The following is a 57671-nucleotide window of genomic DNA, read 5'->3' on the forward strand; positions in this document are numbered from 1 at the left end:
CGAGTCAGTACCCGAATTTCTTGACGACCATAGAGCGTTGGAACCACCTGATCCCATCCCGAACTCAGAAGTGAAACGATGCATCGCCGATGGTAGTGTGGGGTTTCCCCATGTGAGAGTAGGTCATCGTCAAGATTAAATTCCGAAACCCCAATTGCGAAAGCAGTTGGGGTTTTGTTTTGTCCGCAGGAAAGTAGTCTGCCTGCCAATACAGGCCCTAGCTACTTGTGTTTGCCTCGATCTGACGCGAAAGCCACGCCCGGCTGTAGGTCAGAACACGGCTAGCCATAGTGGTCGGGAAATGGATAAAACCATGGGCGGACGAGGGCAGTAGATGTACTTCAACCGGTGCTGATTGTTGCCAGCGCTCAGCCAGTTCCAGCGTGTCATCGCGCAGCGGATCCAGTTCACCGGTGAACATCAACGCCGGTGGCAATCCGCTCAAGTCACCGTACAGCGGAGACAGCTGCGCCTGCCGGCGTTCATCATCGCTCAATCCTGGAGTCAGCAGGCGCAGCGCCTCGGCCATTCCCGGGCCATCGAGCACCAGCGTTTCAGTAGGTGCTGAGTGCACGCTCGGGGTGCCCGCGAGATCGTAGACGCCGTAATAGAGCAGGGCGCCGCTGACCCGCTGCAGCAAATCGGCTGATTGCTTGAGCGACAACAGCGTGGCGACGGCCAAGTGCGCGCCCGCCGATTCGCCGACAACGATCACCGGCAGGCCGACGAACTCGGTGCAATCGTCGCTTAGCAGCCAGCGTGCGGCGCACAGACAATCCTGCATGAGATCCTCTATCGGCGTATTGACTGCCAATCGATAGTCGACCGATATCACCGCCACGTTGCATGCCTTGACCATGGCGATATTGAGGTCGTCGTTCATCTGCGCATTGCCGATCACCCAGCCGCCGCCGTGGTAATCCAGCACCACACCTTGAGCCTTTCCCTGCGGGCGGATGATTCGGACGGGCACTGAAGCACCCTGCGAATACACCACAATGTTTTGCGCATGCAGGTCATGTTTCAGCGGTTTGTCCGCGCTGGCAATCTGGCTGGCGCGCAGCAATGCCTGGATCAAGCGCGGCGTCAGCCGATTGCGGATGCGAAACCGCGGCAGCCAGGCGAGCTTGCGATTGAAACGTTGCATCTGCGCCAGATCACTTTCGCTGAACTCAAGTGTGTTATTGGCCAAATCTATCCTCCCGTGGCAGCAAACCTTGGTTCAATAGTTCTTATCCTCACGGCGGTGCGGCGAAGGGCGCTTCGTTGTTCGGGACATTCGCATCATTCCCCACACGCTGCAATGTTTCCGGCACCGCCAGCCACAACAGCACAAACGCCACCCCGGCAATCACCGCCAGGGTCAGAAATGCCGCGTTGTAACCGGCCTCCTGAAGCACAATACCCGCAACGCTGGCACTCAATGCTGCGCCCAGGCCAAACACTGTCGATAGGGCGCCTAGGCTGATATTGAAGTGGCCGGTGCCCAGCGTCAGGTCTTTGACCACCACCGGGAACAGTGCGCCGAAGATCCCCGCACCGACGCCGTCGAGCATCTGTACGGCAACCAGCCAGTAAGGGTCGGCGGATAAGGTGTAGAGCACACCGCGCAACGGCAGAATCAGGAAACCTGCGAGGAGTAGCGGCTTGCGTCCCCACACATCGGCCTTGGCTCCGACCAGCAACGCGATCGGCACCATGACCAGTTGCGCGGCGACGATGCAGGCCGAGGTCAGTGGCGTCGCCATCTGCAGATTGACTTGCGCCAGTTTCTGGCTCACCAGTGGCAGCATCGCCGCGTTGGCCAAGTGGAAGAGCGCACAACAAATGGCGAACATCAGCAGCGCCTTGTTGGTCAGCAGCACCGCCAATCCCGAAGGCGCCTTGGCGTGAGCGGCGTCGCTGGGGTCAAGTCCCCGCGCCAGATCATGGTTGATCGCGTTGGCATCGACGAAGCTCACGGCGATTACACTGCACAGCGCCATGACCGCCATCAGATAGAACACCGCCACCGGCCCGAACAGGTAAGCGAATCCACCGGCCAGCAGCGCCGCGCAGGCGTTGCCGGCATGGTTGAAGGTTTCGTTGCGTCCGGTGCGTCGAGTGAAGGCTCGCGGACCGGTGATGCCCAGGGTGATCGCCGAGATGGCCGGAGCGAATACCGACGCGGCTGCGGCGCTCAGCGCTTGGGTGATCGCCACCAGACTGAAGGACGTAACGAAGGGCAACACCACGCAACTGCCGGTCACCAGCAAAGCGGCAATTGCGATCACCGCTCGTTTACGGCGTGTGTTGTCGACCAAGGCCCCGGCGGGTGTCTGGGTGACAAGGGCGGCGATGCCAGCAAGGGTCATCACCAGCCCGATGCTGGCCGGCTCCCAGTGATGAACGGCCAGCAGGTAAATGGCCAGGTACGGCCCGAGTCCGTCGCGCACATCGGCGAGGAAGAAATTCAGGCTGTCCAGCGAGAGGTTGTTGCGACGATTGGTATGAGTGACCACGCTGGCATCTTCAATAAACGAGGTTCGGCGAAATGCCTCAACCTCCGCTAAGTCAGTGACTTGTGGCCTGCGGATTTAGTTTCCTGGCGGATGCCGACGGCACACACTTTTTCGCTCGGCGCTCGCCCCAGCAATGGCAACCCGACCAGGGTCAAACCGATGCCGAGCAGCGCGCTGGCACTTAGCGGATCGCCGAACTGCATCCACGCCCACAACAGTGTCACCGGTGGCGTCAGAAACAGCGCGCCACTGATGCGCTGCATGCTGAAACGCTGCAGACACAGCCAATAAAATCCGTAGCCGCCAAAAGTCGAGAAGATCACCAGCCACAGCACGCCACTGACGAAGTCTGCACTGATCGGCGGGCGCAATTCACCCTCAAGGCCTGCCAACAGCGCAAACACGGGAATCACCGCACACACCTGAATAAACAGCGCCGTGGTGGCCGGCATCGCAACGCCCGGCCGGGCTTTCTCAAACAAGGTCGCCGCCGTCAGCGACAATACCGCCAGTAACGGCAAGCAGTAGGCCCACAACCCCGCACTGGCCCACTCGACACTCGCAGCGCTGGCCAGCAGCATGCCGATCACGCACAGCGCCAGACCCAACCATTGCCAGCCACGTGTGCACTGCCCCGGAACGCTGCCGGCCAGCAGCACAATTGTCAGCGGCAACAAATTGGCAAACAGTGACGCAGTGCCCGGCGTGACGCCAAGTTGAATCGAGGCGGCAATCGGTCCGATGTAGCCGCCCATCGCGAACAGCCCAAGCAGTGCCTGACGCCACATGTCTTTACCGCGCAAACCACGCAAGCCAGCCCAGGCGAACGGCAGCAACAACAATGCCGCCAAAACAAAACGCCACAACGAGGCCAGGTACACGCTGCCTTGATCGGCGACGTAGCGATAGCCAATGAACCCGGAACTCCAGCTGATCACCATTGCAATCAGCAGTGAATAACGAACAGGCATAACGTTCATCGCATGGCACCTGACAGAGGAATGAGTTCGATGATATGAATCAAGCACTGATGCATTCAAACGATACGATCAGCACCACTGATGCAGGAATTCTCAAGCATGGCCGAAGCCCTTGATATCGAACTGTTGCGCACCTTTCAGGCAATCGTGCGCTTCGGGCAATTTCTCGCCGCCGCGAGTTTCCTCAACAAGAGCCCGTCAGCGGTCAGCCTGCATGTGCGGCGTCTGGAAGCGCTGGCGGGCGGGCGCTTGCTGGAGCGCGATAACCAGACGGTCAACCTCACGCCACTGGGTCGACGCTTCGCCCTGCAGAGCGCCGAATTGCTGCGTCACCACGATCAATTGCTGGCGAGCTTCAGCACGCCGCTGGCCAGCGGGCGGATCCGTCTGGGGGTTTCCGAGGAGTATGCCGGCGCAGTACTGGGCTGTACGTTGCCGCACTTGTCTGCAGATTTTCCGCACATCGAGCTGGAAGTCGAAACGGGTGCCAGCGGCCGTTTGAGTGCGCGTCTGGAGCGCGGGCAACTGGATCTGGCGTTGCTGGTGGTCGTCGCCAATGCGCCGCCATCGTCGCGTTGCGTAAGGATGTTGGGCCTGACCCAGCCAGTGTGGGTCGCCGCGCACAACTACACGCAGGATCTCACCCGGCCGGTACCGCTGGCCTTGCACGGCAAGGGTTGCCCCTATCGCAGCGTTGCCGTGGATGCATTGAGCGAGCAGGGTCGGCGGTGGCGCGCGGTGATTGTCAGCGCCGGTGCCAGCGCGCTGGAAACAGCCATCGAGGCCGGACTGGCGGTGGGCATTGTTGATCGTGCGCAAGTGCGCCCCGGCATGCGCGTGTTGAGCAGTGAGGAGGGATTACCCGAGTTGCCGCTGCACGAGTTGCGCCTGATGCAGGCACCGGGTGAATTGAGTGAGGCGGGGGAGGTTCTGGTGCGCTTGATCGGTGACGGCTTCGTGTTGTGACGTGTTGATCGACGGCAGCCCCGGCCAGGGCCGCCGTCAGTCATTACATCAGTTGATCCGCGGATGCTGTTGCACCAACTCCTTGCGTTTGGCTTCCAGTTCGGCGATTTCGGCGTCGATGTCTTCGATTTTCTGCTCGATGTTGTCGTGGTGTTCCTTGAGCAGTTCCTTGGCTTCTTCAATGTCCGACGCGGCCGGCGCAGCACCGCGCAGCGGCTTGTTGGCGGTCTCTTTCATGGTCACGCCAGTAATCAGACCGACCACGGCAATGACCATCAGGTAATAGGCCGGCATGTACAGGTTGTTGGTGCTTTCCACCAGCCAGGCCACGGCGGTCGGGGTCAGGCCGGCAATCAACACCGAGACGTTGAAAGCTGCGGCCAGTGCGCTGTAGCGGATGTGCGTGGGGAACATCGCCGGCAGGGTCGAAGCCATGACGCCGATGAAGAAATTCAGCAACACCGCGAGCATCAGCAAGCCGGAAAAGATCAGGCCGATCTTGCCGCTGTTGATCAGCATGAACGCCGGAATCGCCAGCAGGAACAGGCCGATACTGCCGACCACAATGAAAGGCTTGCGGCCGATCTTGTCGCTGATAAAACCGATCGCCGGCTGCACGAACAACATGCCGACCATGATTGCGATGATGATCAGTACGCCACGGTTTTCGCTGTAGTGCAGGTTGTGCGACAGGTAGCTTGGCATGTAGGTCAGCAGCATGTAGTAAGTGACATTGGTCACCGCCACCACGCCGATGCAGGTCATCAAGCTGCGCCAGTGTTTGGTCGCGACTTCCTTGAACGAGACCTTTGGCCCGCCCGCCAGACCTTCACGGTCGCCTTCTTCGAGTTTCTCGACATGTTGTTGAAACGCTGGCGTCTCTTCCAGCGCATGACGCAGGTAGAGGCCGATCATGCCCAGTGGCAGGGCGAGGAAGAACGGCAGGCGCCAGCCCCATTCGAGGAATTTCTCTTCGCCGATGATCGTCGAGATCAGCACCACCACTCCGGCGCCGAGGACGAAGCCGGCAATCGAGCCGAAGTCCAGCCAACTGCCGAGGAACCCGCGCTTGCGGTCGGGCGCGTATTCGGCGACGAAGATCGAGGCGCCGGTGTACTCACCGCCGACCGAGAAACCCTGGGCCATTTTCGCCAGCAACAACAGGATTGGCGCCCAGATGCCGATCGACTCATAGGACGGTATCAAGCCGATGGCGAAGGTGCTCAGCGACATGATCACGATAGTCGCGGCCAGCACTTTCTGTCGCCCGTATTTGTCGCCCAGCGCACCGAAGAACAGGCCGCCCAGGGGACGGATCAGGAACGGCACCGAGAAGGTCGCCAGCGCTGCAATCATCTGCACGCCAGGATCGGCGCCCGGGAAGAAGATCTTGCCCAGTGCATAGGCGACGAAGCCGTAAACCCCGAAGTCGAACCATTCCATGGCGTTGCCCAGTGCGGCGGCGGTGATCGCCTTGCGCATCTTGGCGTCGTCGACAATCGTGATGTCTTTCAATCCGATGGGATTGACCTTGTTTTTCCTTGATTTCATGCGGGTCACTCATAGCTGAACGGATTCGATGCCATTGTTTTGGTGGCATGGGTTCTTTCCGTCAGATACAAGAAGACACGAAAAAATTCACTGCTCAGGGCATTTTTGTCGTTTGCCCGTGCTGATGCTTGGCGCGAGCAGCGGCTCCCACCCAGCGGCGATTACGCAAAAGCACAAGACGTCAGGCTGAAAACCCGGATAATGGCCGCCAATTCGTTTCTGCTCTCTGGTAAACCCGCATGGAAATCAAGGTCAACTTTCTCGACAACCTTCGACTTGAAGCCAAGTTCGACGACTTCACGGTGATCGCCGATCAGCCCATTCGCTACAAGGGCGATGGCTCGGCACCGGGGCCGTTCGACTACTTCCTGGCGTCGTCGGCCTTGTGCGCGGCTTACTTCGTGAAGCTGTACTGCGAAACGCGCAATATCCCGACCGAGAATATTCGCCTGTCGCAGAACAACATCGTCGATCCGGAAAACCGCTACAACCAGATCTTCAAGATCCAGGTCGAATTGCCAGCGGACATTTCCGAGAAGGATCGTCTGGGCATCCTGCGTTCGATTGATCGCTGCACGGTGAAGAAGGTCGTGCAGACCGGCCCCGAGTTCGTGATCGAGGAAGTCGAGAACCTCGACGCCGATGCGCAAGCCCTGTTGATGCCGCATTCGACTTCTGAAGCGGGCACTTACATTGCCGGTAAAGATCTGCCGCTGGAGCAGACCATAGCCAATATGTCGGGGATTCTCGCCGATCTGGGGATGAAGATCGAAATCGCCTCGTGGCGCAACATCGTGCCTAACGTCTGGTCGCTGCACATCCGCGATGCGCACTCGCCGATGTGCTTCACTAACGGCAAGGGCGCGACCAAAGAGGGCGCACTGGCCTCGGCACTGGGCGAGTTCATCGAGCGCCTGAACTGCAACTTCTTCTATAACGATCAGTTCTGGGGCGAGGACATCGCCACCGCCGAATTCGTGCATTACCCGAACGAGCGCTGGTTCAAACCGGGTCCGAAAGACGAGCTGCCGTCAGAAATTCTCGACCAATACTGCCTGGACATTTACAACCGCGATGGCGAACTCAAAGGCTCGCATCTGTACGACACCAACTCCGGCAACACCCAGCGCGGCATCTGCTCGCTGCCGTTCGTGCGCCAGTCGGATGGCGAGGTGGTGTACTTCCCGTCCAACCTGATCGAAAACCTGTTCCTGAGCAACGGCATGAGCGCCGGCAACACCTTGGCTGAAGCCCAGGTGCAATGTCTGTCGGAGATCTTCGAGCGTGCGGTCAAACGCGAAATCCTCGAAGGCGAGATGGCCTTGCCCGATGTGCCGCAGGAAGTGCTGGAGAAGTACCCAAGCATTCTCGCCGGGATCAAGGGCCTGGAAGAGCAGGGCTTCCCGGTGCTGGTCAAGGACGCGTCGCTGAGCGGTGAATTCCCGGTGATGTGCGTGACCCTGATGAACCCGCGCACTGGCGGCGTGTTCGCCTCGTTCGGCGCGCACCCGAGCCTGGAAGTGGCGCTGGAGCGCAGCCTGACCGAGTTGTTGCAGGGCCGCAGTTTCGAAGGCCTGAACGACTTGCCGCAACCGACGTTCTCCGGCCAGGCAGTGACCGAACCGAACAACTTCGTCGAGCACTTCATCGACTCCAGCGGTGTGGTGTCGTGGCGCTTCTTCAGTGCCAAGTCTGACTTCGAATTCGTCGAGTGGGACTTCTCAGGTCAAGGCGAAAACTCCAACGCCGAAGAAGCCGCGACTCTGTTCGGCATCCTCGAAGCCATGGGCAAAGAAGCCTACATGGCGGTCTACGACGACCTCGGCGCCAACGCCTGCCGGATCCTGGTGCCGGATTACTCGGAAATCTACCCGGTGGACGACCTGATCTGGGACAACACCAACAAGGCCCTGCAATTTCGCGCAGACATCCTCAACCTGCACAGCCTGAGCAAGGTCGGCCTGCGCAACCTGGCCCAGGGCCTGGAAAACAGCGAGCTGGATGATTACACCGACATCACCACGCTGATCGGCATCGAGTTCGACGACAATACACCTTGGGGCAAGTTGACGATTCTGGAGCTGCGTCTGCTGATCTATCTTGCCCTGCAGAAGTTCGAACAGGCCAAGGATCTGGTCGAAGCCTTCCTGCAGTACAACGACAACACCGTCGAGCGCGGCTTGTTCTATCAGGCGGTGAACGTGTGCCTGGAAATGGAGCTGGACGAGGATCTGGAACTGTCTGACTACGAGGCCAACTTCCGCCGGATGTTCGGTGACGAGCGCATGGACGCGGCGATTGGTTCGGTCAATGGCAGCGTGCGCTTCTACGGTCTGACGCCGACCAGCATGAAGCTCGAAGGGCTGGACCGTCACCTGCGTCTGATCGACAGCTACAAGAAGCTGCACGCAGCAAGGGCGAATGCGGCGGGGTTGAATCGCTGACAGCAGACGGTCATTTTGTGCCGAGTTAACTCTGAGCTGAATGAGCCTGAATGAGTTGACTCTGTGGTGAGGGGATTTATCCCCGATGGCGCGCGAAGCGGGCCTGGCTTCTGCAACCAATCAAGAAGCGGCCTGCTGCGCAGTCCATCGGGGATAAATCCCCTCACCACAAGTGAGTATTGTGGGGGCATGGAGATTCAAGGATGGAAGAGAAGGTTGTGAGGTCGAAGCTGGTCAACTTTCTGGTGGCTGACGTCGAGGTGGATTACGAAGGTGTCGGCGATTTCTACGATGTTGCCGGCAGTGGCAACGTCGGTGCATTGGCCGGGGTGCTGGAAGGCTTCAAGGAGGTTTACGGCGGGCTGTGGGTCGGCGGCAAAATGACCCTCACGAATACTGCTGTGTACTTGAACGCCAACGCCATGAACCGCATGGTTCAGGACGGCACACTGGACATCAGAGTGCCGCTGGGGATGATCCGCAAGGTCACGCTTGAAGGGGGCTTCATCACCAAAATCGTCTGCCTGGATACCGATGCTGGCAGCATTCTGTTCCGTTGCTTTGGCGCGAAGGACATTGTTGCGTTGATCGAAAAGTCGATCCAGCCACGGGTTTCGACAGCAGTACTCAAGCGCGGTGTCTGATTGGATCGTCAGGCCGTTCGCCAATCTCACCTGCACCGAAAAACCAGTGGGAGCCAGCCGCTAATTCTGAGTCCACCGCGCACCCCCATGTGGGAGCGAGCCTGCTCGCGAAGAGGGCGTGTCAGTCGCCGTCGCTTTGGCTGACAGATCGCATTCGCGAGCAGGCTCGCACACATTGGATCTCTGGCCGCCGCCAATCCTGAGTCCACCCAATAACCCTGTGGGAGCTGGCTTGCCAGCGATGGGGCCGTGTCAGCCGCTATCATTATCGGCGTTGTCAGCGCTTGCACTGCGCCTGCACCACCTGGCAGGTGTTCGGTGTCCCTCCGGAGCGGCTCGCATAACGCATGCAGTTATTCATCGACTTCTTGCGCGCCATGCTCAAGGTGTCGCCCCAGGCCAGACCACCTTCGCCGGAAGTGGGCACGGCTTTGGCGTAGCAGTTCGAGCCGTTGGTGGCGTAGCGCTTGCTTGAGCACCCGGTGGTCAGCGCCAGAGTGGTGGCGAGCAGGCTGAGCAGCAGCCATGAGGTGCATTGGCGTACGTTTGTTGCGGTCATCACGGTTCCCCGGTGGTCAGGCGCATTGATTGCCTGTCTGTCAGGCGTTGGGCATTATCCAGCAATCGACATAAGGAAGCGTCCCCAATGCGTGCACCCACCCTGCATCTGATGTGCGGCAAGATCGCCTCGGGCAAATCGACACTGGCCAAATCACTGGCTGAGGAACACGGTGCGCTGCTGCTCAATGAGGATCAGTGGCTGTCGCGGCTGTATCCGGAGCAAATCAAATCCGTGGCAGATTACGTTCGATGTGCGCGGCAGATTCGCGGGGTGCTGGGGCCGTTGGTGGTTGATGTGCTGACCGCGGGGGTGGGTGTAGTGCTGGATTTTCCGGCCAATACCGTGGCGGATCGGCAGTGGCTGCGAGGACTGGCGGATACCGCGAAAGTGCCGCACTGCTTGCACTATCTCGAAGTGGATGACGACACCTGCCGTGTCCGGCTACATGCACGCAACGCGCTGGCGGAGCATGAGTTCGCGGCGTCGGATGCGGAGTTTGATTTGATCACGCGTTACTTTCAGGTGCCGGACGTGGGCGAGGGGCTGGAGATCGTCATGCACCGCAATCGCCAGCCGGGCCAGTTCCCACGATGATCTCGGCCTGTCGCCATTCCTGAAGCCACCGCACACCCTGTAGGAGTGAGCCTGCTCGCGATAGGGCCATGTCAGGCGGCCTGCGCGCTCTGCTGCACAAACCGCTCGATCAACCACCGCGCCGCCGGCCCCGGTGGCAGGTCGGTGCGGTAGATGACGTCGAACGGGTAGATGCCGCTCTGGTATTCCGGCAGGTTCAAGCGCACCAGGCGGCCGGACTGCAAATCCTCTTCGACCATCGGCAACGGCATGTTCCCCCAGCCAATCCCCTCGCGCAGCAGCATGTGTTTGGCACCCAGATCCGCCAGGCGCCAGGTGCGGTTGCTGAGGACGGCGAAGTCGCGATCCCTGGTCAGTTGCGAGCGGTCGGACAACACCAGTTGCGTCAGTTCACGTCCGGCCCCCGGCGTGTTCGCTTCACCCGTAGCCAACGGATGATGCGGTGCCGCCACCGGAATCAACTCGACACTGCCGGCACCGATTCGCTCGATCGCATCGATGCCTTCATTCATTGGCCCACTGACGCCAATGATCGCGCCACGATTGATCACTCGCTCCGTCACCGCCCCCAGCGCCTCCATGTGCAAGTGCAGGGCGACCGTGGGAAACGCCTCGCGAAACGACTTCAACGCATCCACCACTCGCTGCGGCGGTAGCATCACATCCAGCACCACATGCACCTCAGCTTCCAGCCCCTGCAACAGACCTTTGACCTTGGCGCGCAAGCCATGCACGCCGTTGGCGATGGTGCGGGCCTCGGCCAGCACCGTGCGGCCGGCCTCGGTGAGTTGCGGTTTACGCGTGGTCTGGCGATCAAACAGCGTCACCCCCAGCTGCAATTCCAGGTTGGCCATCGAATAGCTGATCACCGACGTCGCGCGGTGCAGCTTCCTCGCGGCGGCGGCGAAGCTGCCCAGTTCCACCACCGCCAAAAAGACCCGCAGTTGATCCAGCGTCGGCGTGCCCGGGTCAGAAATCATGGCTGTTTCCTCATCATATTCAGCGTAGCGCTATCGTCGCCGAGGTCTATCAGCTTGTCTATTTTCTAGAACGTAATGATCGAAATTAGTCGGCTATTCAGATTAGCTGGCGGAGCGCACCATTTCCTCACTTGGACGATTCATCTCGGATCGCCGCACCTTTGAAGGAAATACCGCCATGACCACTACTGCAAGCATTGCTCCAGCCACCACTGAACAAACCCGCAACGATGTCACCCAGGCTTCGGCTTCATTGGCCGGCCGCGTCCTGCTCAGCGCAATCTTCATCCTCTCCGGTTTCTCCAAACTGGCGGCCCCGGCGATGATGATCGGCTACATCAGCTCGGTCGGTCTGCCGCTGCCGCAAGTGGCGCTGGCGCTGGCAATCATCGTCGAAATCGGTGGCGGCCTGGCGCTGATCGCCGGCTACCGCACCCGCACCGTCGCCGCTGTGCTGGCCGTTTTCAGCGTGGTCACTGCGCTGGCGTTCCACAACGCATTGGGCGATCAGAATCAGTTCATCCACTTCTTCAAGAACATCGCCATGGCCGGCGGCCTGTTGCAAGTGGTCGCGTTTGGCGCCGGTCGGTTCAGCCTTGACGCTCGTCGTCACTGATCACGCACTCTCCACTCCAATCGATCGAGGTCTCTCATGAAAGCCATCCGCGTGTACGAATACGGCAATCCCGAAGTGCTGCAACTGGAAGAAGTCGCCGACCCTGTGGCCGGCGCCGGTGAAGTGTTGATCGAAGTCGCCGGGGCAGGGGTCAACCCGATCGACTGGAAGGTGTTGTCCGGCGCGATGAAAGCGTTCATTCCGCTGCCACTGCCGTTCACCCCGGGCGTTGAAGTGTCCGGCAAGGTGATTGCCACTGGCCCCAGTGTGAACGAATTCAAGCTCGGCGATGAAGTGTTCGGCTTTATCAACATCGTCGGTGGTTACGCCAGCAAAGCCGTGGCCCCGGTGGCTAAACTGGCACTCAAACCACAATCCCTCAACGCCCTGGAGGCTGGCGCCGTTCCGGCCACCGCGCTCACCGCGTGGCAAGCGTTGACCGAGCACGCTGGCGTGCAGCGTCGGCAGAAAGTGCTGATCCACGCAGCCGCCGGTAGCGTAGGCAGCATGGCGGTGCAGATCGCCAAGTACCTGGGCGCCGAAGTCATCGCGACCGCCTCGGCCGGCAATCATGCGTACCTCAAGCAACTCGGTGCTGATCAAGTGATCGACTACACCGCCCTGGCGTTTGAAGAACGGGCATCCGAGGTCGACGTGGTGCTCGATCTGGTCGGCGGCGACACCCAGAACCGTTCGTTCCGCGTGTTGAAACGCGGCGGGCTGCTGGTCTCGCCGGTCAGCGCGCCGAGCATGACCTTGGCCAACGACTACGGCGTGACCCCGATCAACTTCGCCACCCGCTCCGACGGTGCACAATTGGCGCTGATCGCCGAACTGTTTGAGCGTGGTCACCTCAGCGTCGACGTCGAAGTGTTCGCGCTGAGCGAGGCGCAACGTGCGCTTGAGAAAAGCCTGAGCCGCCGAGGCCATGGCAGGTTGGTCCTCGATCCCACCAAGTAACCGCCGAACCCCTGTAGGCGCTGCCGCAGGCTGCGATCTTTTGATCTTCAAAGGCAAAAGATCGCAGCCAGCGGCAGCGCCTACAGGGTTTTTTGTTAACCCACGGACAAAAAGCGCAGCCCACAGCCCAATTGCGCAGCCATTTCCTTGCGCAGTCGTTCTGTCATATTCGGTATCAGTTGATTGCAGATAGTAGCCAGCCCAACGCTAATTCCAATGAGGCTGCACTGTGTTTCAACGTCTTGTGTGTTCGCTGTCCATTCTGAGCCTGTCCATCGCCGCCGCTCACGCTGCCGAGCCTGTCGCGCTCGACACGCCACGGCTGCAAAGCATCGACAATTTCCGTGATGTCGCCGGCCTCACCACCGCGTATTCCACGGCCCACGACGGCACCATGCGTGGCGGCGTTTTTTACCGCTCCAACGCGATCACGCCGTCGGCAGCAGATCTGGCGATCCTCAACAGCCTCGACATCAAAGCCGTCTACGACCTGCGCACACCGAGCGAAATCGCCGGTACGCCGGACACGATGCTGACCGGCGCGACCTACCAGAACATCGACATCATCGGCAGCACTACCTCGGGCGCGAGCATCACCACCGTGTCGTTCAAAAGCGCCGCCGACGCCATCGCCATGATGGAGCAGACCAACCGCGCCTTCGTCAGCGAGGCGGGGATGCGCGGTCAGTTCGGCAAGCTGTTCAACGAACTGGCCAGCACCGACGGCGCGCAACTGTTCCACTGCACCGCCGGCAAGGACCGCACGGGCTGGACCGCTGCTGTGTTGCAGAGCATCGCCGGGGTCGACAATGCGACCATCATGGCCAACTACCTGGCGACCAACGACTACACCGCCGCCCGCGTCGCCGCGACTCTCAAAGCAATGCCGCCAAGCATGGCCTCGGTCTACGCGCCGCTGCTCGGTGTGCAGGCCAGCTATCTGCAGGCTGGTCTCGATGAGGTCACCGCCGAATACGGCAGCATGGACAACTACCTCAAACAAGGCCTGGGCCTGTCGCAGGAAACCATTTACGTGCTGCGCGGCAAACTGGTCGAGTACAACAGCCTGCCGGGGCAGGCCGGATTGATCGGCAATGCCGCCGCCGGTGCCGAATTGCTCCGCGAATTGCAGAACAGCAACCTGTCCGGCACCTACAGCGCCTACAACTACTACCTGCAATCGGCGATCGATGCCGGCACCCTCGGCGGTGTCGAGTCCCAGGTCGGCGGCCAGGTTCACGCGGATGCCGCCAGCTACCTGCTGCGGCAGAACGCGTTGATCGAACAGGCCGCTGCGCCTTATGCCAGCGGCTCCGATCTGAAAGTCGGGCAATACCGTTTGTGGACCACCGCGCTCGCCGGTTACCTCGGCACTGACGGCTCGTCCCACGCAGAGGGCAGCAACGAACACAGTCAGGGCCTGATGCTCGGCATCACCCAGCGCTTCTCCGAGCAACTCAGCGCACGCGGCGGTTTCGGCTACAGCAAAGGCACTGTCGGCGGCGCGGGAGGCGAGGCCGATACGGATTTCACCTTCTTCAACCTCGGTGCGCGCTACGGCTTCACCAGCCTGGAACGCGGGCTGTTCGTCGACGCCAGCGCGAGCGCCGGCTACGTCGATTACGACAGCAAACGCGACCTCGGTGGCGGCCTCGGCACGGCCAAGGGCGACACTCACGGCAATCTCGCCGGCGCGACGCTGGCGCTGGGTTACCGCGCCCCGGTCAACGGCATGATCCTCGAACCCAGCCTCGGCTTGCGCGTCAGCCACCTTGACCTCAAAGGCTTCAAAGAGAAGGGCAGCGAACTGTCACTCGACGTCGACGACAACACCGCCACCCGCCGCAGCGCCGTCGCCAACCTCAACGTGGCGTTCGCCCCGGTGGCAATGGGCGCGTGGCAACTGGTGCCTGGCGTACAAGTCGGCTACGAACGCACCCTGGGCAACAACGACGTCAACAGCCAAAGCCACCTGCTGGGCCTCGACATCGAACAACGCGCCGCCTACGACAACCGCGACCAGTTCAGCGGCGGCGTCAACCTGATGGCCAGGCTCGGCGCCGTCAGCGTCGGCGCAGAAGTCGGTGCCAGCGGCGGCGGTGACAACCACGGTTTCAGCGGCAGCCTCAAGGCCAGTTACGCGTTCTAAAGCAGGGACAACCGCGCAAGGTCAAGGATGACCACCAATCACCAGCAAAAACCGGTGGAAGCAGGGAATTGGCAACCCTGATTCACCGCCTGACCCTGTGGGAGCGAGCCTGCTCGCGAAGGCGTCATGTCAGCCAACGTCACCCTCAACTGACCCAGCCGCATCCCCGCCGATAAACCAATCAACCCCGCCCCCTCAACTGCGCCGGACTCACCCCATACGCCTGCTGAAAATACTGACAAAACCGCCCGACATTACTGAACCCAAAGCGCAGCGCCACCTCCGTTACTGACGCAGAATGCCGCTGCCCCAGCGCTTCGAAAGCCCGCGCCAGCCGCACCTGACGCTGATACGCCACAATCGACATCCCGACAAACCGCCGAAAGCCCTCCTGCAATGCGCGCTGACTGACATTGCTCAACCGCGCCAACTCAACCCCGCTCAGCAGTTGCTCCGGATGCGCCTGAATAAACTCCACCGCCAACTTCACATGCCGCGGCGCCACCCTCGGCGCCGGCTGGTGCAACGCCTCGGTAAAATTGTGCGGCCACGCCTCCAGCACCGCATCAATCAACATCTCGCGTAACCGCGACGGCATCAGCGTGCCGCTGTTGAGCAACAAATCAAACTCCGTCCCCGTCGCCAGATCAATCAACGCCTTGATCCCCTGAAACGCCGCCGTGTGCAGATCCACCACCGGCTCAAACACAATCTTCTGCACAATCGGTCGTCCCAACAACGCCGCCAACCGCTCCGTCAGTTGCCGCCGATTCACCGAAATCCCGTGTTGCGCGTGATTGTCGAGAAACCGCATCGAGCGGATATCCGCCTTATCAATCGCCAACCCTACCTGGGCCACACCGACGGACTCGGTACGGTGGTTGAACACAATCTTGCCCGCCGTGGGAATCACGAATGTGATCTCGTCCTGCGGGTCGGGGAAGGTCACGGTGAAATCGCCGTGGTAATGCATGCGCCGGAAACTGACGCCGTCGTGCCTGCCGTAGACGCCGCCGATGATGATGTTGGAGGGGATCGGCGGGGTGTCGGCGTAGCGATTGCCGAAGAGCCGGGAGAAGAGGGCGCCGAAGTCTTCGCAGTGGAGGTTTTCTGAGCGGAGGATGATTTTTTGGCGGGGGCTTGGGGACACCTTGAGGGCACCTTTTGTTGGGGCTCTTGGATAAGGGGTTGCTAGTCGCGGGGAGGTTAGCAGCTTGGGGTGACAGGTCTGTGACGGGAATTGCGTCGCTGGAGGGGCCGCCATGCTGATGCTGCTTCGCTCGCAACTTGGCCGTGGGCTAAAAGTCTATTCAGGGCGCTCATGGAATTCAGCAAAAATATCCGCCATGAAATCCATGAACACGATGGCTCGCCGAGGCAGCAGCCGATTCGCCAGGTATACGATTTGGATCGGCACCGGTGGCGCCACGTATTCGTTAAGCAGCAATTGAAGATTGCCACTCTTCAGCCCGTCCTCATAAAGCCATTGCGGCCCTTGCGCGATGCCCAATCCGGCATTGACGTACTCACGAATCGCCTCAGGCGAGTTGACACGCAGTCGTCCGGAAATCGGGACATCAGTATCCTTGAACCGCCAGTTGGTTCCAGTGGACAGGAGGGTATAAATGAGGCAGTCGTGTTCCTTCAGGTCATCAGGCGAAGAGGGAGTGCCTCGTTTCTCCAGGTACGCACGGCTGGCAACGCACACACGCTCGAACCACGCGAGTGGCCGGGCTCGCATTGCACTGTCTTCCAGGTGACCGATACGAATCGCCAGTTCTACCCCCTCGTCGACCAAATTGACGTAGCGATCATTGATTTGAAGATCGAGCGACAGTTCGGGGTAGCGCCCTAGAAAACTCGCGACGTGCGGTACGATGAAGGTGTGAGCCAATGCAGTCGGGCAAGCGACGCGCAGTAAACCGGACGGCGCTACGTTTCCTCTCAGTGAGGACTCTGACTGTTCCACTGAGTCCAGGATACGCCGCGCATCTGCGTAATACCGTTCACCCTCGGGTGTGAGCATCAGCTTTCGTGTGGATCGATGAAGCAGCCTGGTTTGCAAATGGTCTTCAAGCGCAGCGACGTAACGACTGACGCTCGGTTGCCCTAGTCCCAGATCACGTCCCGCAGCAGAAAAACTGCCTGTCTCGACAGCGCGCACAAAACAGCTCATCAGTAACAACCGGTCCATCACGCCCCTATTCATGCGGCTTTCGCATGAGATCTATTCTATTTCCCCATCTTATCAGCACGCTGGCATGAATACATAGTTGCTCTCAGAGGGTCAGTCGCCCGTTTGGCGGCCCAAAAAGAGAGGAAATTCATATGTCCCGTTTACAAGGCAAGCGCACCCTGATCACTGGCGGTACAAGCGGCATCGGTCTGGAGACCGCGAAGCAATTTCTCGCCGAAGGCGCACGTGTGATCGTCACCGGTGTCAATCCTGAGTCCATGGCAATTGCTCAAGCGATTTTAGGTAGCGAAGTCCTGGTGCTGCGCGCCGACTCAGCCAGCGTCGCGGCCCAGAAGGAACTGGCGCAGGCCGTTCAGTCTCATTACGGGCAGCTCGACGTTGCCTTCCTCAATGCTGGCGTATCCGTCTGGAGGCCAATCGAAGACTGGAACGAGGAGATGTTTGATCGCTCCTTCGACATCAATGTCAAAGGCCCTTACTTCCTTCTGCAAGCACTGCTGCCGACTTTCTCCAATCCTGCGTCGGTGGTTCTTAACACCTCGATCAGTGCACATCTGGGCGCCGCGAACTCATCCGTTTACGCCGCAACCAAGGCTGCCTTCCTGAATATGTCGAAAACGCTCTCTGGCGAGCTGCTACCGCGTGGTGTTCGAGTCAATGCGGTCAGCCCTGGTCCTATCGACACGCCGCTGTACGACAAGGCAGGTATACCCGATGCCTACCGCGAGCAGGTCAACAAGGAGATTGTTGCGACTATCCCATTTGGCCGTTTTGGCACGCCTGAAGAAGTAGCCAAGGCGGTGCTGTACCTCGCGTCGGACGAGTCTCGCTGGACGGTGGGAACGGAAATTATTGTTGATGGTGGTCGCGCGCTTTAACGAAATAGGCACGCCTTCGAGTCTGTACATCCCGCTTCCTGTCCGGAAGCGGGAGTTGTCGAAATAACAGTGGGTATTCAAATGTCGCAATCACAGCTCACGCTCGTTAGCCACGAGCTTTGTCCGTTTGTTCAGCGAGTGGCAGTCATTACTGAATTCAAGCCGAGAGAAACTCCAGGCTGTCGAGGTCGATTTCGGCATGGATCCCGAGTTCGCCCTTGTAGAGGGATCCGTTGAATTGACTCGTGTCAGGTAGCTTTTCGAGCCGTTCGTGTTGATGTCCATTAGGCAATACCCTCCGTGGTACCAGGCTAGCTAGCGGCCGCAGAGGCCTTACGAGTTACTGCATCGGCACAACATTATCCAACGCCTGATTCACCGCCAGTTCCCCCAGCATCACCACCTGCGCAATGCCCAGCAGCGTCTTGCGAATCGGCCCCTCAACCAGCGCCGCGACATCCCCCAACATCACCGTCGCCGAACCTGGCGATTCACTCGCGTTCGCCAGCAATTCCTCGGTGGCGATTTTGGGGTTGGCGAGGAACATGGCGTGGGGTGTGTAGGGCGTGGCCATGATCTGGCTGCCGGGGTTCAGGTAGTGCAGGCTGGCAGTGAGCAGGCCCGTGGGCGATTGGCCCTTTGAATGTTCGCAGTTGCGCGTAGTGCGCGTCGCAGTGGACGGGGTTGTAGTCGCGGGACAGTTGCGCGAAGTGCTGGATGTCGTCGGGTGTGAAACGGCGGACGACGCTGAAGCGGTCGCCCACCTTGAGGCCTTCGGCGGCGCGTTGTCTCGGGGTTTGCATGGGGGCCTCGCTGCTTATGCGCGGGATGTGTTCAGGGCATTCGAGCAGGGTGCTTCGCCGGATGATTTTCCGCGTGAGGATCATGAGCGGTCGTGGGAGGAGCGTTTTCCGGTGGAGCGTCTGAATTCGCTGGGGCGTGCGGGGCTTGGGCTGGAGTGAGGGGATCGCATCTTCGCTCGGCGAAGGCCGGGCGAAGATGCACTGCGCCATCGCGATCAGTAATCCCAGATTGCCGGAATCCAGCGGAACGCTTCGCCGTTGACGGACACACGGCCCACCGAAGGGAAGGGCAGGTGCGTGGCGACAAACAGTTCGCCGCTGGCGGCGGCTTCCTGCAGCAGCCGTACGCGCACGCGCACCGCTTCTTCGGGGTCGTGCTCGAAGCCGTTGTGCCAGTCCGGGTGGTCGAAGGCTACCGGGAACAGGGCGTCGCCGGCAAAGGTAAGGCGTTCTGCGCCGGACGTCACGCGGACCACGCAATGGCCCGGGGTGTGGCCGCCGGTGAGTCTGGCGACCACGCCGGGAGCCACTTCGTGCTGGTCTTCGAAGATACACAGCTTGCTTTGGTACTGGTCGATGAAGGCGTTGGCGGTGGAGCGCAAGACGTCCGGTACCGGCGCGGGCATGTCGGTATAGGTGAAGTCCGGCGAGGTCCAGAAGTCGACTTCGGTGGCGGTGACGTGGATACGCACGTCGTCGCGCAGACGGGTTTTCACCGCATCGACGAGCAGGCCGCCGATGTGGTCCATGTGCATGTGGGTGATCACGATATCGGTGACATCCGCGAGGTCGATCCCGGCCGCCGCGAGGCGTTTGGGAAACTGCCCGGCGCGCGGGAAGCCGGGGAACTGGCCGCCGAGGCCGGCATCGACAAGGATGACCTGCTCGCCGCTGCGCACCACCAGCACGTTGAGCGCCCAGTCGAACGCGTCGGGGCCCAGGTACATCTCTTTGAACCACGCAGCGCGGTCGGCGGGATCGGCGTTGGTCGACATGGTCTGGGTCGGCAGCGGCAGCACGCCATCGCTGATGACCATGACGTCGATGTCACCAAGGCGCAGTGCATAGCGCGACGGCACCAGTTCTTCGGTCGGGGTTTGCAGGGTTGCGCTGTTGGCGGTGAAGGAATCCAGAGGCATGGTCATGGTGTTCTCCTTTTTTCAGGCAAGGCAATCGGTTCGCGGTTGCTGGACGTGATCAAGCCACCGGGATCATCGGGTCGGCAGCGGCGAGGGCGGTGCGCCGGTCAGCGGCTGGCGGGTAGATCCACACGCTGTTGATTTGTGTCTTCAGTTCCTTGGCTTCGGCTCGCACCAGTTTCAGTTGGCGATCCCAACCTTCGGTGTACACCGCGCCCCAGGCACCCAGGTCCAGGCAGGTCACGTACTTGGGCTGACGGTAAGTGGTTGGCGCTACGCCGAGCAGATCGGCGACGGCGTTGTTGCCGGCATGCCGACCGAGGCTGATGGCGTGCTGGCAGGACATTACCGAGAAGTTGCCGACGTCGTCGGTAGCGGCGCGGGCGACATCGCCGGCCGCGAATACGTGATCGACGCCTTGTACTTTGAGGTTGCCATCGACGTGCAGACGCCCCTGGCCATCGCGCTCGGCGGCGAGTTGTTCGGTCAGCGGGCTGGCGCGGAAACCCACGGTCCAGATCACGGTGTTGCTTTCGATGTGGCGACCGTCAGCGAGCGTGACGCCGTTGGTATCCACGGCGGCGACCGTCGCGTCGACGATCCATTCGATGCCCAGGTCTTTCGACGCCTCGATGATGGACGGACGAATGCCGTCGCCCATGGTCGCGGCGATGTCTTTGCTGCGATCAACGATGATCACCCGAACGTCTTGCTCCGCACCAAGAATGGCGCGCAGACGGCTGGGCATTTCGGTCGCGGTTTCGATACCGGTGAAGCCACCACCGGCGATCACCACGGTGTTGCGCGCGGCGCTGACGGGTTGGTTGGCCAGCGAGTGGAGGTGGCGTTCGAGGCGGTCCGCCGATTCGATCTGGTCGACGTCGAACGCATGCTCTTTCAGGCCGGGTACCGGCGGACGGGCCAGTTGGCTGCCGCTGGCCAGCACCAGGCGATCGTACGTCAGTTCACCGGGGCGGCCAGCCTCATCGCGATAACCGACACGCCGCGCCTGGCTGTCGACGCTTTCGGCGCTGCCTTTGACGAAGCGCACGCCCACGGCATCGAGCAGCGCATCCAGCGGCGCGTACATGCTCTGAACATCGGGCTCGTAGAAGCGCGGACGAATGCGCAGTTCGGCTTGCGGGGCGAGCAGTGTGATCTGCACATCGTGGCGGTCATGCATATCCAGCAAGCGCGCGGCGCTCAACGTGCTCCACAGCCCACCGAACCCTGCACCGATCACCAATAATTGCTGTTTCATAATGTGCTCCCTGACGCTGATGGATGGATAAACCGAGTCGTGGTTGCGACTCTGGCGTGACGATCACCGGCCGCCGCAAACTGATTGCCGTACTGCATGGCGCTTAATCGCCCGCTGTCGAAAACAATGCTATGGCGGGGGGGCTGCGGGCGCAGTTGTCCATCGGTGTGTGCGGGTTACGCATGGGTCGAAGGGGGTTATACGAAGGTATCGGGCAGGTACGCCAATCTGTAGGAGCTGCCGAAGGCTGCGATCTTTTGTTGTTGCCCTTTAAAAGCAAGATCAAAAGATCGCAGCCTTCGGCAGCTCCTACAGGGGAAGTGTTTGGTTCAGGGCGATCTCGATGTGCCTGAGCAGGTCTTCGGCGCGGAAGGGTTTGGCCAGGCAGGCGATGACGCCGGGGGGGCGGTTCTTCATTTCATCGGGACGGGCGGTGACAAAAATCACTGGAATGCGCCAGCCTTGTGCGCATAACGTTTCGTGCAATTGGAGGCCACTCATGCCGGGCATCTGGATATCGGAAATCAGGCAGTGCGTCTGCGCCGGACCTTCCGCGTCAAGGAAAGCCTGCCCCCCCGGATAGCCGAGCACCTGATATTGACTGGCGCGCAACAGACTTTCCAGCGCACTGCGAATGGCCTCGTCGTCGTCAACCACGGCAATGACAACTTTATGCTGCATAGGGCTCCCTGGCCGGATGGGCACGCATGGCGACTCCTGTCGTTCTTGCACCATACGCCGTCGGCAGCGGCGCAAAACTATACCTAGGTATAGCGCGGCGAGCCTCTTTGCCAGTCAGTGGTTACGGCGTCAGCCTTCACGGCTGAAACGGCTGCGGTAGTCACGCGGTGAAATCGACAGATGACGCTGGAAGCAAGCGCGCAAACGCTCTTCATCACCAAATCCGCTGAGACGCGCGACCTGGTCGATGTTGTACGCCGAGTTTTCCAGCAAACGCCTGGCCGCCTCGAGGCGAAACAGCTCGATGGCCCTGGATGGCGTGTGACCGGTGCTCTGTTTGTAGACCCGGGTGAAATTGCGCAGGCTCATTCTGGCCTGTTCGGCGAGGCGCTCCACCGTCAGTTTCGGATCGCTTGAGTGATCCATCAGCCACAGGTGCAGCGAATCGAACTGCGGGCTGCCGTGTATCTGCGATTGCAGCAAGGTGCTGTATTGCGCCTGACCACCGGGACGCTTGAGGTACACCACCAATTCGCGGGCTACCTGCAACGCCACCTCACGGCCACAATCAGCCTCGACCAGCGCCAGGGCCAGATCGATTCCTGCCGTGACCCCGGCCGATGTCCAGACCGCGCCCTGTTGAATGAAGATCGCATCGGCATCCACCTCGACCGCCGCGAAGCGCTCGCGCAACGTGTCGCACATGGCCCAATGCGTGGCGGCGCGGCGACCGTCGAGCAAACCGGCCTGAGCCAGCAGGAAGGCGCCGCTGCACACCGAGACCACACGTCGCGCGGCCTGGCTTTCATGCCGTAGCCATGCGGTGAGTTCGGCGTGATCGTCGAGGGTCTGGCAAATATCGGGCGCGCCGGGCACGACCAGGGTGTCCAGCGTGGCCATGTCGAGTTGGCGCAACGCCCGGGTGTCCACGGCCAGGCCTTCGATGGTGTTGACCAGGCCGCCTTGAAGGCTGGCGGTGTGCAGTTGATAACCGGGTTGGCCGCGCTCGGCCAAGGCTTTGCTCGCCGCCCAGAACACGGTTTGCGCGCCACTGAGGTCGAGCAGACTCATTCGCGGGTAGGCAATAAACACCACGTCGCGCGGCTCGGGCTTGGGCCAGGTGAGGGGTTGCAGAGAAACGCTGGACATTGAAAACGGGCCTGTTCAAACGGTGGCAGAGGGGCGGCGGCGTGGCCGATTTTCAGGGGTTTCTGGCCTGTCGGCAATGCGTTCCGACTGCTAGCCTGTTGCGCGACCGCTTGGCTGACCTCTGGCTGCGTTCGCCATCATGGACTAGATTTATTCACCTGCACATCGCACGCGTTGCGATCTCGCCGAGGACTCACGATGACCCTGTGGTCGCATTCCAGCCCCAGCGCAACACCGCCCGCGTTGGGGGAACCGGTGGTTTATGTGGTCGACGACGACGCGTCCATGCGTCAGGCCCTCGACGGTTTGCTGCGCTCGATCGGGCTGCAGGTGCAGACGTTCGAAACCTCCCGGGACTTCCTCACTTCGGCCAGACGTGACGCGCCCGGTTGCCTGGTGCTCGATGTGCGTTTGCGCGGCGAAAGCGGCCTGCTCGTTCAGGAACAGATGGAGAAAAACGGTCTGCGCATTCCCGTCGTGTTCATGACGGGCCACGGCGACATCGCCATGACGGTCAAGGCGATGAAAGCCGGGGCGGTGGACTTTCTGGCCAAGCCTTTTCGTGATCAGGACATGCTCGACGCCGTAGCCAGCGCGCTGGCCCGTGACAGCGCGCGATTGATCGCCGAGCAATCCGGCGTGGCCCTGCGCCTGGCCTACGAGACACTGACCGGGCGTGAGCGCGAGGTGCTCGGTTTCGTTATCAGTGGGCTGATGAACAAGCAGATTGCCGCGCAACTCAACCTCAGCGAAGTGACGGTCAAAGTCCATCGCGGCCAGGTCATGAGGAAACTTGCTGCACGATCGGTGGCCGATCTGGTGCGTATCGCCGAGGCGTTGGGCATCGAGCCGGCGCAGCGCTCCAGTTGAGCTGAATACGCGCGGGGCATCCACCGCGTGGCAAAAAAACCTTTGACGGTGTCGACCCGGATGGCCAGCAAAAAGCAGATTTTGTGGGACGATGTCGAGCGCGTGTTCTATCGCGAGGCAGGACAGGGCGAGGGCAGCCCGAGCGTGCTGGTGGTGCGCCCGACCCTTGACCAGCCGTTGCCTGCCACTCTCGACCGACTGGCCCACGAATACAGTCTCAAGGGCGAGCTCGGCAGCCAATGGGCGTTGCAGCCGCAAGCCCTTGTGCATGCCGGCGGGGCCACGCGTCTGATGTTCGACGACCCCGGCGGCGAGCCGCTGTCGCGCTTGCTGGTCACACCGCTTGAGACGCAAACCTGCCTGTTGCACGCGATCAACATTGCCGTCGCGCTTGGCCACGTGCATCAGTGCGGGCTGGTGCACAAGGATCTCAAGCCGCAGCATATTCTGGTCAATTGCCACGACGGTCAGGCGCGGTTGACTGGCTTCGGCCTGGCCTCGCGTCTGCCGCGCGAACGTCAGGCGCCTGCACCGCCGGAAACCATTGCCGGCACACTGGCCTACATGGCGCCCGAACAGACCGGGCGAATGAATCGCTCGATCGACTCACGCAGCGATTTGTATGCGTTCGGCGTAACGTTGTATCAGATGCTCACCGGCTCGTTGCCGTTCAGTGCCAATGACCCGATGGAGTGGGTGCATTGCCACATCGCACGGCTGCCGATGCCGGCGTGTGAACGGGTCGCCACGATACCGGTGATGCTCTCGCGTGTGGTCATGAAGCTGCTCGCCAAGACGGCCGAAGCGCGCTATCAAACGGCCGCCGGCGTCGAACATGATCTGCGCCGTTGTCTGGACGAGTGGCGGCGGACGCGGCAGATCCAGGTGTTCACGCTGAACGAGCAGGGCGCAATCGATCGCTTGCTGATCCCGGAGAAGCTCTACGGGCGTGAGCGTGAAGTGCAAACGCTGATCGACGCCTTCGCCCAGGTAGTAAAGACCTCTTCGCCGAGGCTGGTGCTGGTGTCGGGTTATTCCGGCATCGGCAAGTCCTCGGTGGTCAGTGAATTGCACAAAGTGTTGGTGCCGTCGCGGGGGTTGTTCGCTGCCGGCAAGTTCGATCAGTACCAGCGCGACATCCCCTATGCGACGCTGGTTCAGGCTTTTCAGGGACTGGTGCGCACGCTGCTGGGCAAGCGGCGTGAGGTGCTGGCTGACTGGCGCGCGGCGTTGTTGCAGGCACTGTCGCCGAACGCTCGGTTGATGACCGAGCTGATCCCGGAACTCAAACTGATCATTGGCGAGCCGCCACCGGTGCCAGAACTTGAGCCGCAGCAAGCGCAGCAGCGTTTCATGGGGGTGTTGCAACGTTTCATCGGCGTGTTCGCCCGGCCCGAGCACCCGCTGGCGTTGTTCCTTGATGACCTGCAATGGCTGGATGCGGCAACACTCGATCTGCTGGAAGACCTGCTGACCCGCTCGGACCTTGGGCACTTGTTGCTGGTGGGGGCTTACCGCGATAACGAGGTCGATGCCGATCACCCGCTCAACGGCAAGCTCCAGGCCATGCGCACTGCCGGCGTGCACATCGATGAGATCCGACTGGCGGCGCTCGCCGGCGTACACATCGAGCAACTGATAGCCGAATCCCTGCGCTGTCCTCCGGCAAGTATCGTTGCATTGGCGCGGCTGGTGCTGGACAAGACCTACGGCAATCCCTTTTTCGTCATCCAGTTTCTGCACGCGCTGTTCGAGGAGCAGTTGCTGGTTTACGACCATCAGTTCAGCCGCTGGCGCTGGGATCTGGCACTGATCAACGCCAAGGGCTACACCGATAACGTGGTCGATCTGATGCTCGGCAAACTGGCGCGCCTGCCGCTGGACACTCGCCAGGCGCTGCAACAACTGGCCTGCCTGGGCAACGTGGCGCGGATCGACACGCTGGCTGCGGTGCTCGACCTGTCGCCGGTGCGCGTACGCGCGGTGCTGTGGCCGGCGGTGCGTCAGGAACTGGTCGAGTTTCACGAAGGCACCTGTGCATTCGCCCACGACCGTATTCACGAGGCCGCGTACTCGCTGATCGCCGACGCCGAACGCGCGCAACGGCATCTGCGCATCGGCCGGTTGCTCGCTCTGCAAACGCAGCGCGAAGGGCGCGAAGACGCAATCTTCGAAATCGTTGGCCAGCTCAATCGCGGCGCCAGCCTGATCAGTGCCCGTGCCGAACGCGAACAACTGGCCGAATTCAATTTGCTCGCCGGCCAGCGCGCCAAGGCGTCGACCGCTTACACGTCAGCGCTGACTTACCTGGGCGCGGGAGCGGCGATGCTTGGCGAGCAGGACGGTGACAGTCGCCATGAACTGGGTTTTGCCCTGGCGCTGAACCGCGCCGAGTGCGAGTTCCTCACCGGGCAACTGGCGCTTGCCGAGGCGCGTCTGGCCGCGCTGGCCGAGCGCGCCACAAGCACCGTGGAGCGGGCGGCAGTCACCTGTTTGCAGATGGATGTCTACTTGCTGCTCGATCGCAGCGATCGCGCAGTGAACGTGTGCCTGGCGTATTTGCGTCAGGTCGGCATCGACTGGACGGCGCATCCGGACGATCAGCAAGTGCGTTTTGAATACCAGCAGATCTGGACGCAACTGGGTGAGCGCAGCATTGAGCAGTTGATCGACCTGCCACTGATGGAAGACCCGGCCTTGCTGGTCACGCTGGATGCGTTGAGCAAACTCTTCGCACCGGCGTTGCAGTCGGATGCCAACCTCGCCTGCCTGACCATCTGCAAAGCCGTCAGTCTGAGCCTGCAACACGGCAATTGCGATGCCTCCTGCATGCTCTACGCCAACGTCATGCGTGTCGCCGGCCCGCGCTTCGGCGACTATGCCGCCGGTTACCGCTTTGGCCGTTTGGGCTGCGATCTGGTCGACCGCCGCGGACTGACGCGATACGAAGCGCGTACCTACCTGTGCTTCTCGATTTTTGTGGTGCGCTGGATGCGACCGGTGCGTGAGTGCCGCGAATTGCTGCGTCGTGCACTCAGCGCCGGCAACCGCATCGGCGATTTGCCTTATGCAGCCTATGCCGGCAATAGCCTGATTTCCGATTTGTTGTTTATTGGCGAGCCGCTGGCGCGAGTGCAAGTTCAGGCCGAGGCGGGGTTGGCCTATGCGCAGAAGATTCGCTTCGGTCTGGTGGTGAGTTTCATCAGTTGCCAACGCGCTCTGATTCGCATGCTGCGCGGGCAGACGCCGCAGTTTGGCTGTTTCAACGATGAGCACTTTGACGAGGCAAGTTTCGAGACGAACCTTGCCGCCCCGGATCTGGCGCTTGCTCGCGCCAAATATTGGGTGCGTAAGCTGCAGGCACGCTATTTGGCCGGGGATTACCCGGCGGCCATCGCCTGCGCAGCGCAGGCAAAGGCTTTGTTGTGGGTGATCTCCTCGTTTTTCGAAGAGGCCGAATATCACTTTTACGCCGCCTTGACCTTGGCTGCTGTCGCCGAATCAGAGCCTGACCTGCAGCGCCTGAATGAACATCTCGATCATCTGCAAGTCTGGGCGCAACAATGTGCGCAGACTTTTGCCAGTCAGACGGCGCTGGTCGCTGCTGAAATCGCCCGGGTTGCGGGGCAGTTGATCGAAGCGCAGGCGTTGTACGAACAGGCGATTCAACTGGCCGAGGACCACGGTTTTGTGCATGTCGAAGCCTTGGCCAACGAACTCGCCGCGCGCTTCTACAGCGCCCGTGGTCTGGACAAGATCGCCCGCCTTTACATGCAGGACGCGCGCTACGGTTATCGACGTTGGGGCGCCGAGGGCAAGGTGCGACAACTGGAACGATGCCACCGCTATTTGCGCCATGAAGAGGCGTCGCCCAACCCGACGGCGACCATCATCACCCCGGTCGAGCATCTGGATCTGGCCACGGTGCTCAAGGTGTCCCAGGCCGTTTCAGGCGAAATTGTCCTGGATCGATTGATCGAAATGGTCATGCGCACCGCCATCGAACAGGCTGGCGCCGAGCACGGTCTGCTGATTTTGACTGAGGAGGACACGCCCTATATTGCTGCGCGAACCAGCGTAGGTGCCGATAGCACGCAGTTGTGCAATGAGCCGGTGACCACGACGGCGTTGGCCGAATCGGTGCTCTACCGGACCCTGCGCACGGGCGAAAGCCTGTGCCTGGACGATGCCGTTGCCGATCCGGCCTTCGCCGCTGACCTGTACGTTCACCAGCGTGGCGCCCGTTCGATCCTGTGCCTGCCATTGATGAATCAGGGCCGGATCGTCGGGGCGCTGTACCTGGAAAACAACCTGTCTGGCGGTGTGTTCAGCCCGGCGCGTTTTGCCGTGCTGCGACTGGTGGCTTCACAGGCTGCGATCTCGCTGGACAACGCGCGACTGTATCGCGACGTCGCCGAACGTGAGGCGAAGATTCGGCGGCTGGTCGACGCCAACATCATCGGCATCATCGTCTGGAATATTGAAGGGGAGATTATTGAAGCCAACGACGCATTTCTGCGCATGGTCGGTTACGAACGCGAAGATTTACTCTCGCGCAGGGTGCATTGGCGAGACATGACCCCGCCGCCATTGCGCGCGGAAAGTGAAGATGCTCTGGCGACCGCGATCCGCACCGGGCGCGCTCAGCCGTTCGAAAAGGAATACATCCGCAAGGATGGCAGCCGCCTGCCGGTGATCGTCGGTCTGGCCGCGTTCGAAGCCAGTCAGCAGCAGGGCGTGGCATTCGTCCTCGACCTGAGCGAACGCAAGCAGGCTGAAGAACAAGTGCGCGAGAGCGAACGCCTATATCGCCAGGTACAAGCGGAACTGTCCCACGCCAATCGCGTGGCGACCATGGGCCAGTTGGCGGCGTCCATTGCCCATGAAGTCAACCAGCCGCTCGCCGCCACCGTGACCAATGCCAACGCCGCGTTGCGCTGGCTCGGCGCGCAACCGGCGAACATCGACGAGGTTGAGCAGGGCCTCAGGCGCATCATCAACGATGGCAATCGCGCGGCCGAGGTGCTCGGACGCATCCGCGCACTGATCCGCAAGACGCCACCGCAACGCCAGGCGCTGAACCTCAACGCGGTAGTGGGCGAAATGGTCGGGTTCACGCGCGGTGAGGCGGCACGATGCGGGGCTGTGATCAGCACGCAATTGGCCAGCGACTTGCCTGCGGTATTGGCCGACCGGGTCGAATTGCAGCAGGTCCTGCTCAACCTGATCATAAATGCCCTGGAAGCAATGGAGGTAATGGAGGCGGGCGAGCGCAGACTGCTGATCACCAGCGAATCCGTCGCAGATAACGTTCGGATCATGGTCAGCGACTCCGGGCCGGGATTCGCTTGCGAGCGTGCAGAGGAAGTTTTCACCGCGTTCTACACCACCAAATCGACCGGGCTGGGCATGGGGCTGTCGATTTGCCGCACTATCATCGAAGCCCATGGCGGACGCTTGTGGGCAGAGGCCAATTTGCCGTTGGGTGCGCGAGTGTTATTTACGCTGGCGTCGTGCAAGAGCGTTGCAACCCTTCAGCGATCGTAGCCGGGGAGGCAATTGGCGGCCGTCTCGGGTGCTTTGTTGGCTGGGCTGACGCCATCGCGAGCAGGCTCACTCCTACAGTGGGTTTTGCAGTGCTCAAGAATATTGTGCCGGGCACCAAACCTGCAGGAGTGAGCCTGCTTGCGAAAAGGGCACCCAGGGTGTCTGGATTTATTCATCACCATTCTGGACACAGTGTTTGTCCAACCGACCGGTTTTTGCCGTGCGCTTCAACCCCTAACATCGTCTCCACTCCGTGAACAGACACGGTTCCCCATGAGACGGTGAACATCATGAAACTTGCAAGAATCGCTCTTCTTCTGGCCCTTGGCGGTATCGGCGCGCAAGCCTTTGCGGCGGACGAAACCGCGCAAGTCGAGGCCTACAACGCCGCCGCTCAAGCAGACATCGCCCACGTGGTGTCGATCTCCGAAGCGGCCAATCAGTGCGGCGCGGTGCCGGTGCAGATGACTTATGAAGACTCGAACGGTGCGCGGCATGTCGTGCAATACCAGGTGATGGGCAGCGGTTGTTCCAACGGTTGATGTCGGTGCAGGCGCTGGAGGGTCGACACTCCAGGTCTGCGGCACCTAAGCGTTGACGAGTTCTTTGGCCGCGGCCATGTCTTCATCGGATGCCAGCAGTTGCGGGATGGCGGTTTTCAGGAACTCCACCCAGGTCTTGATTTTGGCGTCGACGAATTTGCGCGACGGGTAGATCGCGAACAGGTTGTATTCCTCCAGGCGGTACTGCGGCAGTACCCGCACCAGCGTTCCTCCGACCAATCCTTCGACGGCTGATGCCAGCGGCTGAATGCCGATGCCCATACCATTTCTGATCGCCGTGGCCATGCCGTCGGCGGTGTTGATGTGGAAAGGGGAGTCGGGGATATTCTGCGTTTCCATGCCTTGTGGGCCTTCGAACACCCAGTTTTCTGCGGGCATCACCGTGTTGACGATGCGCAGGCAGTCGTGCGCGGCGAGGTCGGCGGGTGAGGCGGGGGGGCCGTGTTTGGCCAGGTACGACGGTGACGCGCAGAGAATGCTGTAAGTGGTACCGAGGCGTTGCGCGACGAAGCCGGAATCGGGCAGGTCGCGGGCGAGGACGATCGACATGTCGTAGCTTTCTTCGAGCAGGTCGGGCAGGCGATTGCTCAGGGTCAGGTCGAACATCACCGTAGGGTGAATCTCGCGGTAGCGGGCGATCGCATTGATCACGTAGTGGTTGCCGATGGCGGCCATGGCGTGGATCTTCAGGCGCCCAACCGGCAAGATCTGGGCGGTGCCGGCTTCGTCATCGGCTTCGCGCAGGTCATCGAGGATTTTTTCGGCACGCTGCAAATAACGCACGCCGGCTTCGGTCAGGGCGAGGCGGCGGGTGGTGCGGTTGATCAGGCGCGTGTGCAACCGCGTTTCGAGGCTGGAGACGGCTTTGGAGACGTTGGTCGTGGTGGTATCGAGCACATCGGCCGCAGCGGTGAAGCTGCCGCTCTGAGCGACGGCGACGAAGCAGCGCAGGGTCTGAATAACGTCCATCGTTGTTGTTGGCTCTGTGGCTGGGATGGCCATTCTAGGGTTTGCCGTGGGTGGTGTTGCAAATGTTTGCGAGCGAGGGGCGGGCGCATGGCGGGTGAAGGGCTTGAAGATATTCTGGCGCCGGGGCTTGCGGTGGTGTTCTGCGGGATCAATCGGGGTTGCTCGCGGCTGCGTATGTGGCATTTACAGGGGCAGAAGGTGGTGGCGTCAGCGCCGAAAATCTGAACATCACTACTGCGCAAAAAGTTGCGCAGTTGTTTCGCGGATTTCAGCCGAAAACCCCCTTCAAACCTCTCTAGATCATGGTTTTCAGCCAAGTGCGCAAGAAGTTGCACAGTACTGCGCAACTTCTTGCGCACTTTTTTCTGTTTGTCGAAGTTTAAAACGCCAGAACGCGAAGGTATTGCTGGCAAGCCCTTGATCCGTAATAGCTAGACGATGACTGGCACGGAATTTGATCTCTGAGCAGGCACCCGGACAGGCAATGGTGCCTGTCGGTTGTGTATTTTCGAGCAAGGAGAGCATCCCCATGGCAACACCAGCGTACATGTCCGTCACTGGCGAAAAACAAGGTCTGATCACTGCCGGCGCGTTCACCGCCGACTCCGTGGGCAACACCTTCCAGGAAGGCCACGAAGACCAGGTCATGGTTCAGGCTTTCACCCACGACGTGATCATCCCGCGTGATCCGCAATCCGGTCAGCCAACCGGTCAGCGCGTGCACAAGCCAGTGGTCATCACCAAGGTCTACGACAAGGCTTCGCCTCTGCTGCAAGCGGCACTGACTTCCGGCGAGCGCATGAGCGAAATCGTTATCCAGTGGTACCGCACTTCGGCTCAAGGTACCCAGGAGCACTACTACACCACCAAACTGGAAGACGCGATCATCGTCGCCATCAACAACAAGATGCACAACTGCCAGGACCCGTCAAACGCCCACTTCACCCACTTGGAAGAAGTGCAGTTCACCTACCGCAAAATCACCTGGACCCACGAAGTCTCCGGTACTTCGGGTTCCGATGACTGGCGTGCTCCAGTCGTTTAATCGCGACTGATGGTTGTACTGCCCCGGCCAGTGCGGTTGGCCGGGGCGGCTTTGACCTACAGAATTTATTGCGTGCGCCACGCTTCATGGAAACGGCGCCCGTCGCAGCATTGCGCGAGGAACAAGGGATGTTCTCACCGGCCAATCAACCTCATTTCAATCTGACCATCGATGGCGCGGACAGCGATTTCCAGGTGCTGTCGTTCACCGGGAAAGAGGCGCTCAACACCCCCTTCGAGTTCGAGCTGGAACTGGTCAGTGAGAAAGCCTCGATCAACCTCGAAAGCCTGCTGCACAAACTCGCGTTCCTGCAGCTGTCGCCCAGCGGCACGGGGATTCACGGGCTGATCTACAGCATCGCCCAGGGCGAGGCCGGCAAACGCCTGACCCGCTACAAAATTTCCCTGCGCCCGCAGCTGGCCTACCTCGCGCATCGAGTCAATCAGCGCATTTTCCAGCAGATGACTGTGCAGCAGATCATCAGCAAGGTCCTGGAAGAACACGGCATCCTCGCCAGCGATTACCACTTCCAGCTCAGCGCGATTTATCCCGAGCGCATTTACTGCGTGCAGTACGACGAAAGCGATCTGCATTTCGTCCAGCGCCTGTGCGAGGAGGAGGGGATTCACTACCACTTCCAGCACACGGCCAGCGGCCACAAACTGATGTTCGGCGATGACCAGACGGTGTTCCCGAAACTCGCGCCAGTGGCTTATCAGCAGGACTCCGGACTGGTCGCCGACCAACCGGTGGTCAAGCGTTTCGGGCTGCGTCTGGCGACCCGCACCAGTCGCACCACACGCCGTGATTACGACTTCGTCAAACCGAAGATCGAACTCGAAAGCGATGCCAAGAGCAGCGCTCAGCCGGACCTGGAAGATTACGATTACCCGGGTCGTTTCGTCGATCGCGAGCGCGGTAAACACCTGGCCAATCGCGCACTGGAACGCCATCGCAGCGACTATCGTCTGGCCGAGGGCAACAGCGATCAGCCGATTCTGGTCAGCGGGCATTTTCTCGCCCTCACCGAACACGCCAACCCGACCTGGAACGATCTGTGGCTGCTGACCGAGATCTTCCACGAAGGCAAGCAGCCGCAGGTGCTCGAAGAGTCGGTGACCAGCGACACCACCGACCTCAAGGACGATTTCCACCAGGGCTACCGCAACCGCTTCAGCGCCATCCCGTGGGACGTGCCTTACCGTCCGCCGCTCGATCACCCGAAACCGAAAGTGCTCGGCACCCAGAGCGCCGTGGTCTGCGGCCCTGAGGGCGAAGAGATCTATTGCGACCAGTACGGCCGGGTGAAGGTGCAGTTCTTCTGGGATCGCGAAGGCAAGCACGACGACATGACCAGTTGCTGGATGCGTGTCGCGTCGAGCTGGGCAGCGGAAACCTTTGGCTCGATCAACATCCCGCGGGTCGGCATGGAGGTGTTGATCACCTTCCTTGAAGGCGATCCCGATCAGCCGCTGATCACCGGTTGCCTGTACCACGGCGCGAATCTGCCACCGTACAAACTGCCGGACTTCAAAACCCTGGCCACGGTCAAGAGCAAGGAATACAAGGGCAGCCGCGCCAATGAACTGCGTATCGACGACACCACCAGCGAGATCAGCATTGCGCTGCGCAGTGACCACGGCGCGAGTGCGATCAACCTCGGCTACCTGACCCATCCACGCCCGAGCGGCGGTCAGCCGCGTGGCGAAGGGTTCGAATTGCGCACCGACCGCCACGGCGCAGTGCGTGCCGGGGCCGGTCTGCTGATCACCACCGAGCCGCGCCCGAATGAATCCAAGCACCACAAGGATTTACCGGAGACCGCTGAACGCCTCGCGACGGCCAGCGATCAGCAAGACGGTTTTGCGGTGCAGGCCAAAGAGTTTCAAGCGCAGGAGGCGGGTGATCAGGACGACGTGGCCAAGGCCTTGCACGCGCAGCATCAAGGCGTGCTCGGCAGTGGCCCGGCGAACATGACCGCCAATGAATTCCCTGAATTCACCGAGCCGCATCTGGTGCTCGCGAGTCCCGCCGGTATCGCCCTGACCACGCCGCGCTCCAGCCATATCGCCACCGGTGAACACCTGGCGCTGAGCAGCACCGGGCACACCAGTTTTTCCATCGGCAAACGTCTGCTGGCGAGTGCCAGCCGTGGCATGCGCCTGTTCGTGCAGAGCATGGGCTGGCGCCTGGTGGCGGCGTCCGGCGACATCGACGTCAAGGCGCTGAAGGACAGCATCAACCTGCTGGCCAAACTCAACATCACCGCCAACGCCGACCGCATCACCATCACCGCGAAAACCGAACTGGTGATTCAGGGGGGTGGCAGCGCGACCACTTACAACGCCGGCGGCATCACCCACGCCACCACGGGCCCGTACACCGCGCACGCGGCGAACTTCGCCTACACCGGGGCGAAAAGTCTGGCCGGGGTGTTCCCGGAGCCGCCGAAACCGGGCAAGGGCAATCTGGAGCTGTTCAACCAGTACGCCGGGCGTCAGGGCGTCAAGGAAGGCGACTACGAAGTCATCGATGCGCTGGGCAAAAGCATCAAGGGCAAGCTCGACGCCAAGGGCTTCGCCAGTGTGTCTGGCGCCGCACCGGGGCCGGCGCGCGTGCTGTTCGGGAAGGACCCGGCGGACACCTGGAGCGACGGCAGCTACATCGGCAAAGCGGAGTGGCCGCTGAACCCGCCAGGCACTGAAGAGGTGCCGAGCCAGGTGCAGGCGATGGTTGCACAGGCGCTGCCGAACAAGAACTGGGACATGCTGGAGAAGGGCAAGGACATGGCGCAAACAGGGATGAATGCGATGCAGACTGCGCAAGGCGCAATGCAAACGGCGCAGCAGGTGAAAGGGGCGGTGCAGGGTGGGGCGGCCGGGTTGCCGAAACTGGCGAGTGCGGCGCTGCCAAGTGCTTCGGGGATTCTGGGGGCGGCGAGCAAGAGCGGCAAGTTGCCGGGGCTGCCGGCGCCGACGCTACCGAAGCCTTCCTTGAAAACCCCGGACTTGAGTTTCGTTTCCACTCTGCTGCCCGGTGAGAAGTTGTCATGACTGCACCAACACCTGTTGTGAAAAAACGCGAGCCGCAAGTCGCGATCGTGCCGCTCAACACTATCGATATCAAGGACATCGGGCGTGGGGCTGCCAGGTTCGATGCGTGGCTGCAGTCGATCAGCGGTGGCGTGGTCACGCTTGAACGGGTCAAGAACGTTGCCGGCGCGCTCCCGGTAGTGGGCAATATCATGGCTCTGGTTGACGCCCTCGGAGACATTGTCACCCTGGCGAAGAGCAAGCAGCGTCATTTGCTGGATTGGGTCAGCCTGGGTATCAACCTGATCGGTGTGCTGCCGGCACCACCGACCATGGCGTCGGCGCGGATGACCTTGCGTCCGACGTTATCACTGGTGCGTCAGGAACTGCGCAACAGCGCGAAGATGTTGTTGGGCGACTCATTGATCGAGGTGTTGATCGGGCATTTGAATGCCACCATCGTTGGTACGATCGATGACTTTGTGGAGCAAGCCAAGCCCAAGCTGGCAAGCATCCTCGATGATGCGGGAGAGCTGGGTCAGAAGGCGGTGAACGAGATCGCCAAGGGCCTGGAAACCGTGGTTAACGGCAAACTCGACGCCAAGGGTGACCTCAAGGCGGCGGGTGCCAAAATGAGTGCCGCGGGCGACCAGTTCTGGCATGACCCCAAAGCATCAATCGGTAACTTTCTTGGGGCCACATACAGTGCCTACAAGGCGGCGGGGAAAGGTGTCGCCAACAGTGCGGCGAAGCATTTGCTGCCGCAAGACGCCAAGGCACTGGTGCTCAGCAACACCGGCATGCTGCGTACCTTGGGTGTGGAACTTAAAACGCAGATGAAAAAGCTCGGTGATCCGGGCGTGCAGCACTCCATCGGTTGGTTGCTGCAGATGTTGGCGGGCGCTGTCGTGACCTGGCGCAAGCGGCGCTCCCATGGGCAAGGCGCAAGCGTCAAACCGGGAACGACCTCGAAGTCTCAACATCTGGCGGGAAAGGGGCGCCTGGAATCCACCAATCAACAGGTTCAGGCAACTCACGCACCGGACCCGAAGAAAAACGGCACCTGCAGCAGTACCTGTAACAGCATCAATTTTGCACTGGGTTCGGAAACCCTCAGTCATACCGATTTCAGTTTGCCTGGACCGTTTCCGGTCGAGTGGACGCGAACCTACCACTCACGCCTCGGGGCTTATGATCAGGGCGAAATTGGCGCGCGCTGGATCAGTGAGTTCACCACGCGTTTTGATTGCGTTGACGATGGCCTGACGTTCCACGATGCCGACGGTCGCAGCCATTCGTATCCTCTGCCCAAGGCTGGCTTGTCCCATTACGACGCCATCGAAAACACCACCCTGATTCGGGCCAGCGAAGATCAGTTGTTGCTGTGCCGTGGCTTCGAACGCAAGGAAACCTATGTCCGGCGTGGTCAAACCTATGTGTTGACCGGCATCGTGTTGCGCAATGGCGCCGGGATCATGCTGCATTACGAGCATCGTCACGGCGAGCGAGCGGTGCTCTCAGATCTGATGACCTATCAGGAAAACGACATCAGCAAAGTCCATTTGCACCTCGGCACCTTGATCGATCATCACGGGCGCCTCACAGGCCTTTGGGAAATTTGCGATGGCGCGCCGCTGCGCCAACTCTGCGCTTATCGCTACGACGATTTTGGCGATCTGATTCAGGCGCAGGATGAGAATGGTGCGGCATGGACGTATGAGTACCAGCATCACTTGATTACCCGCTACACCGACCGTACCCACCGTGGAATGAATCTGCAGTGGCAGGGTACAGGTGCCGATGCCAGAGCCATTCGTGAATGGGCAGACGATGGCAGCTTCGATACACGTCTGGAGTGGGACGAAAACATTCGCCTGACTTATGTCACCGACGCGCATGGCGGCGAGACTTGGCATTACTACGACATTCTTGGTTACACGTACCGCATTCGATACCCGGATGAGCGTTCGGAATGGTTGTTCCGAGATGAAGCCAAGAACGTGATTCGTCATGTACATGCCGATGGCAGCACGGATCAGTATCGCTACGATGAGCGCGGCAACCGTCTCGAACACATCCAGGCCGATCACACGGTCGTGCATTTTGCTTATAACGATCAGGACTTGCTGATCAAGATAAGTGACGCGGAGGGCGGCCAATGGCTGCGTGCCTACGATGATCAGGGGAATCTTGTCGAAACTGTCGATCCGTTGGGTAACAAGACGGAATACGCCTACGACAAGACTGGCCGGCCGACCGCGATCAAGGACGCCAACGGCAACGAGAAAACGCTGGCCTACAACGATGCCGGACAGTTGGTGGAGTATGTCGATTGCTCGGGCAAGACCAGCGCCTGGGAATACAACGAACTGGGCCAGATGGTTTGCTTCACCGATGCGCTCGGGAACAGCACTGAATATCAATACAAGGCTGGGCACCTGGTATTGATCAAGCACCCGGACAAGACCGAGGAGCGCTTTCAGCGCGATGCCGAAGGGCGGTTGCTGGCTTACACCGATGGACTGGACCGTTGCACCACCTGGAGTTACACCGCCGCCGGATTGATTTCCGAACGAGTCGATGCCGCCGAACAGACCTTGCGTTATCGCTGGGATCGGCTCGGAAGACTGACGAATCTGGAAAACGAAAACGAAAGCAGTGCGCAGTTCCACTACGACCCGGTGGGGCGTCTCCTGATGGAGACCGGCTTCGACGGTCGAACGACACGCTATCAGTACGACTCCGTCTCAGGTCGGCTGGTGGGCACCCGTACCGCAGAGCGCAGCATTGCTCTGAGCTACGATCCGATGGGTCGCATAACGGAGCGCCGCGCCAGTCTGGGCAATCAACAGCAAAGCGAAACCTTCGCCTATGACGGCAATGGAAACCTGGTCATGGCGAGCAATGCTGACAGCCGACTGCAATGGTTCCATGACCCTGCCGGGAACCTGCTGCGTGAGCACCAACACTACCTTGGCCTGGAAAAGCCAATGGTTGCGGTCTGGCAGCACGAGTACGACGTACTCAATCAGCGTGTCGCAACGACGCGTCCTGATGGGCATCGGGTCAGCTGGCTCACGTATGGCAGCGGCCATTTGTTGGGGCTGCGGCTGGACGATCACGAACTGGTGGGCTATGAGCGCGATGATTTACATCGAGAGGTGGTTCGTCATCAGGGTAATCGCCTGCTGCAAACCCAAAAATGGGATCCGGCCGGCAAGTTGCAACAGCAACTGCTCATACACGGCGACAGCAAAACAGCTGTATTGAAGCGTGAGTACAAATACGATGCCGTGGGTGAACTGACGGATCTGGACGACAGTTTTCATGGTTTGTCGTCTTACCGTTATGACCCGGTGGGACGCTTGCTTGCAGCCACCACTCGACAGGGAGTGGAAACCTTCGACTTCGATCCGGCCGGTAACCTCCTGGACAACCAGGCCACGCAGATCCGTCGACCGCTGGAACAGACGCCGCTACGCAGCAAACTGCTCGATAACTTGCTGCGCCACTATGCGGGTACGCATTACGAATACGACGAGCGCGGCAATGAGACGGTACGTTGGCATAACGGTAGCCGCCGCGAGATGCGCTGGGATCTTTTCGATCGACTGGTGCATTTTGACGACGCTCGCCTGACCGTGGATTTTGCTTACGATGCTCTGGGCCGACGTCTGTATAAAAACTCCAGCGTGCATTTCAAACAGCGCCCGGAAGCTGGTTCGCTGTGGAATCAAAGTGAATATGCTCGAAAACAGCGGGAGTCCGGCTGCGGTTTCACATTGTATGGATGGGACGGTGACAATCTTGCCTGGGAAAGCAGTCCGTCCCAACAGGACGTCGGCACGGGGCGCACCGTGCATTACATCTTTGAACCCGGCACTTTTGTCCCGGTTGCCCAGGCGCTGATCCATAGAGCCATTGACCTGACTGGGTCGGCTGATTCCAGTGGCGATTACAGTCTGGAAGATGATCCGTTATGGAATCATAAGGTTGCCATTCAGCCTGTTGACGTATTGAACTGGTATCAATGCGACCATCTGGGAACTCCGCGAGAGTTGACCGATGCGCAGGGCGAGATCGCCTGGACTGCCGAATACAAGGCTTGGGGCTCGGTTGTGGAGCAACGCTCTACGGTTGCCCGGCGAGAGGGTGTAACCAATCCGATTCGGTTTCAGGGGCAGTACCATGACCACGAAACCGGACTTCATTACAATCGACACCGCTATTACGATCCCGATACCGGCCGATTTATCGGGCAGGATCCGATCAGCTACGTCGGTGGATTGAATCTTTACAGTTATGCACCCAATCCTACCGGCTGGATCGATCCGCTCGGGCTGGCCAAAACCTGTTGCTGTGGTGAGCCTTACGTCAACCAGGACACACGCTGGCGCCAGGTCATGGAAGATCCGAATACACCGTCTTCAATGCGCGGCTGGATCAAAAATCAGGCAAGCCGAGTAGATGCCGGCAAGCAAGCCAATATCAAGGCACCGCCAGGCTATGAGTTGGCACACCGCCCACGGTTCGAGAATGACTCAGGGTACGACTATTCTCACGCCGATCCGATGCTGGCAGCCGATCACCGCGGCATTCAACACCGTTACTGGCGAAAACGCGGCGGATGCTGGAATGCGAGAATGCCTAAATCCGGTTTCCCGGGAACGGGTAAGTTAAGTCTGCCTAAACGAGGGGCGCTTCCATAAGCGAGGATTTATGTCTAAGACACGTGTGATTGGTACAACGACAGACGCTATTCAGGAAGAAGAAAAGAAACTGGGCCGAACACTGCCAAAGTCCTTTTCCGATTGGCTTCTTTCAAATAACGGAAAGTCACTGGGGGCGTTAACGATTTTCCCCGTTCTGGACGCTCGTGACCGAAGGAAGACCTGGGAATCGATCGATCATCACTTTAAAAAGGACTGGCAGGAGTGGCTGGAGAACTTTTCCGACACCTCTACCGACTTTTCAGAACTTCTGCCGTTCGCTGAGTTTGGCACGGGGGATTATTACTGCTTCAACTACGCGGTAAAGGGTCAGACAGGAGAGCCGGTCGTGGTCTTGTGGTCTCACGAAACCGGTGAGATTGACCAGGTAGCGGAAAGCTTTGCCGCGTTTCTTGTCATGCCGGGGCGGCCAGGCTGATGTGTTGATGCTGGCGCTGATCATGAGTTGTCGCAACCTGCTCACAGGTGCGAAATTGATGCTCGACCCCGAATGGTTTGAAGACAGCGGGATGGCGGAGTAACGCCATCCAGCTCAAATGTCAAAGGAGTGACAACATGAAAGACGCCATTCGCCTGGGCGACTCCACCACCCACGGTGGCAAGGTCCTCGAAGCATTCTCGCAAACCGATCTTAACGGCAAGCCGATTGCCGGGCTCGGTCACAAGGTCAGTTGCCCGCTGTGCAAAGGGATTTTCCCGATTGCCGAGGGCAGCAGCACCTACACCGTCGATGGCGTGCCCATCGCGCTCGACGGCATGAAAACCGCCTGCGGTGCCGCACTCATTGCCAGTGGTCCGAAAGGGGCCGTTACCAGCTGAATCCATATTTTGCGCATCGATTGCCTTTTGCAGGGCAGCGGGTTCCTGCCGCCTGTTTGAAGGGTACTTGAAGCATGAATGGCGTTGTTCTACTGCATCGTCTGAATATTGATGCCAACCAACAAGCCGTGGGTTTTACAGGCTGGATCAACCTCAGGCTGTTCGGGTAAGCCGGTCATTGAAGTAACGATGGCACTCAAAACTCTCTGGATGTTAAAGGAATAAATATGAAAGCCACTTCTTTGTTTCTCGCTATCGCCGCCACTGTCGGCATCTCCAGCCTGGCATCCGCAGAAGCGCCAGATTCCGCTACCCTGAAAGGCATGTACGACACCGGTCGCAACATGTCGGGCTTGATCAAGCATTGCGTCGACAAGGGCTACCTGAAAGCGGACAGCACTGAAAACGCCAACAAAATGGTGGCGTTCGTTGCGAATATGCCGGGCAAATTCGACAAGGCTGATGGCGACAAGAACGAAAGTTTCGGGCGCAAGGGTGACGTGTTGGCCGACGGTCAATACAAGAGCCTGGAAGGCAACCTGCCGCCGGATCTAAGCCTCAAGCAATGGTGCGAGCAAGCGGATCAAGGCATGCGTGAGGGGCTCAAGCAATTTGGCTTGTAAACGACATCGAAGGGAACACTCGCCATGAAATCCGAAAAACCACCCACCGACGCTTCGGCACTCATCGACGCTCGAATCACCGAACTGGACGATTGGCGCGGCGCGATCCTCGGCGAGATTCGCAAGGTCATTCATCAGGCCGATCCCGAGGTGGTGGAGGAGTGGAAGTGGCGGGGTGTTCCGGCGTGGTCGCGGGGCGGCATCATTTGCACCGGGGAGACCTACAAGGCGGCGGTGAAGATGACCTTCGCCAAGGGCGCGGCGCTGGCCGATCCTGCGCGGTTGTTCAACGCCAGCCTGGAGGGCAACACCCGCCGGGCGATTGATTTTCATGAGGGTGACCCGGTCGATGAGCGGGCCTTGAAAGCACTGATTCGCGAGGCGATTGCGCTGAATCTGTCGAAGTGAATCCTGCCGTTTGCCCTGGCTCAGAAATAACTGGCTGTTTTAAAACAATTTTTTTTGCACTCAGGGCTTCCCAGATCAAAAAAAGCTTGGTAAATTGCGGCCCATTCTCGCAGAGCTTGTTACAGAGCTTGAGATACAGGGGCGTCGCCAAGCGGTAAGGCAGCAGGTTTTGATCCTGCCATGCGTTGGTTCGAATCCAGCCGCCCCTGCCATATTCAGAAAAAACGCCAGTCCGAAAGGGCTGGCGTTTTTTTATGCGTGCGATTTGTGGCTGGCACTGACAGTTGCCTGAGTCGCAGCGGAGTACTGATGTAAACTGCCCGCGCGAAAAGTCCCGGTGCGTTGCTGGCCGGCGACCCTCCATCTCTCCAGACAAGAGACTTTCATGGCTAATCAAGACCTCAGCTTCACCCCTGATCCGGATGCCGATTCCATTTCCTCCGACGTTGTCGGTTTCAACGGCATTCTGGTTTCAACCCAGATCCCGACCCGTGCCGACGGCAGCCTGGAGCTGGGCGATATCACCCTGCAAAGCGAATGCACCCTGCAGGCGCTGAAAGTGGCGCTGGAGCGGGCCGGCAGTTCGATGGATCGCGTCATGCACCTGACCATCTATCTCACCGACATGGCTGATCGCGCGGCGTTCAACGAAGTCTACAAGCGCTTCTTCGCCAAGCCATGGCCGGTACGCGCCGCGGTGGGCGTGGCGTCGCTGGCGGTGGAAGGTATGCGCGTGGAAGTCACCGCAATGGCCGCCAAGGCCTGAAGTAATGCCACATCCGACTGTAGGAGCTGTCGAGTGCAACGAGGCTGCGATCTTTAGATCTTGAAAATCCAAGTCAAAAGATCGCAGCGTGCCGCAGCTCCTACAAAGGCAAACCGAGTTGCCACTTGGCCGCGATGGCCTGATGTAATGCCATATCCAACTGTAGGAGCTGTCGAGTGCAACGAGGCTGCGATCTTTTGATTTTGAAAATCCAAGTCAAAAGATCGCAGCGTGCCGCAGCTCCTGCAGAGGCAGACTGAGTTGCCACTTGGCAGCACAGACGTGCCGCTCGGGCGTTTCGCGGCTACAATGCGCGCCTTAACCGTGACAGCCTGACTAAAAAAACTATGTCCTTGCCCAAGCATCATCTGGAATTGCTCAGCCCCGCCCGTGACGTGGCGATTGCCCGCGAGGCGATCCTGCACGGCGCGGACGCCGTGTACATCGGTGGCCCGAGCTTCGGCGCGCGCCACAACGCCTGCAACGAGGTGAGCGAAATCGCCGAGCTGGTGGAATTTGCCCGCCGTTATCACGCGCGCATTTTCACCACCATCAACACCATCCTGCACGACAACGAACTGGAGCCGGCGCGCAAGCTGATCCACCAGTTGTACGACGCCGGTGTCGACGCGCTGATCGTCCAGGACCTGGGCGTGATGGAGCTGGACATTCCGCCGATCGAGCTGCATGCCAGTACCCAGACCGACATCCGCACCCTTGAGCGGGCGAAGTTCCTCGATCAGGCCGGTTTTTCGCAACTGGTGCTGGCCCGTGAGCTGAACCTCAAAGAAATCCGCGCCATCGCCGACGAAACCGATGCCGCTATCGAGTTCTTCATCCACGGCGCCCTGTGCGTGGCGTTCTCCGGGCAGTGCAACATTTCCCACGCGCAGACCGGGCGCAGCGCCAACCGTGGCGACTGCTCCCAAGCCTGCCGTTTGCCGTACACCCTGAAAGACGAAAAGGGTGGGGTGATCGCCTACGAAAAACACCTGCTGTCGATGAAGGACAACAACCAGAGCGCCAACATCCGCGCGCTGGTCGAAGCCGGTGTGCGCTCGTTCAAGATCGAAGGTCGCTACAAGGACATGGGTTATGTGAAGAACATCACTGCCTACTACCGCCAGCGCCTCGACGACGTACTGGAAGACCGCCCGGACCTGGCCCGCGCTTCCAGCGGCCGCACCGCGCACTTCTTCCTGCCGGACCCGGAAAAGACTTTCCACCGTGGCAGCACCGACTACTTCGTCACCGATCGCAAGATCGACATCGGCGCGTTCGACTCGCCGACCTTCACCGGTCTGCCAGTCGGCACCGTCGAGAAAGTCGGCAAGCGTGACCTGCAGGTGGTGACGCAGGAGCCGCTGTCCAACGGCGATGGCCTCAACGTGCTGGTCAAGCGTGAAGTCGTGGGTTTCCGCGCCAACATCGCCGAGCCGAAAGGCGAGTTCGAAGAAGACGGCGAGAAGCGTTATCGCTACCGCGTCGAGCCGAACGAAATGCCCGAAGGCCTGTACAAGCTGCGCCCGAACCACCCACTGAATCGCAACCTCGACCACAACTGGCAACAGGCACTGCAGAAGACCTCCGCGGAGCGTCGGGTGGCCCTGAGCTGGGTCGCGCGTCTGCGTGAAGAACAGCTGGAAGTGACCGCCACCAGTGAAGAGGGCATCAGTGCCAGCGTGACCCTCAACGGTCCTTTCGGTGTCGCCAACAAGCCGGAACAGGCGCTGGAGCAATTGCAGGATCTGCTCGGCCAGCTCGGCACCACCCAGTACCACGCCACCGACATCAAGCTCGATGCGCCGCAGGCGTTCTTCATTCCGAATTCGCAGCTCAAGGCCTTGCGCCGCGAAGTCATCGAAGCCCTGACCGCCGCCCGCGTCGCGGCGCATCCGCGTGGCAGCCGCAAGGCCGAAACCACGCCGCCGCCGGTGTACCCGGAGTCGCACCTGTCGTTCCTGGCCAACGTCTACAACCAGAAGGCGCGCGACTTCTATCACCGTCACGGGGTGAAGTTGATCGATGCGGCGTACGAGGCCCACGAAGAGGCCGGTGAAGTGCCGGTGATGATCACCAAGCACTGCCTGCGTTTCTCGTTCAACCTGTGTCCGAAACAGGCCAAGGGCGTAACTGGCGTGCGCACCAAAGTCGCGCCGATGCAGCTGATTCACGGCGACGAAGTGCTGACCCTGAAGTTCGACTGCAAGCCGTGCGAGATGCACATCATCGGCAAGATGAAAGGCCACATCCTCAACATGCCGCAACCGGGCAGCGTGGTCGGCCACATCAGCCCGGAAGACCTGCTGAAAACCATCCCGCGCGCGCCACACTGAGTGACGGGCGGGCGTGGCGCTACGGTGTCACGCCTGCGCGGGCTCGCGCTCCGCCAGCTCTTCGAGCAGGTCGGCTGACGGCACAAAGAACAGACCCCCGGTGACCGCCGTGCTGAAGTCCAGCAAACGGTCGTAGTTGCCGACGGGGTTGCCGACAAACATGTTCTCCAGCATCTGCTCGATCGGTTCCGGCGAGCGCGCGTAACCAATGAAATAGGTGCCGAATTCACCAGCCCCCGGGCGGCCGAACGGCATGTTGTCGCGCAGGATCTTCTGCTCCTGGCCGTCTTTGGTGATGGTGGTCAGGGCGCTGTGGGAATTGCTCGGCTTCACTTCTTCACCGAGTTCGATGTCGGCCAGCTTGGTGCGGCCGATCACCTTCTCCTGAGCCTCGACGCTCAACGCATTCCACGCCTCCATCTTGTGCAGGTACTTCTGCACCAGCACATAACTGCCGGATTCGAACGCCGGATCTTCATTACCGATCAGGGTGAAGTGGTCAGCCTTGCGTCCCACCGGATTCTCGGTGCCATCGACGAAACCGATGATGCTGCGCATGTCGAAGTAGCGGAAACCCTGCACCTCATCCACTACGGTGATCGCGCCATTGAGTGCACTGCACAACTGGGTCGCCAGTTCGAAACACAGATCCATCTGGTCGGCACGGATGTGCAGCAGGATGTCCCCCGGAGTCGCCACCGCGCGGCGGCCCTCGACGCCGAACTCCCGGAACGGATGCAGCGACGCCGGGCGAGGGCTGCCGAACAGGGCGTCCCAGGCGCTGGCGCTGAAGCCGCAGACACACGACAGATTGCCATTGGGCACGCGTTTGCCGACCGAGCGGGTAAGGGCGGCGATGTCGCCGCACCAGCCGCGCACTTGACTGGCGGCGTCGATCCCGGGCAGCAGCGTGGCGACGATAAAGATCGCGCTGCTGGTGATCGGGTTGCAGATGGCTTGCGGTTCCGGAGCGAGCTGATCCGTAGGCATATTGGGTAGTCCTGAAACAGTTGCATGAGCGGTCAGATAGACAGGCATGACCTTAGCAGAATCGCCGTGAAATTATTGCTGAGCGTGGCGGGTGGAGAGAGTGGGTCGGGATCCCGCCATCGGAATGCGATTGCGCAAGAAGTTGCGCAGTTGACGTTCGATCCGTGCCATGCAGGAAGGATGCTGAAGCTCTAGGCTGCACCTTACAGCCAAGTGCGCAAGAAGTTGCGCAGTACTGCGCAACTTCTTGCGCACTTTGAGCCAGTCTGGCGCGGTGTGAGGCTGACTGCTTCTACCGATCGGGCTCAAGTTCTTGATAACTAATGGCCATATGATGGCTGGCACGACTTTTGGTTGTTTTTTGCGCACTGGCGTCCCTATGGACTGCCTCGTACGAGGAACAATGGAATGTTCGCATCGACCGAGAGCGCCACACCCGATCTGTCTCAGCCGCAAGTCGCGGTGGTTCCACTGAATCTGATTCAGGTCGAAGATGTCGGGCGCAGCGCCGCCCGGTTCGATGCCTGGCTCAGGGCAAACAGCGGCGATCAAGTGACGCTCGAGCGCATCAAGACGCAGGCCGGTGCACTGCCCACCGCCGGCAACATCATGGCGCTTGTCGATGTCTTGAACGACATCACCGGACTCTGCGACAACTCAAGACGCGAGCCTCTGGACTGGGTCAGTCTGGGTATCAACCTGATTGGAATCCTGCCCGCGCCGCCAAACATGGCAGCTGCACGCATGAGCTTGCGTCCGACGCTGTTTCTGGTGCGCCAGACGCTGAGCCAGGGTGGCAAACAAGTGCTCGGCGATTCGCTGATTGAAACCATCATTGGCCATTTGAACGCCGATATCGTAGGCACTCTGGATGATTTCGTGACGCAGGCTCAGGCCCGACTCCCGGAGATTATCGACGCCGCGGCCAGCCTGGGCACGAGCGTCGTCAACGAAATCGCCACTGGCATGGAGGGCGCCGGTAACGCTGCACTCGATGGCAAGCCTTTCCAGCACCAGGCCGGGGTGCCGGTCGAGGCGTTCTTGCACGATCCCAAGGCTACCATCAGCAATATTTTCGCTGCTGTCGCCAATGCCTGCAAAGCGGCCGGTCGAGGCATGGCCAGCAGCGGCACCCCAACCCTGCCTGCGGCTCAGGTCAGGCAACGGCTTCTCGACACTGTGGCCGCATTGCGGGCATTGGCAACCGAGTTGCACGCGCGGATCACCAGCCTCGGCAACGTCGAGCAGCCGCACTCCATTGGCGGCCTGCTGCAGGCACTCGCCCAGGCGGTAGAGGCCTGGCGTCAGCGCAATGACCAAGGGCAGGGCGCCAACGTCAAACCGACGACCACCAGCCAGGCCAGACACATGGCCGGCGAAGGCGCGCTGGAGGTGCGCAAGGACGAGGTCCCCGCCGATAAACGTCCCAACGAAGAAAAGAACAAGGTGTTGTGCAGCACCTGTCGTCGGATCAACTTTGCCGTGGGCAGCGAGTCGTTCGATCACACGGACTTCTCGTTACCGGGACCGTTCCCGCTTGAGTGGACCCGAACCTATTGCTCCTGCCTCGATGCCTATGATCAAGAGGTGATGGGCGCTCGCTGGATCACCCCGTTCACCACGCGTTTTGATCGTGTCGGCAATCGTTTGGCGTTTTACGAGGCCGATGGTCGCCAGATCGATTTTCCGCTGCTCAAAGTGGGCACTACACATTACGACCCCATCGAAAAACTGACCCTGGTGCGCAGTGGCGAGGAGCAGTTGCTGCTCTGTCGTGGTTTCGAACGGCAGGAGAGCTACGTCTGGCAAGGCGAGAGTTTTCAACTGATCAGCATCGTTCTGCGCAACGGCGCCGCGATCATGTTGCACTACGAGCATCACCACGGTCAGCGTTCGGTGCTGTCGGATCTGATCACTTATCAGGGCGACATGAGCCAGGTCCACCGGCACTTGGGCACCCTGATCGATGATCACGGCCGCCTGACCGGCCTCTGGGAAATCGTCGATGGTGTGCCGCAGCGACAACTGTGCGCCTATCAGTACGATGAACTGGGCGACCTGATCCAGGCGCAAGACGAGAACGGCGAAGCCTGGGCGTATCAATACCAGCACCATCTGGTGACCCGTTACACCGATCGCACTGGCCGCGGCACCAACCTGCAATGGCAAGGAACGGGCGCCAAAGCCCGAGCGGTCCGCGAATGGGCGGACGATGGCAGCTTCGAAACGCAACTGGAATGGGATCCGCGGATACGCCTGACACGTGTCACCGACGCACTTGGCAATCAGACCTCGCACTACTGCGACGCCCTCGGCTACACCTATCGCATTCGTTACGCCGATGGACGTTCCGAATGGCTGTTTCGCGATGAAGCCAAGAACGTCCTGCGCCATGTTCACGCCGATGGCAGCGTCGATCGCTACTGCTACGATCTGCGTGGCAACCTGCTCGAACACATTCGCGCCGATGACAGCGTGGCGCATTACGCCTTTGATGATCAGGATCAGTTGATCAAGATCCTTGATGCCGAAGGCGGGTTGTGGCGTCAAGGTTACGATGATCGCGGCAACCTGGTGGAGGCGATCGACCCGCTGGGGAACAAGACCGAGTATGCATATAACCAGGCAGGTCTGCCAACAGGCATAAAAGCAGCCAATGGCAGCGAGAAATCGCTAGCCTGCAACGACGCAGGGCAATTGCTGGAGTACGTCGACTGTTCAGGCAAGAAGAGCGCCTGGGCGTATGACGAGCGTGGGCAAATGGTCTGCTTTACCGATGCGGCAGGGCAGAGCACCGAGTACCAATACCGCAGCGGCCAAGTCGTGTCGGTCAAGCATCCGGACAAGAGCGAGGAGCGCTTCGAATATGACGCCGAAGGGCGATTGCTTGCTTACTCCGATGGTCTCGATCGTTGCACGACCTGGTCCTATAACGCTGCCGGGATGATTGCCGAGCGCGTGGATGCCTGTGAGCAGACCTTGCGCTATCGCTGGGACCGACTCGGTCAGTTGATCGCGCTGGAAAATGAAAATCAGAGTGCGGCACGCTTTCAGTTCGATGGTATGGGCCGATTGCTGGAAGAGCGCGGATTCGACGGACGGGTTACCCGCTATCAGTACGATGTGCAAAGTGGCCAGCTGGCCTGTGTGATCAACGGCGAACATCGGCGTTCGCCGCGCTTCGATGCAATGGGGCGCCTGATCGAGACTGTCGTCAGTCTGTCAGGGCATTCCCAAAGTGAAATGTTTACCTACGACGGCAATGGCAACCTCACGCAGGCCAGCAATGCTGACAGTCGACTGCAATGGTTCTTCGATCCGGCCGGCAACCTGTTGCGCGAGCATCAACACTACCTGGGCCTGGAACAACCGATTGTCGCAGTCTGGCAGCATGAATACGACGAGCTCAACCAACGGTGTGCGACTGTCCGCCCGGATGGTCATCGGGTCAGTTGGCTGACGTACGGCAGCGGCCATCTGTTGGCGCTGCGTCTCGACCAGCACGACCTGATCCGTTACGAGCGCGATGACCTGCACCGCGAAATTGCAAGGCACCAAGGCAATCAACTGTTGCAAACGCAACAGTGGGATGCGCTCGGTCGACTCCAGGAGCAACTGCTGGGTCGTAACGATGGCATGTCAACGCTGCTCAAACGTAGTTATCAATATGATGAGGCTGGTCAGCTCACCGACATCAACGATAGCCGTCGCGGTCACATCGGCTATCGCTACGATCCGGTCGAGCGGCTGCTGGCGGCCACGACCCGGCAAGGTGAGGAGATCTTTGCCTTCGACCCGGCGAGCAACCTGCTGGATGACACCACGAACGAGACTCGTCGGCCACTGGATCAGACCCCCATGCGCAGAAAGTGGGTCGACAACGTGCTGCGAGAGCAGGCCGGCACTCGCTATCATTACGACGAGCGCGGCAACCTGACAGAGCGTATCGAGGACGGCAACCGCAGCCAGTTTCAATGGGATCTTTTCGATCGGCTGGTGCACTTCGAAGACCAGCGCCTGACCGTTGATTTTGCCTATGACGCGATGGGACGGCGGCTTTACAAAAGGTCCAGCGCACACTTCAAACCGCATTCACAGGCCGGCTCGCAATGGAACCGCAGCGAACAGGCCCGGGCACAACGCGAGCATCACTGCGGTTTCACCTTGTACGGATGGGACGGCGACCACCTGGCCTGGGAAAGCAGTCCGGCCGAGCAGGATGGGGCGGTGGGTCGCACCGTTCATTATCTCTATGAGCCGGACAGTTTTGTGCCGTTGGTACAGGCGATTTGCAATGCCCCCATCGATTTATCTGCCCCTTCGGACTACGGTGAAGACTACAGCCTTGAGGACGATCCTCAATGGCGCCGTCAACCCGCAGCATCGGCTTTCGATGCGGTTCTCTGGTACCAGTGTGACCATCTGGGTACACCTCAGGAGCTGACGGACGCTGCAGGCAATCTGGCCTGGAGCGCGAATTACAAGGCTTGGGGGCAAATACAGGAGCAGCGCTCGGAATGGGCGCAGCAGTTGGGTGTAGACAACCCGATACGGTTTCAAGGGCAGTATCACGACCATGAGACCGGGCTGCATTACAACCGGTATCGATACTATGATCCGGCGGTTGGGCGGTTTATCAGCAAAGATCCGATTGGTTATGCCGGAGGGTTGAATCTTTATCAGTATGCTCGCAACCCGATACTCTGGGTCGATCCGCTTGGGTGGGTCCCGACGCCGCTGACAGCCGGTGGTTATATCGTTTATGGGCTTTTCAGAGGCAGCCAGAAAATTCCCTTCTATGTCGGTTTGACCAAGCAACCTGCAGTACTGCGCGAGGCTCAGCATGCCAAGTCTTTTGTCAATGGTGTAAGCCGTTTGGGAACGGCGAGCCTGAAGGTTTTAGAGCCAAATCTGAATTACTCGCAGTCAAAAGGGTACGAGCAATATTTCATTGAGAAATTCAAAACGCTGACGGGATGGCCGGGTAATCGAATCAACGCGATTAACATGCGACGAAAAGATCCCAGATCCCAATCCCATGTTGCCTGGTACGAAAAAATCAAAAAAGCCGATTCGTGTAAAAGCGATGAGACTAAGGACTAAAGAACCGTGAAGATGCTAGGTAAGAATGCCAGACCTGGAGACTTGTTTTACATTCCGGCATGCCGGGAAACGGACCAACAAGGTTTTGTGATTGCCCGTCTTATCGAAAATGTGCCGGGCAATCTGGGCTACCTGGTTGAGGTTTTCGAAAATTTTTACGTGACACTACCGAGCTCCCGCGAAGATGTAGACATCCGGAACCGCCTGTTCAAACCGGTGTTGTGTTCCTTCAGATTTTCGGAGGTTCCCAAGTGGCGAGTACTTTTTTCGGACCCGGATTACGACAGGACCCAATCCGGGTATGACGCGATCAAGTTTTTATTTCATTCAAGCCTTTGGGTAGGCGGGAAAGAAATAGCCAAGTCGCAATTGGGCGGCAGTCTTTCCCGTATTGAGGAAGCTGTTTGCTGGCGCACGCTTCATCTGATTTTCAGGGTAAACGCGCACTTGGCCGGAGTGTTGGGTGCAGATGAGCCCTACGATCATGACCGGTTACCCAGCGACCTCAGAGAGGACAACCCGGCTGCCATCGCTCGTGTGATTTCCCTCGCCCAAGCGATGGATGAGAAGTTCAAGGTATGGGCCGCCGAGACTAAAAAGAAAAGGTAGGCGACGGTCATCTCAGGTTTCCAGCGCCGACGTCGGCATGTATTCAAGCTCAGAACCGATCCAGTTCATAAGCCGCAAGCGCCGGTAGCTCATGTCCCGGGACAGCTACCGGTGACGCCAGCCGGGCAATCATCTGCGCAGTCACCGCCGCCTGCGTCAGCCCCAAATGCTGATGCCCAAACGCGAGCAGCACCTTGCCGTCGCAGACCTTGTCGATGATCGGCAGCGAGTCCGGCAGCGACGGACGAAAACCCATCCACGGCGTCGCGTCCTCCACATTCAAATCATGGCGGAGCAAGCCCTTGCTCAAGCGATGCAATTGCCAGGCGCGCTCCATGAACGGCGGGCGCTGCAGGCCGGCGAACTCCACCGTACCGGCCAGGCGCAGGCCGCTGGTCATTGGCGTCATGATGAACTTGCGCTCCAGCGAGGTGACGGCGAACGGCAGGCGTCCGTGCTCGTGCGGCAACATCAGGTGATAGCCGCGCTCGGTGTCCAGTGGCACGCGTTTACCGGTCAGCGCCGTGGTGAGCTTCGCCGAATGTGCGCCACAGGCGATCAGCACCTGCCGCGCGGTGAAACGCCCCTGATCGGTGAGCAACGACACGCCATGCTCCTGCAACTGGCCACCCCGAACTTCCTGCTGGAGGAACTGCACGCCGGCCGTTTTGGCAGCGCTCACCAGTTCACACACCACCTGATACGGGTCGAGAAAATGCCCGGTGCGCGGGTAGAACAATCCGCCCTGAATCTGTTCGCTGAGCTGCGGCGCGCGCTCCCTTACGGCGTTGGCCGACCACAAATCCACCGGCACCTGCTGTTGACGCATGCGCGCCTGCAAGGCTTCGATGGCTGGCCGCGACTCGGCGCGCTCGAACACCAGCAGCGAGCCGTCCTCCTTGAGCAGGTCGGGGCGGGCGATGCTGTGCAGCAAGCGCTGCCACGCGTCGAGGCTGCTTTCGTTGAGCGCACGCAGGCCGGCCACGGTGCGCTGAAACGGCGCCGGGCGCAGGTTCAGCAGCAATCGGCTGAACCACGGCACGGCGCGTGGCAGGTACTTCCAGTCCAGGCGCAGCGGTCCCATCGGGTCCATCAGCATCGCCGGCAGGCGCATGAGGATCGACGCGTCGGCAATCGGAAACACCTGCTCGGTGGCCAGGTGCCCGGCGTTGCCGAACGAGGCGCCATGACCGGGCGGTTGCTTGTCGATGACCACCACCCGTTTACCCTGACGTGCCAGTAGCAGGGCGCAGGCGACACCGATGATGCCGGCGCCGATCACCGCGATATCGGCGTTGTCCGCTGTGAGGTTGTCGGGCATGTTCAGGCTTCCCTCTGACCGTTGAGCAAGCGCCGTAACTGCAGCGGATTCGCTTGTTTCAGCGGCTGCGGCAGCAGGCTGTCGGGGAAATCCTGATAGCACACCGGACGCAGGAAACGCAGGATCGCCGCCGTGCCGACCGAGGTGCTGCGCGAATCCGACGTGGCCGGGAACGGCCCGCCATGCACCATCGCGTCACACACCTCGACCCCGGTCGGCCAGCCGTTGACCAGCAGGCGTCCGGCCTTGCGTTCCAGTGTCGGCAACAAGTCCCGGGCGCGGTCCAGATCGGCATCATCCAGCTGCAGCGTGGCGGTCAACTGGCCTTCGAGATGTTCGCAGACCTGACGGATTTCATCGTCGTTGGCGCATCGCACGATCAGCGACGCCGAGCCGAATATTTCACCTTGCAGACGCACATCAGCGAGGAATTCCTGCGCCTGAGTGACGAACAACTGCGCCTGGCACTGGTTCGGGCCTTCAGCGGCGAGACCGCTTGCTGCGCGTTGCGCCTGAGGATGTTCGGCCAACGCGGCGACTGCGCTGGCATAGGCGCGGAAGATCCCCGGCGTAAGCATGGTCTGCGCCGGGCTGCGCTGGACCCCTACGGCGGCAGCGGCGATGAACCTGTCCAGCGCCGCCCCTTGGCGAGCGATGACCAGCCCGGGATTGGTGCAGAACTGCCCGGCGCCCTGAGTCAGCGAGGTGACAAAGCCCTGCGCCAACGCCTCACCGCGTGCGGCAAGCGCTGCGGGAAACAGCAGCACCGGATTGATCGAACTCATTTCCGCATACAGCGGAATCGGTTCGGGCCGTGCCTGCGCCGCTTTACTCAAGGCGAGGCCGCCACTGCGTGAGCCGGTGAAGCCCACAGCCTTGATGCGCCAATCGCTGACCAACGCAATGCCGACTTCGTTGCCGGAACCGAACAGCAGCGAGAACACGCCCTCAGGCAAAGCGGATTTTTTCACTGCGCGAGTCAGCGCCTGGCCGACCAGTTCACTGGTGCCGGGATGCGCGCTGTGCGCCTTGACAATCACCGGGCAGCCGGCGGCGAGTGCCGAAGCGGTGTCACCGCCTGCCACCGAGAACGCCAGCGGAAAGTTGCTGGCGCCAAACACCGCCACTGGCCCCAGCGCAATCTGCCGCTGGCGCAGATCAGAACGTGGCAGTGGCTGGCGCTGTGGTTGTGATGGGTCGACCCGCACGTCCAGCCATTCGCCGGCACGTACAGTGCGGGCGAAGGTGCGCAGTTGCCCGCAGGTGCGCCCGCGTTCGCCTTGAATCCGTGCGCGTGGCAGGCCGCTTTCGGCCACCGCGCGATCAATCAGCGCATCGCCAAGGGCTTCGATCTCATTGGCGATGGTTTCGAGAAATTCGGCGCGCGCCTCCAGGGATGTCTCGCGATAACGATCAAAGGCCTGCCACGCCAGTGCGCAGGCCTGTTCGACCTGCTCGGCAGTGCCACCGGCATAGGCCGGTTCCAGCGCCGCGTCGGTGGCGGGATTGATCGCATGGATCGCTTCACGGCTGCCGGCAATGGCTTGGCCGCCGATCAACATGTGGCCTGTCAGAGTCATGACGCTTCCTTGATAAAAGAGGTGAAGCCCCGGCATCACACCGGGGCAGGGGCTGCGGTCAGGCGAGGTGCTGTTCGGCGGACCAGTTTTTGTACCACTGACGGAACAGCGCGTACTGGGTCTCGGCGTAACGGCGCTGGGCATCGCTGAGGGCGTCGGTTTCGTTGAAGTGCAGGGCGTACTCATGGTCGCCGTTGAGCACCATCAGATGCTTGTAATACAGCACCAGGTCGCAGCCTTCATCGAACGACGACAGCACCGCCAGCGCCGCTTCCAGTTCGCGCGCCAGGCGCCGCGCCTTGGCATCGCCCTTGGCCGCTTGCTCGCTCAGCGCCACCAGTTGCAGTACTTCGCGGGGCAGGGCGTTACCGATGCCGGTGATCGCGCCAGTGGCGTTGCAGTTGACGAAACCGTGCACCACTTGCGTATCGACACCGACCATCAGGGTCACGGCATCGTCCTGCGAGGTGATGTTCTCGGCGGCGTAGCGCAAATCGGCGCCACCGCCGAATTCCTTGAAGCCGATCAGGTTCGGATGTTCGCGGCGCAGTTCGAAGAACAGGTCGGCGCGGGTGGCAAAGCCGTAGTAGGGGCTGTTGTAGATCACCGCCGGCAGGTTCGGCGCGGCGTTGAGGATCGCGGCGAAGTGAGCTTTTTGTGCGGTGGCCGAGGCACCACGGGACAAGACGCGTGGAATCACCATCAGGCCATGCGCGCCGACTTTCGCGGCGTGCGCGGCATGGGACACCGCTTCACGGCTGTTGACCGCGCCGGTGCCGACGATGGTCGGAACCCCGGCGGCCACCAGACGCGCCACGCCTTCCTGACGCTCGGCCTCGGTCAGCAGCGGCCAGTCGCCCATCGAGCCGCAGTAAACCACTGCGCTCATGCCGATATCGATCAGCTCGCGACCCTTGGCCACCAGTGCGTCGAAGTCAGGTTTGCGCTCGGCGGTGCACGGGGTCATCAGCGCGGGAATGCAGCCAGTGAAGATGTTATCGCTCATTGTTGTAGCTCCTCGGGACATTCATTCAAGTCGAAAAAACGGGGCAGGTCAGATGCCCCAGGCGAAAGGGTCCTGCTCGTCGATCAGCAGGGTGGCGTCGGCGGTCATGTAGGCGCGGCCGGTAATGAACGGACGTACGCGGTCGCCTTGCCATTCGAAGTGCCCTTCGAACTGGCTGCCGGTGATGCTCGCTTGCGTCCAGACCTGGCCTTCGGCGAGTTTGCCGTCGGCGGCCAGGCAGGCGAGTTTGGCGCTGGTGCCGGTGCCGCAGGGTGAGCGGTCGTAGGCTTTGCCCGGGCACATGACGAAGTTGCGGCTGTCGGCGTGGGCGTCGTCGGCAAACAGTTCGACGTGGTCGATCAGCGCGCCGTCCTCACCGTGAATGCCTTGGGCTTCGAGGGCCTTGAGCATCGCCCAGGTGTAATCGGTCAGGGCGTCGACGTTGCTCATCTGCAGGTCCTGGCCGTGTTCGGAAACCAGGAAAAACCAGTTGCCGCCCCAGGCGATGTCGCCGAACACGCGACCGTAGCCGGGCACGTCCACCGGCACCTGTTTGCGGTAGCGCCAGGCCGGCACGTTGCCCAGGGTCACCGCGCCGTCCTCGTGCAGGGTGGCACTGACGGGGCCGACCGGGGTGTCGATCTGGTGCACGCCCGGTTCGATCTGCCCCAGGTAATGCAGCGAGTTGACCAGGCCGATGGTGCCGTGGCCGCACATGCCGAGGTAGCCGGCGTTGTTGAAGAAAATCACCCCGCAGGTGGCATCCGGCGACACCGGCGCGCAGTACAGCGCGCCGACCAGTACGTCGTTGCCACGCGGCTCCAGCAGGCAGGCGCGGCGCCATTGATCGTGGCCTTCGCGCAGGGCATCGCGCTTCTCGGCGATGCTGTTGCCGGGCAGGTCGGGGAAGCCTTTCATCACCAGACGTGTGGGTTCGCCGCCGGTATGGGAATCGATGATGTGCAGTCGTTTCATGAACGCGTCCCTTCAGTGAATGTCAGGCGTGAGCCGGGCGTTGGCCCGTTGCCGAATGGGTAGAGGATTCAGTGGCTTCACTTTCGTCGTCCTCGGTTTCCAGACGAATCAGGTGTGCCGGTACGCCGGTGGCCGCGCCCCAGTAGTAGATGCCTAGCGCGCAGACCGCGACGATCACCGTGTCGAACGGATGGCTGAGCACGCCGATACCACCGAAACTGCCGAGTTTGGAGAGGACGATGGTCACAGCGTAGAAGCCGATCAGCCACGCCGATGAGCGCACTTGCTGGCCGAGGTTGAGGTGCGCGGTTGGCACCATGCGCCCACACAACAGGTAGATGACAAACATCAGGATTTGCAGGCCGAGCAACCACGACACGGTGCCCCAGCCTGACCAGTAGACGATCAGCGCGGCGATGATGAACGACAGCGGCCCAAGCACGCTCATGCCCTTGACCCGGAACGGACGCGGCATGTCCGGCGCATTGCGACGCAGTGCGGCGACCGTCACCGGGGCCACGGCGTAGCTCAATACCAGCGCGGCGGAGACCACGTTGATCAGCGCTTCCCACGACGGGAACGGCAGGGTCCAGAACACCGACAGGCCAAAGGTCAGCCACAGCGCCGGGCGCGGAATGCCGGATTTTTCGTCGATGCGGGTGAAAATCTTGAAGAAGGTCCCGGTCTGCGCCCAGCCGTAGATCACCCGTGGCGTGGCGTTCATGTAGATGTTGCCGCAGCCGCTGGGCGAGATCACCGCATCGGCCACCACCAGATACGCCAGCCAGCCGACGCCCAGTGCCAGGGCGATGTCGCGATACGGCAGGGCCAGTTCCTTGGCGACGCCGGCCCAGCCATTGGCGAGCATCTCGGTCGGAATGCCGCCGAGGAAAGCAGTCTGCAGCAGCACGTAGATCGCGGTGGACAGCAGCACCGACAGGATCAGCGCGACCGGGATCGTGCGTTGCGGATTCTTCACTTCACTGGCCACCGAAATGATCGGCGTCAGGCCCAGATAAGCGAAGATCACCCCGCCGGCCGACACGGCCATTTCGATGCCGGACAGGCCGAACGGCGCAAAGCCATGCACTTCGAAATTGGCTGGTTTGAAGAAGGTGAACAGCACGCCGATCACCAGCAGCGGCACGATGAACTTGAACACGCTGACCAGATTGTTGGCCATGGCGAAGGTCTTCACGCTGCGGTAGTTGAGCAGGAAAAACAGGCACAACAGCCCGAACTGCACGAACCAGCCAAGCACAGTCGGGTCGCTGGAGCCGACCTTGGTCAGCTCGGGAAACCACGCCGCCGCATATTGCCGCGA

Annotated in this window: 43 protein-coding genes, 1 tRNA gene, 1 rRNA gene and 2 pseudogenes (1 of these 47 running past the window's edge); 25 read left to right on the forward strand and 22 right to left on the reverse strand. The window is 60.5% G+C overall.

Going from position 1 to position 57671, the window contains the following annotated elements; translation table 11 throughout:
• The first annotated feature begins 19 nt into the window (after nt 1-19).
• A 5S ribosomal RNA gene (rrf, locus tag BW33_RS25380) occupies nt 20-135 on the forward strand.
• Between the two features lie 82 nt (nt 136-217).
• Here the strand turns inward: rrf and BW33_RS25385 are convergent.
• From BW33_RS25385 to BW33_RS25395, 3 genes are all read right to left on the reverse strand, one after another.
• Nucleotides 218-1147, reverse strand: a complete 930-nt coding sequence (locus tag BW33_RS25385; RefSeq protein ID WP_052032769.1) for an alpha/beta hydrolase — start codon at nt 1145-1147, stop codon at nt 218-220.
• 91 nt (nt 1148-1238) lie between these two features.
• Nucleotides 1239-2501, reverse strand: coding sequence for an MFS transporter (locus tag BW33_RS25390; protein ID WP_047602057.1), 1263 nt, complete (start codon nt 2499-2501; stop codon nt 1239-1241).
• A gap of 47 nt (nt 2502-2548) precedes the next feature.
• Nucleotides 2549-3481, reverse strand: a complete 933-nt coding sequence (locus BW33_RS25395) for a DMT family transporter (protein WP_236645242.1) — start codon at nt 3479-3481, stop codon at nt 2549-2551.
• Nucleotides 3482-3580: 99 nt separating this feature from the next.
• On the opposite strand from BW33_RS25395, the gene BW33_RS25400 reads away from it, so the two are divergent.
• Complete coding sequence (locus tag BW33_RS25400; protein WP_047602058.1) at nt 3581-4447, forward strand: LysR substrate-binding domain-containing protein; 867 nt, start codon at nt 3581-3583, stop codon at nt 4445-4447.
• 48 nt (nt 4448-4495) lie between these two features.
• Here the strand turns inward: BW33_RS25400 and proP are convergent, their stop codons facing one another.
• A complete protein-coding gene (gene proP, locus BW33_RS25405; protein WP_047602059.1) occupies nt 4496-5998 on the reverse strand; it encodes a glycine betaine/L-proline transporter ProP in 1503 nt (500 codons plus the stop codon).
• Between the two features lie 239 nt (nt 5999-6237).
• Here proP and BW33_RS25410 point away from each other — a divergent pair, with 239 nt between their 5' ends.
• Nucleotides 6238-8442 carry an OsmC domain/YcaO domain-containing protein gene (locus BW33_RS25410; protein WP_047602061.1) on the forward strand — a complete coding sequence of 735 codons (2205 nt, stop codon included), beginning with the start codon at nt 6238-6240 and terminating at the stop codon, nt 8440-8442.
• A gap of 203 nt (nt 8443-8645) precedes the next feature.
• Entirely contained in the window at nt 8646-9086 is a 441-nt protein-coding gene (locus tag BW33_RS25415; protein ID WP_047602063.1) for a hypothetical protein, read from the forward strand.
• 277 nt (nt 9087-9363) lie between these two features.
• Here the strand turns inward: BW33_RS25415 and BW33_RS25420 are convergent, their stop codons facing one another.
• Nucleotides 9364-9645, reverse strand: coding sequence for a hypothetical protein (locus BW33_RS25420; RefSeq protein WP_047602064.1), 282 nt, complete (start codon nt 9643-9645; stop codon nt 9364-9366).
• An 87-nt stretch (nt 9646-9732) separates the two neighbouring features.
• On the opposite strand from BW33_RS25420, the gene BW33_RS25425 reads away from it, so the two are divergent.
• On the forward strand, nt 9733-10242 hold the full coding sequence (locus BW33_RS25425) for an AAA family ATPase (RefSeq protein WP_047602066.1): 510 nt from the start codon (nt 9733-9735) through the stop codon (nt 10240-10242).
• Between the two features lie 71 nt (nt 10243-10313).
• Here BW33_RS25425 and BW33_RS25430 read toward each other — a convergent pair whose 3' ends face one another.
• Nucleotides 10314-11222, reverse strand: coding sequence for a LysR family transcriptional regulator (locus tag BW33_RS25430; protein WP_047602068.1), 909 nt, complete (start codon nt 11220-11222; stop codon nt 10314-10316).
• 178 nt (nt 11223-11400) lie between these two features.
• On the opposite strand from BW33_RS25430, the gene BW33_RS25435 reads away from it, so the two are divergent.
• From BW33_RS25435 to BW33_RS25445, 3 genes are all read left to right on the forward strand, one after another.
• Nucleotides 11401-11838 (forward strand): DoxX family protein, encoded by a 438-nt coding sequence (locus tag BW33_RS25435; RefSeq protein ID WP_047602069.1) that lies wholly within the window; start codon nt 11401-11403, stop codon nt 11836-11838.
• A gap of 36 nt (nt 11839-11874) precedes the next feature.
• A complete protein-coding gene (locus BW33_RS25440; RefSeq protein WP_047602070.1) occupies nt 11875-12798 on the forward strand; it encodes an NADP-dependent oxidoreductase in 924 nt (307 codons plus the stop codon).
• A gap of 229 nt (nt 12799-13027) precedes the next feature.
• Entirely contained in the window at nt 13028-14947 is a 1920-nt protein-coding gene (locus BW33_RS25445; RefSeq protein ID WP_047602071.1) for a tyrosine-protein phosphatase, read from the forward strand.
• Between the two features lie 181 nt (nt 14948-15128).
• On the opposite strand, the gene BW33_RS25450 is transcribed toward BW33_RS25445, so the two are convergent.
• Entirely contained in the window at nt 15129-16097 is a 969-nt protein-coding gene (locus BW33_RS25450; protein ID WP_047602072.1) for an AraC family transcriptional regulator, read from the reverse strand.
• Between the two features lie 156 nt (nt 16098-16253).
• Complete coding sequence (locus BW33_RS25455; protein WP_047602073.1) at nt 16254-17141, reverse strand: LysR family transcriptional regulator; 888 nt, start codon at nt 17139-17141, stop codon at nt 16254-16256.
• 134 nt (nt 17142-17275) lie between these two features.
• Here BW33_RS25455 and BW33_RS25460 point away from each other — a divergent pair, with 134 nt between their 5' ends.
• On the forward strand, nt 17276-18022 hold the full coding sequence (locus BW33_RS25460) for an SDR family oxidoreductase (protein WP_047602074.1): 747 nt from the start codon (nt 17276-17278) through the stop codon (nt 18020-18022).
• A gap of 340 nt (nt 18023-18362) precedes the next feature.
• Here the strand turns inward: BW33_RS25460 and BW33_RS25465 are convergent.
• The 6 genes and pseudogenes from BW33_RS25465 to BW33_RS25490 all read right to left on the reverse strand — a co-directional run.
• Nucleotides 18363-18623 (reverse strand): annotated as a pseudogene (locus BW33_RS25465) (DUF6124 family protein); the annotation flags it as partial.
• A pseudogene (locus tag BW33_RS29745) lies at nt 18624-18825 on the reverse strand (MaoC/PaaZ C-terminal domain-containing protein); the annotation flags it as partial.
• A 215-nt stretch (nt 18826-19040) separates the two neighbouring features.
• A complete protein-coding gene (locus BW33_RS25475; protein WP_047602076.1) occupies nt 19041-19970 on the reverse strand; it encodes an MBL fold metallo-hydrolase in 930 nt (309 codons plus the stop codon).
• A gap of 52 nt (nt 19971-20022) precedes the next feature.
• Entirely contained in the window at nt 20023-21225 is a 1203-nt protein-coding gene (locus BW33_RS25480; RefSeq protein ID WP_047602077.1) for an NAD(P)/FAD-dependent oxidoreductase, read from the reverse strand.
• A 309-nt stretch (nt 21226-21534) separates the two neighbouring features.
• Complete coding sequence (locus BW33_RS25485) at nt 21535-21906, reverse strand: response regulator transcription factor (RefSeq protein WP_052032766.1); 372 nt, start codon at nt 21904-21906, stop codon at nt 21535-21537.
• Nucleotides 21907-22035: 129 nt separating this feature from the next.
• Entirely contained in the window at nt 22036-23055 is a 1020-nt protein-coding gene (locus BW33_RS25490; RefSeq protein WP_047602078.1) for a GlxA family transcriptional regulator, read from the reverse strand.
• Nucleotides 23056-23253: 198 nt separating this feature from the next.
• Between BW33_RS25490 and BW33_RS25495 the strand changes: the two genes are divergently transcribed.
• The 3 genes from BW33_RS25495 to BW33_RS25505 all read left to right on the forward strand — a co-directional run bounded on the left by BW33_RS25495 (nt 23254) and on the right by BW33_RS25505 (nt 30014).
• Entirely contained in the window at nt 23254-23925 is a 672-nt protein-coding gene (locus tag BW33_RS25495; RefSeq protein ID WP_047602079.1) for a response regulator transcription factor, read from the forward strand.
• A 60-nt stretch (nt 23926-23985) separates the two neighbouring features.
• Nucleotides 23986-29472, forward strand: a complete 5487-nt coding sequence (locus BW33_RS25500) for an AAA family ATPase (protein ID WP_047602081.1) — start codon at nt 23986-23988, stop codon at nt 29470-29472.
• Nucleotides 29473-29762: 290 nt separating this feature from the next.
• The gene (locus BW33_RS25505) at nt 29763-30014 is read left to right on the forward strand and encodes a DUF2790 domain-containing protein (protein WP_047602082.1); all 252 of its coding nucleotides are present in this window, start codon (nt 29763-29765) and stop codon (nt 30012-30014) included.
• Between the two features lie 45 nt (nt 30015-30059).
• On the opposite strand, the gene BW33_RS25510 is transcribed toward BW33_RS25505, so the two are convergent.
• Entirely contained in the window at nt 30060-31004 is a 945-nt protein-coding gene (locus BW33_RS25510; protein WP_047602083.1) for a LysR family transcriptional regulator, read from the reverse strand.
• 87 nt (nt 31005-31091) lie between these two features.
• On the opposite strand from BW33_RS25510, the gene BW33_RS29920 reads away from it, so the two are divergent.
• Complete coding sequence (locus BW33_RS29920) at nt 31092-31229, forward strand: hypothetical protein (RefSeq protein ID WP_160168827.1); 138 nt, start codon at nt 31092-31094, stop codon at nt 31227-31229.
• 84 nt (nt 31230-31313) lie between these two features.
• Here the strand turns inward: BW33_RS29920 and BW33_RS29760 are convergent, their stop codons facing one another.
• Nucleotides 31314-31535: a hypothetical protein gene (locus BW33_RS29760; protein ID WP_152546163.1), complete on the reverse strand. Its 222-nt coding sequence runs from the start codon at nt 31533-31535 to the stop codon at nt 31314-31316.
• Between BW33_RS29760 and BW33_RS25515 the strand changes: the two genes are divergently transcribed.
• The 10 genes from BW33_RS25515 to BW33_RS25560 all read left to right on the forward strand — a co-directional run bounded on the left by BW33_RS25515 (nt 31534) and on the right by BW33_RS25560 (nt 44763).
• Nucleotides 31534-32049 (forward strand): Hcp family type VI secretion system effector, encoded by a 516-nt coding sequence (locus BW33_RS25515; protein WP_027613808.1) that lies wholly within the window; start codon nt 31534-31536, stop codon nt 32047-32049. The two genes, BW33_RS29760 and BW33_RS25515, sit on opposite strands and share 2 nt — an antisense overlap.
• 128 nt (nt 32050-32177) lie before the next feature.
• A complete protein-coding gene (locus BW33_RS25520) occupies nt 32178-35102 on the forward strand; it encodes a type VI secretion system Vgr family protein (RefSeq protein ID WP_047602084.1) in 2925 nt (974 codons plus the stop codon).
• Nucleotides 35099-39790, forward strand: coding sequence for an RHS repeat-associated core domain-containing protein (locus tag BW33_RS25525; protein WP_081794267.1), 4692 nt, complete (start codon nt 35099-35101; stop codon nt 39788-39790). Before BW33_RS25520 ends, BW33_RS25525 begins: the two co-directional genes overlap by 4 nt.
• A 10-nt stretch (nt 39791-39800) precedes the next feature.
• Nucleotides 39801-40229, forward strand: a complete 429-nt coding sequence (locus BW33_RS25530; RefSeq protein ID WP_052032767.1) for an SMI1/KNR4 family protein — start codon at nt 39801-39803, stop codon at nt 40227-40229.
• A gap of 137 nt (nt 40230-40366) precedes the next feature.
• Nucleotides 40367-40630, forward strand: coding sequence for a PAAR domain-containing protein (locus BW33_RS25535; protein ID WP_047602085.1), 264 nt, complete (start codon nt 40367-40369; stop codon nt 40628-40630).
• Nucleotides 40631-40857: 227 nt separating this feature from the next.
• Nucleotides 40858-41253 (forward strand): hypothetical protein, encoded by a 396-nt coding sequence (locus tag BW33_RS25540; protein WP_047602086.1) that lies wholly within the window; start codon nt 40858-40860, stop codon nt 41251-41253.
• A gap of 24 nt (nt 41254-41277) precedes the next feature.
• A complete protein-coding gene (locus BW33_RS25545) occupies nt 41278-41661 on the forward strand; it encodes a DUF1801 domain-containing protein (protein ID WP_047602088.1) in 384 nt (127 codons plus the stop codon).
• A gap of 137 nt (nt 41662-41798) precedes the next feature.
• Nucleotides 41799-41873: transfer RNA gene (locus BW33_RS25550), tRNA-Gln, on the forward strand.
• Nucleotides 41874-42046: 173 nt separating this feature from the next.
• The gene (locus BW33_RS25555; protein ID WP_003224376.1) at nt 42047-42427 is read left to right on the forward strand and encodes a RidA family protein; all 381 of its coding nucleotides are present in this window, start codon (nt 42047-42049) and stop codon (nt 42425-42427) included.
• A gap of 347 nt (nt 42428-42774) precedes the next feature.
• Complete coding sequence (locus BW33_RS25560) at nt 42775-44763, forward strand: peptidase U32 family protein (protein WP_047602089.1); 1989 nt, start codon at nt 42775-42777, stop codon at nt 44761-44763.
• A gap of 27 nt (nt 44764-44790) precedes the next feature.
• On the opposite strand, the gene BW33_RS25565 is transcribed toward BW33_RS25560, so the two are convergent.
• A complete protein-coding gene (locus BW33_RS25565; protein WP_047602090.1) occupies nt 44791-45753 on the reverse strand; it encodes a Dyp-type peroxidase in 963 nt (320 codons plus the stop codon).
• Nucleotides 45754-46161: 408 nt separating this feature from the next.
• Between BW33_RS25565 and BW33_RS25570 the strand changes: the two genes are divergently transcribed.
• Nucleotides 46162-50856, forward strand: a complete 4695-nt coding sequence (locus tag BW33_RS25570) for an RHS repeat-associated core domain-containing protein (RefSeq protein WP_047602091.1) — start codon at nt 46162-46164, stop codon at nt 50854-50856.
• A gap of 12 nt (nt 50857-50868) precedes the next feature.
• Nucleotides 50869-51465 carry a hypothetical protein gene (locus tag BW33_RS25575; protein ID WP_442965420.1) on the forward strand — a complete coding sequence of 199 codons (597 nt, stop codon included), beginning with the start codon at nt 50869-50871 and terminating at the stop codon, nt 51463-51465.
• Between the two features lie 49 nt (nt 51466-51514).
• Here the strand turns inward: BW33_RS25575 and BW33_RS25580 are convergent, their stop codons facing one another.
• The 5 genes in view from BW33_RS25580 to BW33_RS25600 are tightly spaced (at most 58 nt apart) and all read right to left on the reverse strand, a layout consistent with a single transcriptional unit that may run on beyond the window.
• On the reverse strand, nt 51515-52786 hold the full coding sequence (locus BW33_RS25580) for an NAD(P)/FAD-dependent oxidoreductase (RefSeq protein ID WP_047602094.1): 1272 nt from the start codon (nt 52784-52786) through the stop codon (nt 51515-51517).
• A gap of 2 nt (nt 52787-52788) precedes the next feature.
• A complete protein-coding gene (locus BW33_RS25585) occupies nt 52789-54366 on the reverse strand; it encodes an aldehyde dehydrogenase (NADP(+)) (RefSeq protein ID WP_047602095.1) in 1578 nt (525 codons plus the stop codon).
• A gap of 58 nt (nt 54367-54424) precedes the next feature.
• The gene (locus BW33_RS25590) at nt 54425-55372 is read right to left on the reverse strand and encodes a dihydrodipicolinate synthase family protein (protein ID WP_047602096.1); all 948 of its coding nucleotides are present in this window, start codon (nt 55370-55372) and stop codon (nt 54425-54427) included.
• Nucleotides 55373-55420: 48 nt separating this feature from the next.
• Nucleotides 55421-56347 carry a 4-hydroxyproline epimerase gene (locus BW33_RS25595; RefSeq protein ID WP_047602097.1) on the reverse strand — a complete coding sequence of 309 codons (927 nt, stop codon included), beginning with the start codon at nt 56345-56347 and terminating at the stop codon, nt 55421-55423.
• 22 nt (nt 56348-56369) lie between these two features.
• On the reverse strand, nt 56370-57671 hold the 3' portion of the coding sequence (locus tag BW33_RS25600; protein ID WP_047602098.1) for an APC family permease. Its footprint extends 327 nt past the window's final position; the window shows 1302 of its 1629 coding nt (coding positions 328-1629); the start codon falls outside the window, past its right edge — the gene reads right to left on this strand; its stop codon occupies nt 56370-56372.

This window comes from Pseudomonas sp. RIT288 (assembly GCF_000631985.1).
Classification (GTDB): Bacteria; Pseudomonadota; Gammaproteobacteria; order Pseudomonadales; family Pseudomonadaceae; genus Aquipseudomonas.

What these genes read in the sequence shown, in the direction of transcription:
- BW33_RS25490 (WP_047602078.1), bottom strand. Translation starts at nt 23,055, where the DNA reads ATGTCCAGCGTTTCTCTGCAACCCCTCACCTGGCCCAAGCCCGAGCCG.
- BW33_RS25395 (WP_236645242.1), bottom strand. Translation starts at nt 3,481, where the DNA reads ATGAACGTTATGCCTGTTCGTTATTCACTGCTGATTGCAATGGTGATC.
- BW33_RS25570 (WP_047602091.1), top strand. Translation starts at nt 46,162, where the DNA reads ATGTTCGCATCGACCGAGAGCGCCACACCCGATCTGTCTCAGCCGCAA.
- BW33_RS25515 (WP_027613808.1), top strand. Translation starts at nt 31,534, where the DNA reads ATGGCAACACCAGCGTACATGTCCGTCACTGGCGAAAAACAAGGTCTG.
- BW33_RS25425 (WP_047602066.1), top strand. Translation starts at nt 9,733, where the DNA reads ATGCGTGCACCCACCCTGCATCTGATGTGCGGCAAGATCGCCTCGGGC.
- BW33_RS25385 (WP_052032769.1), bottom strand. Translation starts at nt 1,147, where the DNA reads ATGCAACGTTTCAATCGCAAGCTCGCCTGGCTGCCGCGGTTTCGCATC.
- BW33_RS25510 (WP_047602083.1), bottom strand. Translation starts at nt 31,004, where the DNA reads ATGGACGTTATTCAGACCCTGCGCTGCTTCGTCGCCGTCGCTCAGAGC.
- BW33_RS25475 (WP_047602076.1), bottom strand. Translation starts at nt 19,970, where the DNA reads ATGACCATGCCTCTGGATTCCTTCACCGCCAACAGCGCAACCCTGCAA.
- BW33_RS25525 (WP_081794267.1), top strand. Translation starts at nt 35,099, where the DNA reads ATGACTGCACCAACACCTGTTGTGAAAAAACGCGAGCCGCAAGTCGCG.
- BW33_RS25420 (WP_047602064.1), bottom strand. Translation starts at nt 9,645, where the DNA reads ATGACCGCAACAAACGTACGCCAATGCACCTCATGGCTGCTGCTCAGC.
- BW33_RS25415 (WP_047602063.1), top strand. Translation starts at nt 8,646, where the DNA reads ATGGAAGAGAAGGTTGTGAGGTCGAAGCTGGTCAACTTTCTGGTGGCT.
- BW33_RS25590 (WP_047602096.1), bottom strand. Translation starts at nt 55,372, where the DNA reads ATGAGCGATAACATCTTCACTGGCTGCATTCCCGCGCTGATGACCCCG.
- BW33_RS25595 (WP_047602097.1), bottom strand. Translation starts at nt 56,347, where the DNA reads ATGAAACGACTGCACATCATCGATTCCCATACCGGCGGCGAACCCACA.
- BW33_RS25435 (WP_047602069.1), top strand. Translation starts at nt 11,401, where the DNA reads ATGACCACTACTGCAAGCATTGCTCCAGCCACCACTGAACAAACCCGC.
- BW33_RS25530 (WP_052032767.1), top strand. Translation starts at nt 39,801, where the DNA reads ATGTCTAAGACACGTGTGATTGGTACAACGACAGACGCTATTCAGGAA.
- BW33_RS29920 (WP_160168827.1), top strand. Translation starts at nt 31,092, where the DNA reads ATGGCGGGTGAAGGGCTTGAAGATATTCTGGCGCCGGGGCTTGCGGTG.
- BW33_RS25520 (WP_047602084.1), top strand. Translation starts at nt 32,178, where the DNA reads ATGTTCTCACCGGCCAATCAACCTCATTTCAATCTGACCATCGATGGC.
- BW33_RS25455 (WP_047602073.1), bottom strand. Translation starts at nt 17,141, where the DNA reads ATGGACCGGTTGTTACTGATGAGCTGTTTTGTGCGCGCTGTCGAGACA.
- proP (WP_047602059.1), bottom strand. Translation starts at nt 5,998, where the DNA reads ATGAAATCAAGGAAAAACAAGGTCAATCCCATCGGATTGAAAGACATC.
- BW33_RS25430 (WP_047602068.1), bottom strand. Translation starts at nt 11,222, where the DNA reads ATGATTTCTGACCCGGGCACGCCGACGCTGGATCAACTGCGGGTCTTT.
- BW33_RS25540 (WP_047602086.1), top strand. Translation starts at nt 40,858, where the DNA reads ATGAAAGCCACTTCTTTGTTTCTCGCTATCGCCGCCACTGTCGGCATC.
- BW33_RS25560 (WP_047602089.1), top strand. Translation starts at nt 42,775, where the DNA reads ATGTCCTTGCCCAAGCATCATCTGGAATTGCTCAGCCCCGCCCGTGAC.
- BW33_RS25545 (WP_047602088.1), top strand. Translation starts at nt 41,278, where the DNA reads ATGAAATCCGAAAAACCACCCACCGACGCTTCGGCACTCATCGACGCT.
- BW33_RS25535 (WP_047602085.1), top strand. Translation starts at nt 40,367, where the DNA reads ATGAAAGACGCCATTCGCCTGGGCGACTCCACCACCCACGGTGGCAAG.
- BW33_RS25580 (WP_047602094.1), bottom strand. Translation starts at nt 52,786, where the DNA reads ATGCCCGACAACCTCACAGCGGACAACGCCGATATCGCGGTGATCGGC.
- BW33_RS25440 (WP_047602070.1), top strand. Translation starts at nt 11,875, where the DNA reads ATGAAAGCCATCCGCGTGTACGAATACGGCAATCCCGAAGTGCTGCAA.
- BW33_RS25485 (WP_052032766.1), bottom strand. Translation starts at nt 21,906, where the DNA reads ATGCAGCATAAAGTTGTCATTGCCGTGGTTGACGACGACGAGGCCATT.
- BW33_RS25400 (WP_047602058.1), top strand. Translation starts at nt 3,581, where the DNA reads ATGGCCGAAGCCCTTGATATCGAACTGTTGCGCACCTTTCAGGCAATC.
- BW33_RS29760 (WP_152546163.1), bottom strand. Translation starts at nt 31,535, where the DNA reads ATGGGGATGCTCTCCTTGCTCGAAAATACACAACCGACAGGCACCATT.
- BW33_RS25575 (WP_442965420.1), top strand. Translation starts at nt 50,869, where the DNA reads ATGCTAGGTAAGAATGCCAGACCTGGAGACTTGTTTTACATTCCGGCA.
- BW33_RS25460 (WP_047602074.1), top strand. Translation starts at nt 17,276, where the DNA reads ATGTCCCGTTTACAAGGCAAGCGCACCCTGATCACTGGCGGTACAAGC.
- BW33_RS25565 (WP_047602090.1), bottom strand. Translation starts at nt 45,753, where the DNA reads ATGCCTACGGATCAGCTCGCTCCGGAACCGCAAGCCATCTGCAACCCG.
- BW33_RS25555 (WP_003224376.1), top strand. Translation starts at nt 42,047, where the DNA reads ATGGCTAATCAAGACCTCAGCTTCACCCCTGATCCGGATGCCGATTCC.
- BW33_RS25480 (WP_047602077.1), bottom strand. Translation starts at nt 21,225, where the DNA reads ATGAAACAGCAATTATTGGTGATCGGTGCAGGGTTCGGTGGGCTGTGG.
- BW33_RS25410 (WP_047602061.1), top strand. Translation starts at nt 6,238, where the DNA reads ATGGAAATCAAGGTCAACTTTCTCGACAACCTTCGACTTGAAGCCAAG.
- BW33_RS25585 (WP_047602095.1), bottom strand. Translation starts at nt 54,366, where the DNA reads ATGACTCTGACAGGCCACATGTTGATCGGCGGCCAAGCCATTGCCGGC.
- BW33_RS25500 (WP_047602081.1), top strand. Translation starts at nt 23,986, where the DNA reads ATGGCCAGCAAAAAGCAGATTTTGTGGGACGATGTCGAGCGCGTGTTC.
- BW33_RS25505 (WP_047602082.1), top strand. Translation starts at nt 29,763, where the DNA reads ATGAAACTTGCAAGAATCGCTCTTCTTCTGGCCCTTGGCGGTATCGGC.
- BW33_RS25495 (WP_047602079.1), top strand. Translation starts at nt 23,254, where the DNA reads ATGACCCTGTGGTCGCATTCCAGCCCCAGCGCAACACCGCCCGCGTTG.